The organism is Pseudomonas indica NBRC 103045, from assembly GCF_002091635.1.
GTDB lineage: Bacteria > Pseudomonadota > Gammaproteobacteria > Pseudomonadales > Pseudomonadaceae > Pseudomonas_M > Pseudomonas_M indica.
In genome coordinates, this window is sequence record NZ_BDAC01000014.1 from 56,133 (window position 1) to 111,142 (window position 55,010).

Below are 55,010 nucleotides of genomic sequence, written 5' to 3' on the forward strand. Positions count from 1 at the left end.
TTGAAGTAGCCGAAGCCCTTGGCCTTGCGGGAGCAGACTGCACATTTCACGCGGCCTCCCGGTGGGCATCGTTGGCAGCCACCACAAGGCGCTGAATCGACGACTTGTTGAACTGGAAGGACAGCATCGCCGAGGCCTGATAGCGCGTCATGCCGAAGTCGGCGCGCAACGCCTGCGGCAGATACTGCAGTTGCTTCGCGGTCGGCGGTTCGTTCAGCCAACGTCGGGTCTTGTGCGCGGAGTCTGCCGACTCGCGGTCATTCAGCCAGTCATCGGCCTTGGCCATGCAGACGGTGCGGTCGCCGACGGCCAGCAAGCGTGGCTGCAGATCCTTGCCACCGCCCACGGCGTGCCAGCGTCCATTCAGGAAGAACACGCCACCCCAGGCATTGAAGCCGGTGGCCATCAATGCGTCGTCGCAGCCGAACAGGTCGCACCAACGGAAGTTGGAGCGCTTGAGAAGATCGATCTCGGTCATCACGAAATCGGCCAGTGCATCACCTTCCTCGGTGGTCTCGTTCTCCCAGACGAATCCGCACAGCGGGCATTCGCGGCAGCCGAGCGGGACGGTGGCTTCACAGGACGGGCAGTCCTTGGTCGGCACTTCCCCGTGATGCTGGTGCCCGTCGAGGTTGACGTCCTGCTCCAAGGAACCGTGCATCAAGGTAGCGGTGCCGAAGTCCAACACCACGCAGTCGGTCTTGATGACGCCGGGATGCTCGATAGGATCGATGGTGCGCAGGCCGCGCCCGATCATCTGGGTCAGGGTCGACTTGTGCGAGCTGGGTCGCAGCAGAACCACGCAGGAGGTAGGCGTGAAGTCGTAGCCCTCCGTGAGCACAGCCACATTGACCACGACCTGCGCGGTACCGGATTCGTACTCGGCCAGGCGTGTCTTTCGCTCAGATTCTGAGAGCTCTCCGTGCACGATCACGGCGGATACACCGGCATCCTGAAAGGCCCAGCGCACACATTCGGCATGGGCGACGGTCGAGCAGAACACGATCGTCTTGCGGTCGCCGGCCTTCTCACGCCAATGACGGATCACGGCATCGGTGATGGGAGTCTTGTTGAGAATCGCCTCGACTTCCGTCATGTCGAAGTCAGTGGCCGTGCGCCGGACCCGCGTCAACTGCTCCTGGGCGCCGACATCGATGACAAAGGTGCGTGGCGGCACGAGGTGGCCGGAGGCGATCAGCTCGCCGAGGGTGATTTGATCCGCGACGTTGCTGAAGACCTCCCGCAGTCCCTTGCCGTCACTGCGGGCAGGCGTCGCCGTCACCCCGAAGATCTGGGCGCGCGGGTTCTTGTCCAACACGCGGTCGATTACGCGGCGGTACGACGCCGAGGCTGCGTGATGCGCTTCATCGATCACCAGCAGATCGAGGATCGGGATGGCAGCGAGATGGTTGTCACGCGACAGCGTTTGCACCATCGCGAACGTGGCGCGCCCGGACCAGGATTTGTCCTTGGCATCGAACACGGAGGTGCTGACGCCCGGATTCACCCGTGCAAACTTGGTCAGGTTTTGGCCGGTCAGTTCATCGCGATGAGCGAGGATGCAGGCCTTGGCATCTGGCTCGGCCAACAAGCTGCCGGCCACCGCCGACAGCATGATGGTCTTGCCCGACCCGGTGGGGCCAACAGATAGGGTGTTGCCGTGTTGGGCGAGCGCCGCCAAAGAGCGCTCGACCAGCAGGGCTTGGCGGGGGCGGAGCATCATGGCGGCGTCCCCTTTACTGTGCCCAGCTCGGGCGACCCGGCACGGAGGCACGGCCCGTGGCCTGGGCATACGCGTTCGACCCGTTTGCGGGTGCTGGCGCTTTCGCCGCTCCCTGCGCGCCACCCATGAGGGCGGCGTAGTCCTTGTGGTCGGGCGTGATCGCGGCCTTGATCACGCTCTTGTCTTGGCCGTTCTGGTCTTTGTCCCAGTCGACCTTGCCGAGAAACTCGATGCCATCGAGATCGGCAAACCCGCTGATGCGGCGCGCGTTCTGCGCGGCAGGACTGTTGTCGCCAGGATGAACGCCGCGCGCTGAGTTGAGGATCGCCTTGACGAAGGTGCGGCCCATGTTGGCCCACTCAGGGCCTTTCGGACTGTGCAGGCCGATCAGCGACCACATCTTGCGACGGGCGAACTCACCCTCCATCACGACGAACTCGCAGTTCAGGTACACCGAGCCGGTGTTGTCGTTGCGGGTGGCGTAGCCGCCGGTCCATCCCTGCGACGGATCATCGAAGCCACCCGGCTTGATGGTCATGCGGACACGCACCAGCGCGCCTTTGGGAATCAGGTCGAAAGAGGTCTGTTCGGAGGCGGAATTGAAATCGAAGTAGGTCATGATCAGGACTCCTGAGTCGAAGTGGATTCGGGGATGGCAGCGGGCGCGGGGCGCGCGAAATCGAGCCGTTCGGTAGCGGGCCTGGCCGGGCCGGCGATCTTTTCCATGAGGCGGCCGAGGTGTGGCTCCTCGATCGGATCGAGCCGCCCGGAGCGGTCCTTGGCGGGGTAGCCCCATGCGTTCAGCGTGTGGCAGACGAAGGCGCGGTAACTGGCGCCGTCATCGGCCTTCAGCTCGGCCAGGGTGACGACCTCATCGACGATGCCGGGCAGTTCCAGGCCGGTCTTGGAGCCGTCGATCTGCAGCGAGAACACCCGGCGATTGAAATCGTCGAGGCGCTCGTCGAGGATGCCGACGAACCAGACGTTCTTGCCGCGCGTGTGCTGCAGGTGGGTCAGCCAGGCGATCATTTCCTGGCCCATCAGCCCATACGCACCCCGGCTGTCGGGTTTGCCGGTCTTCTCGGAGTAGGCCTGGGGCTGGCCTTTGCACCATTGCAGGCACAGGCGACCGGCCACGGTGATGGAGTCGACGAACACGGTGTCGTACTTGTCCAGCACGACCGGATCGCCGAAGCGCGCACACACGGCATCGAAGTGGGCCTGACTGAACGGCTGGTCGTCACGCAGCGCCGGGTTCGGTCCGCCGATGTACACCGCGAAGTCACGACACTCCTGCCAGGTGCGCGGACGGATCGTGTCGCCCGCCCAGCCCTCGACAGCCAGATCTCCAGCTTCAAGGTCGAAGAAGAGAGTGGCCGTGGGTTTCAGCGTCCAGAGTTGCGAGGTCTTGCCGATGCCGCTCTTGCCGACGAGCACGCCTTTCACGCCACGGCGCTCGGCCAGACGCTGGTCTGCAGTAATGATGGGGAGGCTCATTTGCCGGCCTCCTCGGTGCTGATGCTGGCGAACGCGTCAGCAACGGTGGTCATACCGAGCGCGCCACGCTTGCGGGCCATCTCGTACAGGTCACGCAGACCACTCAGACGGCGATGGATCAGACGGGATTCCGACTCCATGCCTTGGATCGCGAATGCCAGGTCATCGATGGTGGCGTCCTCAAGGCGACGCACGACTTCGTCGGGGCGATTGCCGTCCAGCGCCGGGATGCGGATGTTTTCAGGCAGATCACGGAGATACAGTTCGGGCTGCTTGCGCAGCAGTTCGAGTAGCGTAGGTTTGGTTTTCATGGTGATTACTCCTGAAGCAGAGCGAGACGAAAGCCCGGCTTGCCGGTCTTGAGGGTGCGTGCCGGGGCGAAGGCGTTCTTGAGCGACTCGGGCCACGAGTTGAACTTGGTTTCCGAAATCCGGTAGCTGATCTCCACGTACTCGGACGGGTCGTCACCGTTGGCGGCGATGCGCTGGGTGATCTCGGCAAGCCGCTTCTGATCCCAGTCGACTTTCTTGGGCAGATCGGCAGTGATGCGGACGTGCCCGTCGTCGAAATGGACGACGCCGGTATCCTTGCCAGCTGCCAGGCGGAGTTGGTGGGCGCGGTCGGCGTACTTGAGGTCCAGTGCGCGATCGACGTGCTCGACGATCGCCTTGGCAGCGGCGAGAAGATCAGCAGCGTCGTTCTTGAGCTGGAACAGGGACTCGCTGGCAAGCGCAGCTAGTTCGCCGGCCGGGGTGGTCAGGACTTCGTCGGGGGAGATGCGGTTCACAGCGCACCTCCCGCATTGACGCGTTCAGAGGTGCTCTTGCGCAGGCTCTCGGCCTCGTAGGCTTCGATGTCCTCGATGCGGTAAGCGACACGACCCTGCAGCTTCAGGAATACCGGGCCGATACCTTCGGAGCGCCAGCGTTCAAGCGTGGCTTCGCTGACTCCCCAACGTTCGGCCAATTGGCCTTGATTCAGATGTTTGACACTCACGATGCACTCCTTCTGGTTGTTGCGAATTCGTGAGGTCAGTTTCGAAGTCGGCCTGTGCGGGCGTCTGCCGCCGCCATGTACGGGCTGATGTACGGGCGCAGCTTCTGCGGGGAAAAGCGGGGCCCAGAAAGCAAAAAACCGCCCGAAGGCGGTTGTGCGTGGTGCTGCCAACTGGTGGCCGGTCAATCTCGGCGGAAGCCATACTTCCCCTTTTCAGGGTTGTCGATGTAGTCCTCCCAGTCGGTGTTGCCACTGAACAGGTTCTGCATGCGCTGACTGCGCGCCGTCTTCTTATCTGCATAGGCTGCGTCGAGAATTTCAGCGGCTGGGAGAATCCACCTGTCGTTGATGGCCTGCTCGAACATGTAGCGGACTGCCGCAGCCTGGCGCTCGCCTTTGATCGTCCAGGGCTTAGTCTTTGTGCGGATAGTCAGCGTGTTGGTGTATTCGTCAAAGTGCACCGGCAACACGGGTCGGATCGCGCCATCGGGTGGTGCGACCAGGATGCGGTGCAGCAGATCCATGTCGATGCATGGCGTTGCGACATAGTTGACGATTGCTTCTCGAAGCGACGCAAAGCGGTAGCTGCGCGGTGGGCGAACAAACTGCGGCAACACACCGCCAGACGACAAAATCAGGCCTTGGTCAGGAAGACTTGTCTGGCTGAAGTGGCGAAAAACCTCTTCGATGGAGTGCGCCAAGCCGCGAACGAGCCAGACGTCTGTCAAGGCGTGCCCGATTCGTGCCTTTCCCAAATGCCAAAGGGCATCGTCCAGCAGCGGCGCATCAATTCCTTTTCGCAAAGCCTGCGCGATACCCAGGAGATCGGCGATGGTGCTCAGGATTGCAGCTGGCCGAACGCTGTAGATGGCGACCTCGGCAGCGGGGACAGACTTCCACCGAAAGGTCTCAGGGCAGCGGTAGCGATACCGATCAGCTTGGTCATCTTCAGTCAGGTCGACTTGAACGAGATCATCATCAAGCGATGCTGGGTAGCTCCCGGCGTAGCCAACGCAGTCGGTCCACTGCTCCAGCAGCTTCGGCGTCAAAGATGTCCGCCGAAGGACACTCCACCCGGGTACCCCACGAAGCCGCTGTCCGTCGCCGTCGGCAATCGGCTGCCCAGACTGTTCGAACAGGTCGATCAGATCAAGCAGCGACTGTGTCGGCAGGGGCTTCGACGACATGGCCGATCTCCTTCACCAGATGCCATTTGGCCAGCAGTCGGTCGCACAGCGCCCGGTCCTTTTCCCGCTTGGTCTTGATGTTGCACTTGTTGTCGTCGCGCAGGATCACGGTGATCGTCCGTGCGCGGTCCTTGCCGACCTTTTTCAGCTTGATGGACAGCTTGGCGTAGTTGAGGTGGTGATCGCGGAAGTCGAAGGCGGGGCCGATCAACGACCGGGCGGCCGCGTAGATGTCATCGACGTCCTTGGTCCAGATCTTCACCAGGAGCGACCGGCCATTGCCGGCGGCGTAGCCGAGCTCGACGACCTTGACGAACGCAACCGGCTCGCCGGATAGGTCGAAATTACGCAGCGCCGCCAGGCTCTGGTAGTCGTATTGCTTGAGCGGGATCTTCTCGCCGGTGATTGGCGATTGCAGCAGGGTGTCCGCCACGATGCGCGCCAACGCTTCGCGGCCCGACGTATCTTTCGACAGCACCTCCAGATGCCCATTGGCCGGCTCGTAAGTGATGTGCGAAGACACCGCCCGGATCACCTCCTGGGGCACCAATTCGCTCGCCTGCACGCAGTCGATGATTTCCGGCGGACGGTTGTGGTGGATGCTGATTTGGTACAGGTCCACGTCTTCGCCGGTCTGCGTGTCGGGCCGCAGACGCTTGAAGATCTGGACCGCGACAGCGTCATCGGAGCACCCCAGTTGTTGTGCGACGGTCTGATGGAATGCCGTCTTGGCCGTCGCGTCGTCGAGTACCGCTAGGTTGGCAGGTGCCATGAAACCGGAGTAGCAGGAGGCGCTTTGCCGGAACACGTCGGCCTGTCGGGCGTTGAGGGCTTCCTCGAAGATCACGGGTTCATGAATGTGCAGCCACAGCGCCCGCTCGTACTGGTTCGGAATCGCGGCGAAGGCTTCCCGAGCAGCGTCATCGAAGATGTCGTCCTTGAAGCCGTCGATGACGTCCTGGCCGGCGCCATCCGACAGCAGCACGATCCGTTCGGCCACTTCTTCGATCCGCTGCCGCTCGCCCACCCCAAGAGCCGCGAGCACAGCCTCCATCTGTTCACGCTGTTCTTTCTTGGTCTTCTTGGCGTCCAGATCTGGCATGACGAGGCTGAACTCATCCACCATGAATTCACGGAACACCTCCGGCGGCAGGTGGCCCAGGAGCTTGCTCAGGTTTTCTGCATCGTTCATCTACGTACCCCTCAAAAGGTTGGATCGGCTTGTTATCAGCCTCGACGGCCCCTTCTTCTTGTTGGGGTGTGCAGACCGATGGCGTTCGGTGTACCGAACGATTCAGATTGTCACGGAGCGATTATGGGTTTGTCAAGCAGGTACGAATTCGTTCGGCGTAGTGGTATTATTTTCGGATTGAAGCCAACATATGAGGAGATGCCGGTGCCATCGCCCCTGGGGGACAAGCTCCGCGCGCTGCGGAAACAAAAGAAGCTCAGTCTGGAACAGTTGGCCGAACTGACCGACTCCAGCAAGAGCTACATCTGGGAACTGGAAAACAAAGACGATCCGAAACCATCGGCCGAGAAGATCGGCAAGATTGCCGCTGTCCTCGAGGTCACCACGGAGTTCCTGCTGACCGAGTCGGCAACCACCCCGGACGAGGAAGTGCTCGACGAGGCCTTCTTCCGTAAGTACAAGAACATGTCCGAGCCGGACAAGAAGAAGATCCGCAAGATCCTCGATGCCTGGGAAGATGAATGACGGACGCGAAAAAGCCCATGGCCGAGGCCAACCGCATCTCGTCCATGCTCAACACGGTTCTCGGTGCGGATCGCTTTCCGGTCAAGGTTGACGAACTGGCGCTGGAGTATTCCCGCCAGTGCTTTGCAGACTCGCCGATCGACACGGTTCGGGGCGAGGATCTCGACGGTTTCGATGGCCTGTTGAAGGCCAACAAGGCGCGCTCGAAGTGGCTGCTCCTCTACAACAGCGCCACCCCGTCGGAAGGCCGCAAGCGCTTCACGATCGCGCATGAATTCGGTCACTACATCTTGCACCGCCACCAGCAAGACCTGTTCGAATGCGGCGACGACGACATCGAGACTGGGGACAACAACGAGCGCGACATCGAGGCCGAGGCGGATCTGTTCGCTTCGACCCTGCTGATGCCGCTGGACGACTTTCGGCGCCAGGTCGACGGGCAACCGATCAGCTTCGATCTGCTCGGTCACTGCGCCGATCGCTACGGGGTCTCGCTGACGGCTGCCGCCCTGCGCTGGACCGAGATCGCTCCCAAGCGCGCCATACTGGTGGCCAGCCGCGACGATCACATGCTCTGGGCCAAGTCGAACAAGGCAGCGCTCAGGTCCGGCGCCTACTTCGCGACGCGCAAGAACACCATCGAGCTGCCGCACGATGCGCTGGCGCACAGCTACAACGCCTTTGGCATGGCCGACAGCCAGACAGGGCGTGCCCAGTCCTGGTTTGTCCGTGAACCCGCCAGCATGCCGGTCACGGAGATGACGCGCGTCGCGGGTCAGTACGACTACACGCTGACACTGCTATTGCTGCCTGAGGCCGAGTGGCAGGGAGCGCGGCACGATGATGAGGAACCGGAGGAAGACACTTACGACCGCTTCATCCGCAATGGCCAGTACCCGGTTCGATAGCTGATGGCGGATCGATCATGAGCGCCCACAAGTGGCAATTCGCTTCCCGCTTTCGCCGTCATTCCTTTGGTTGGCGGTCCGACACGCCGGTGCAGCGGATCAAGGAAGCCATCACGGAGATCAAGCAGGTCGCCCGCAAGGAGCCCGTGCTCGCAGCTGAGGGGGCCATTACCCTGCTGGAAAAACTCTCGCCGGCGCTGGAACAGGTGGACAGTTCATCGGGCGCACTGGGTTCGGCCGTCAACAAGGCCATCGATACCCTGGTGCCCATCATCGTCAAGGCTGATGTCGAGCCGAAGCTGCGACAACGCTGGCTCGAACGCTTGTGGCAAGCGCTGCAGGATGACGAGATGTCCTACATCGAACTGCTCGGCGATTACTGGGGCGAGTTGTGCGTGACGCCGGAACTGGCGTCGCACTGGGCCGATGAGTTTTTGCCGGTCGTCGAGAGCGTGTGGAGCCCGAAGGCTTCCGGACATGGATTCTTCAAAGGCACCAGCGCCTGCCTGGCATCGATGTACGCGGCGGGCCGCCACCAGGAACTGTTGGCGTTACTCGACAAGGCGCGGTTCAAGTGGTGGCACGATCGACGCTGGGGCGTGAAGGCATTGGCAGCGATGGGCAAGAAGGCGGAGGCGATCCGCTACGCCGAGGAGTCGCGCGGCCTCAATGATCCTGGCTGGCAGATTGCTCAGTCCTGCGAAGAGATCCTGTTGTCCTCCGGTTTGCACGACGAGGCCTACCGCCGCTATGCCATCGAGGCAAATCAGGGCACAACGAATCTGGCGACGTTTCGCGCCATCGCCAAGAAGTATCCCCACAAGCAACTGGAAGAGATCCTACGCGACCTGGTGGCCAGCACGCTTGGCGCCGAGGGCAAATGGTTCGCTGCTGCGAAGGATGCGGGCTTGTTTGATGTGGCGATCGAACTGGCTACGCGCAGCCCGACCGATCCGCGCACGCTGACCCGCGCTGCCCGTGATTACGCCGAAAAGCAGCCAGCATTCGCGCTCTCAGCCGGCTTGGCCGCGTTGCGCTGGATCTCTCTTGGACACGGCTATGAGATCACCGGCGCGGATGTGCTCGATGCTTATTCGGCAGTCACGCAGACGGCAGTGAATGCAGGTGTTCCAGTCCCGCAGATCAACGAGCAGATCCGGGACATGATCGCCAGCACCCAGCCCGGCAATTCGTTGATGACGACCATCCTTGCCCGTCATCTGGCGAACTAAACTGGACCAGCTTTTCGCAGCAACCCGCATCGGTTCGCACAACTCCGAAACTCCCTCATGGTGTCGGCGGCAGTCCATCCGGACAATTTCACTGCATGTGAGTTTGACCGAGAGGACCGCCACCAATGCATCAAATCAACCATCTACCACCGGAGCGGATGACGCCGGAACAGCGTCGCCACGAGATCGCGTCGTTGCTGGCCAACGGCCTGGCACGCTTGCGTATCACCGACGCAGAAGAGTCCGCAGATATGGCCGGAGCGAGCGGGTTTGAGCTTGGCTTCTCTGGCAACCAGCGCGTTCATACAGACCCCGTCAACAAGACAACTACGGAGTCGAAATGAGCACGCAAATACCATCGTTTTCCACGCCGCCATCGGTGGCGGCGCAGATCGCCAGGTTGCCCGAGATGCCGATGGCAGAGATCCGGGCACTCTGGCAGAAACTGGTCGGTGGCGACACGCCCACCCACAACCGCCAGTTCCTCGAACGCCGGATTGCCTACCGGCTGCAGGAGCTGGAGTTCCGCAAGGTCGACGCCAACCTGCTGGATCGCAACCAGCGCCGCATCGAATCTCTGGTCGAAACCGGCAAGGTGAAAAAACGCGACCGCGATTACCGCCCGGCCGCAGGCACGGTGCTGGTCCGCGAATACAAAGGCATCGAGTACCGCGTGATCGCGACCGCCGACGGCCAGTATGACTTCCAGGGGCGCATGTACCCGAGCCTCTCGATGATCGCCCGCGAAATCACCGGCATGCGTTGGTCGGGTCCGCTGTTCTTCGGCCTCAAGCCGCCATCCAACACTAAGACCAAGCCATCCACCAAGAAAAGAGGTGGACGATGAGCGAAGTCTTGAAGCGCCGCATGCGCTGCGCGGTCTATACGCGCAAATCCACTGATGAAGGGCTGGACCAGGAATACAACTCGATCGACGCCCAGCGCGACGCCGGTCACGCCTACATCGCCAGCCAGCGCGCCGAAGGCTGGATACCGGTCGCCGACGATTACGACGATCCCGCCTTTTCCGGCGGCAACATGGAACGACCGGCGCTCCAGCGAATGATGGCGGACATTGAAGCCGGCAAAATCGACGTGGTCGTCATCTACAAGATCGACCGCCTGACACGTAGCCTCGCGGACTTCTCCAAGATGGTCGAAGTGTTCGAGCGCTACGGTGTGTCGTTCGTGTCGGTCACCCAGCAGTTCAACACGACGACCTCCATGGGCAGGCTGATGCTGAACATCCTGCTGTCTTTCGCCCAATTCGAGCGCGAGGTCACCGGCGAGCGCATCCGCGACAAGATCGCAGCCAGCAAGCGCAAGGGCATGTGGATGGGCGGCGTACCGCCGCTGGGCTATGACGTCAAGAACCGGCGGTTGGTGCCCAACGAGCGCGAAGCCAAACTGATCCGGCACATCTTCCAGCGATTCGTCGAACTCGGCTCCAGTACTGCCTTGGTCAAGGAGCTGAAGCTGGATGGCGTAACGTCGAAGGTGTGGACCACTCAAGACGGCAAGACCCGGGATGGCAGACCGATCGACAAGGGCCACATCTACAAGCTCCTCAGCAACCGAACCTACCTTGGTGAGTTGCGGCACAAGGACCAGTGGTACCAGGCCGAACACCCGCCCATCATCAGCCGCGAATTGTGGGACAGCGTCCACGCGATCCTGGAGACGAATGGCCGAGTGCGGGGCAACACGACGCGGGCAAAGGTTCCCTATCTGCTCAAGGGGATTGTGGTCGGCAACGACGGGCGCGCACTGTCGCCGTGGCACACCACCAAGAAGAATGGCCGGCGCTACCGTTACTACGTGCCCCAGCGCGACGCCAAGGAACACGCGGGCGCCTCGGGGTTGCCGCGATTGCCGGCCGCGGAACTCGAATCGGCGGTGCTTGACCAACTGCGCGCGATCCTGCGTGCCCCGAATCTGCTCGGCGACATGCTGCCGCAAGCGATCAAGCTCGATCCAACCTTGGACGAGGCGAAGATCACCGTGGCCATGACCCGGCTCGACGCGATTTGGGATCAACTGTTCCCGGCGGAGCAGACACGGATCGTGAAATTGCTGGTCGAGAAGGTGGTCGTGTCGCCCAATGACCTCGAGGTGCGGCTGCGCGCCAACGGCATCGAACGGCTGGTGCTGGAGCTGCGTCCCGAGCCCGTCGAGCAACAAGCGGAGGCGCTGGTATGAGCGACATCCGCATCCAGAAGACCGGCGAGCCGGACATCCTGCAGACCAGCGACGGCAGGCTGACCCTGTCCGTGCCGATCCAGATCAAGCGCCGCAGTGGCCGCAAGTTGGTCACTCTCCCGAACGGTGAGACTGCACCGGTCAGACCGTGGGACGTTGCACCGACCTCCATTCAATTGGCGCTGGCCAGGGGGCACCGCTGGCTGGCGATGCTGGAATCGGGGGAAGCGAAGTCTTTGAAGGAGATCGCCACACGGGAAGGCATCGACAACAGCTACGTCAGCCGGATGGTGAATCTGACCACGCTAGCCCCCGATATCGTGGCGGCCATCCTGGACGACGCATTGCCGAACCACGTCACGCTGTTCGATCTGGCGGTCGATCCGCCAGCGCTGTGGGATGAGCAGCGGGAGAGAGTCGGGCTTTGAGGTGGAAACGCCACCTCAGCTCAACATGCCCTTGAGATCCTTGAGCATCAGGAACAGATGGTACGGATCAGTCGGGCTGGGCTCGAATTCCCACGATTCGTACCACTGTCGCGCTGCGTCGTCTTTGGCATGCACCAACAGGCAGCGAATGCCGGCGATGTCGGCAGCCTGTGCCGTGCGCAGCAGGGCGTCCTTGAGCAAGGCCTGGCCCAGTCCTTTGCGCTGATGTTCCTTGTCCACCGCGAGCCGGGCCAGGATCATGACCGGCACTGGGTGGCGCGCCAGCCCCTTCATCACTCTCGACGGCGCGGCTTCCGGATCGACGCTACCAACGGCCAGGCTGTAGAAGCCGACCACCACGTCACCCTGGCAGCAGACATAGGTCTGCGCGCTGTTGGCCTTCTGGTTGACGAGCGCGTAGCGCTGCAGGAACTGGTTCAGCGCGACCTGGCCGCAGTCGAACGCATCGACCTGATCCGTTGCCGCGAGCTTGCGAACGGGTGAGTAGTCAGCGCTCAACCCAGCGCCCCGGGCTCACGCAGCAACTTCTTCAGGCGCGGCTTGCTTTGCACCGGGCGGTCCAGCGCTTCCTGGAACGCCTGCCACTGTGTGTCGTCCAGTACGAACTGACGACGATCTGCCAGCGTCTGCGCGGCCGCCGTCACGCCCGCGTCGAGCAGGAACTCGCTGACGTTCTTGTGGCAGGCGCGTGCGGCTTCCTGCAGCAGTTGCTTGACTGGCGTACTGGCGCGAACGTCAATGCGTTCGGTCTTGGAAAGATTCGGGGTGCTCATGGTGCCCCTCCGGACTGATCTTGGATGCCCTTATTGTAGGCGTCCGGACATTGTCCTGACAAGGAGTTTCTTGTCTTGGCCACCATCCAAGCACGTACTTCCGCGTTGCCATATGTCGGTAGTCCCCGATAACTACCGACGAAACGCAACCGCAGCGTTTCCTTCGCCACCCGATGCTGCACAAATTCGCCAGGAGCGAATTTGGACGACGAAGTCGGCCCCGCAGGGGCGAACCCCATGGATGGGGTGAGCAATCCAATCGCTTGATTCGTCCGCGCGTAACTCTTTGATCTGTTAGGGGGCCGTGTTGGGGTCTCTGCGGACTTCGGGCCAGTTTCAGGGAGCGAGGTCGGAGCGAGGAATGGCCAGGAGAGAGTGGCCTGACGACGCTGGCGCCCGACATCGTGGCGGCCATCCTGGACGACGCACTGCCGAACCACATCACGTTGTTCGATCTGGCGGTGGACCCGCCGGCGCTGTGGGATGAGCAGCGGGCTGGGATCGGGACGAAATACTCTGCCTGTTGGGAATAAACGCGGCTCGACGCAGCGCCTTGCGGTCGTCTCGGGCGACCCCAGCGTAATCAATCATTCGGTAGGGGCAGTGTGCAATCCGGGGTTTGTTCGCGTAAACCTGTCAGAAGCTCATCCAGTAGTGTGGCGAGCGCCGTGGCCTTTTCGAGCGGAAAATGCGTGGTGGCGGCGAGTTCGGCGGGAATGCAGGCGCAATGCGAGCGCAGCGCATCGCCGGCCTTGGTCAGATAAATCTCGACGATGCGTTCATCATCTTGGCGGCGCTGACGTTGCACCAGTCCTTGCAGCTCGAGCCGCTTGAGCAGCGGGGTCAGCGTGTTGGTATTGAGCAGGGCGCGCGCGCCGATGCGAGACACTGGGCAGGGCGCGTCTTCCCACAGGATCATCAGCACGATGTACTGCGGGTAGGTCAGCCCCAGCGGCTCCAGCAGAGGCTGATAGAGCCGCGTGATCAGGCGCGAGGCGGCGTACAGGCGAAAGCACAACTGAAGATCGAGGCGCAGGTGATCCTCGGGGTTGGCATCGCCCGGAGGCGCTGATAATGACCGTCTGCTCATCTCAGGCCGCCCCGAGAGCCTTGGCAAGGAGCTGATCGATCTTGTCGGGACGCGTGGTGGGGGCGAAGCGGCGCAGCGGCTGACCGTCCCGGCCGATCAGGAACTTGGTGAAATTCCACTTGATCTGGCGACCGACGAGGCCAGGGAGTTGCATGCTCAGCCACTTGAACAGCGGATGCGCATTGGGCCCTTTGACATCGACCTTTTCAAACATCGGGAAGCTCACGCCGTAATTGACAAGGCAACTGCCTTCAATGGTATCGGCGTCGCCGGGCTCCTGATTGCCGAACTGGTTGCAGGGAAAACCCAGCACCACGAAACCCTGGCCGGCATATTTTCGATACAGGGACTCCAGCCCCGCGTACTGGGGCGTAAAACCGCATTTGCTGGCGGTGTTGACGACCAGCACCACCTGTCCGGCGTAGCGGGAAAGCTCGACCGGCTCGCCGCGCAGGGAACGGGCCTGGAAATGATGAAATTCGCTCATGGGACTCTCCTGGGAAGGCTCAGCGCAGTTCCAGCGCGACGTCGACGTTGCCGCGTATGGCATTGGAATAAGGACAGACGGCATGCGCCTGCTCCACCAGCGCCTGTGCCTGTTCCCGCGGCAGGCCGGGCAGGGTCACCACCAGTTTGACCGCCAGCGCGAAACCGCCCTGGTCATTGGGCCCGATGCCCACCGTGGCGTCGACGCGGGTTCCCTCCAGGGTGATCTTCTGCTGCCGGGCGACATGGATCAGCGCGTTCTCGAAGCAGGCGGCATAGCCGCCGGCGAACAGCTGCTCGGGGTTGGTGCCCGCGCCGCCACTGCCTCCCAGACTTTTGGGCAGGCTCAATTGCAGATCCAGCGCGCCATCGTCGGTGGTCACGTGGCCGCTGCGGCCGCCGATGGCCGAGGCATGGGCTTCATAGAGGATGTTCATTGAGGGTGCTCCTGATGAGGGTGTCTTGCTAAATAATATCGCGCGCGATACAATCGCACAAGACACCTGCGCTTCATTCTGATCCGCGATTGAGTCGCTGTGTGGCGGTTTGGATTGGCAACGGGTCTGAACGCGAGTCTTTTGATAGAAAAGGAGAACGGTCATGCAATATCGTCAATTGGGTCAATCCGGACTGTTGGTATCCGAGTTGTGCTTCGGCACGATGCCGTTTGGCGCCAAGGGCTATTGGGAAGTGGTCGGCGGCCTGGATCAGGCGGCGGCGCAGCGCCTGGTGGATATCGCCATCGACGGCGGCATCAATTTTTTTGACACGGCCGATGTCTATTCCCACGGTCAGTCGGAGGAGATTCTCGGCAAAACCTTGCAGGGCAAGCGTGATCAGGTGGTGCTGGCCACCAAGGTGCGTGGTCGCATGAGTGCCAACATCAACGACGTGGGTCTGAGCCGACACCACATCATTCAAAGCTGCGAGAACAGTCTGAAGCGTCTGGGCACCGACTACATCGATCTCTACATTGTCCACAGCTTCGATTTCATGACGCCGCTGGAGGAAACCCTCTCGGCGCTCGATGACCTGGTGCGTCAGGGCAAGGTGCGCTATCTGGGCTGTTCCAACTACTTCGCCTGGCAGCTCATGAAGGCGCTGTCGATCTCCGAGCGCAAGCACCTGGAGAAGTTCGTCTCGCTGCAGGCCTACTACTCGCTCGTCGCTCGTGACGTGGAATACGAACTGGTGCCGCTGTGCGAGGACCAGGGCCTGGGTCTGACACCCTGGTCGCCGTTGGCAGGAGGCTTCCTGACCGGCAAGTACCCTCGGGGGAACCAGAAAGCGCAGGAAGGCCGCCGCAGCCGGGAAGAACAAAACTTCCTCCAGCTCGACGAGGATCGCGCTTACGCCATTCTTGACGAAGTGCAGCGGATCGCCAGTGAGCGCGGCGTAAGCCCTGCCCAAGTGTCTCTCAACTACCTGTTGCGCAAGCCGACGGTGAGTTCGGTGCTGATTGGTGCAACCAAGCCAGAACAGCTCGAGGACAACCTCAATACCGTGGCCTGGTCACTGACGCCGGAGGAAGTGGCCCGGCTCGACGCGGTCAGCGAGCCGCCGCGCATGTATCCGAAGTGGATGCTGGATTTCACGCGTCTCGATCGGGACGATCCTCAAATGATGCTTTGATCGTGATGTCGACGAGGGCTCGAAGCCGAGCCTCGTACGAATACAATGGACTACCCCTCCAGGTAGTCCATGATTTCTGCCGCCCTCCCGTCGGTAGTTATCAATATGTACCGACGAAACGCAACCGCAGCGTTTCCTTCGCCACCCGATGCTGCAATCCAACCGCTTGATTCGTCCGCGCGTAACTCTTTGATCTGTATGGCGCTGACTTATGGCCTTTGCGGACTTCGGGCCAGTTTCGGAGAGCGGGGTCGGAGCGAGGAATGGCCAGGAGAGAGTGGAATATGGCTCGGAACGGCCAATTCTGGCGGTTGGCGAAGTCCGCAGGCTTCCGCAGAAACCCCCAACAACACGCAGGAACCGGCGCGATCAGGCAAGAAAAAACCCCAACCGAGAACGGTTGGGGTTTCGTTATTGGTGGAGCCGGGGGGATTTGAACCCCCGTCCGCCAGCTCTCCGCTATCGGTTCTACATGCTTAGCCAGCTCTACTGAGTTAACTCCGCGCCGCCCGAGTGGCAGGGTGCTTGGAGCGAGCTGTATGAGTTTTAGCCGTTACGTCTACAGCGAACTTGGCGGCGATCCTGTTCTGTCTGACGATCACTTCGGGTTTACAGGCATCCCCTGGTGATCGCTGGCGCCGAAGCGACCAGATGAAGGTTAGGCGGCTAGCGCGTACCCTTCGTAGTTGTCGTCGTTGGCAACTATAGGTTTGCAACAGTTGATTTACGAGTTCTGTTACCAACTCGGCATGCCCCTCAAGTTTCGTTACCGGCGTCGAATCCTAATCGGCCCCAAAACCCTTGGTGCTACTTTATGAGGAGGCATTCTACGGCAAAGCTGAGACAGCGTCGATGTCCGTCTGCCTTACACTACGTATTGGAAGCTGATTCCTCGTATCAGGATATGTCATGAAGCAGATGTGGCTGGGGTTCGCCGTAGCTGGGGCGTCGTCGACATGAGGTCGTTGCCGCGCAATTCGTTGAGGCGCTGGATCTGGCGGGCGTTCGTGCAAAGCGCGCTGATTCCGCTGGTGCTGGTGGAGTCGGTGTTGATCACGGTCTATCTGCTGACCAACGGGGCGATTCGCGATGCCCAGGTGGGGCATTTGCAGCAGAGCGCACTGCAGGACCTGGAAAGCGCCGCCCAGCGCGAGGGGCAGATCATCGACAGCCGCCTGCAGGGCATCGAGGCGCAGGTAAAGATCTATCGCGATGCCACCACCCATGCGCTCCTGGATACACGCTTTCAGCCCGACGATCTGGAGCGGACACGGCATGCGGTGACGTCCACCGGGGTGTTCTACAGCCGCTCCGACGACGGCCGGGCGGCGTCGTTCTACGCCAACAGCACCCCGCTGGAGAAGCAGGATCACGAGAAGGCCCTGCGCCTGTCCCAGGCCGATCCGCTGATGCGTTCGATCGACGACGCCAATCCTCTGGTCGCGGCCGTGTATTTCAACACTTGGGATAATTACAACCGCATCTACCCGTTTTTCATGACGCCCGAGCAGTATCCCCATGACATGGTGATACCGGACTACAACTTCTATTACCTCGCCGACGCCCGGCACAATCCCGAGCGCAAGGTGGTCTGGACCGATGTCTACCTGGACCCGGCCGGCCAGGGCTGGATGATGTCGGCCATCGCGCCGGTATACCGCGGCGATTTCCTCGAGGGCGTGGTGGGGCTGGATATCACGGTGGGGCAGATGCTCGCCGAGATCGGTTCGCTGCAGGTGCCCTGGCAGGGCTATGCCATGCTGGTGAGCCGTGACCACAGCATCATGGCGCTGCCCGCGGCCGGCGAGCGGGATTTCGGCCTGCGTGAGCTGACCCAGTATTCCTACGACGAGGCGGTGCGTCGCGAGGTGCTCAAGCCGGAGGATTTCAGCCTGGCTCGGCGCCGCGAGATGCAGCCGTTGTTGCAGGCGATGGCGGCCGATGAGCGGCGGGTTCAGGAGGTGATGCTCGGCGGGCGCAAGCAGATGGTGGCCTGGAGTGAGATTCCGCAGACCGGTTGGCGCCTGCTGTTGGTGGTGGACGAGGCGAATATCTTCCGGGAGACCAATCGGCTGGCCGAGCGCTACCAGCAGATCGGCTATCTGTTGATCGCCGGGCTGGTGTTCTTCTACCTGGTGTTTTTCGCCTGGATGTGGGTGCGCTCGCGGCGTTTGAGCAGCGAACTGTCCCGGCCGATCGCCGGTATCGTCGGAATGATGCGCAGCCTCGGGCAGGGCGATTACCGTCCCGCTGCGCCGGAAACCCGCATCGACGAGCTGGCCAGCATGGCGGAGGCCGTCCAGCAGACCGGCGCCCAGCTGGAAGCCAGCGAAGCGGAGCGTTTCCTCGCCCAGCGCAATCTCGAACTGGTGCTGGAAGGCACCACCGAGAGCATCTGGGAGGTGGACGGGCAGGGCGAAAGCATCAAGATCAGCGGACGCTTCGTCGAGCGTTTCGGGCTGCGTAGCAGCGAAATGCCGCTGAGCGAGTTCAACCTGCGGGTGCACCCGGACGATCTGGAGCGCCTGCGTCATTTGCGGCGCAGCTTCGCCGAGAGCGGCGAGGACCATTTCGACGCCGAGTACCGGTATGCCGATGCCCAGGGCAATTACGCCTGGCTGCTCAGCCGGGGCAAGGTGCTGGAACGGGATGCTGAGGGGCGCGCCTTGCGGGTAGCCGGCACCCATGTGGACATCACCCGGCTCAAGCAGGTCCAGGAGGACTTGCGTCATGCCAGCCTGGAGGCGCAGGCCGCCAGCCAGGCGAAGAGCCGCTTCCTGTCCAGCATGAGCCACGAACTGCGCACACCGCTGAACGCCATTCATGGCTTCGGCCAGTTGATAGAACTGGAGTTACAGAGCAAGCCGGATGTCGAGCAGGAAACCATCTACGCGCGGGAAATCGTCAACGCCAGCCGGCACCTGTCCTCGCTGGTGGACGACATCCTCGATCTGTCCAGCATCGAGAGCCGCCGCCAGCAGTTGCAACTGAAGCCGGTGGAAGTGGGCTCGCTGCTGGCCGGTTGCGTGGAGCTGGTGCAGCCGGAGGCACAGTTGCGCAAGCAGCAGGTGCAGCTCATGGCCTCCGATCAGCCGCTCTACGTGCAGGCCGATGCTCGCCGGCTGCGTCAGGTGATGCTCAATCTCCTGTCCAACGCCATCAAGTACAACGCACCCCAGGGGCTGGTCAGCCTCGGTTACGAGGTGCGTCCCGACTGCGTGCGGTTGTGGGTCGAGGATTGCGGCCCGGGTCTCAGCGAGGAGCAGCAGGCGCAGTTGTTCCAGCCGTTCCAGCGCCTGGGACGGGAGAATTCGAATATTCCGGGAACCGGCATCGGGCTGGTGCTGTGCCGCGAGCTGGCCAGCCTGATGGAGGGCGAGATGGGCTTCAGCAGCTCGCCGGGAGCGGGCAGCCGCTTCTGGATCGATCTACCGGGCGCCGCTGCGCCAAGCCTGGCACCGGAGGCCGATGGCGCACCGGCGGAGCCGGAGCCCTTGCCGTGGGTGCTCTGCGTGGAGGACCACCCGGCCAGCCTGAAGGTGTTGCAGGAGGCCTTGCGCTCCCTGGCCGAGCTGGAAGGCGTGGGCTCGGTGCAGCGGGCCCTGGCGGTGCTGCGCGAGCGTACGCCGGACATGCTCCTGCTCGATCTCGACCTGCCCGACGGCAGCGGCCTGGAGGTGCTGGATGCCATGGCCCAGCAGCCGCGGCTGGTGTCCGTCCCGGTGCTGGTGGTGAGTGCGGTGGTGGATCAGGAACTGTTCGCCGAGGCGCGTCGGCGCGGTGCGCAGGCGTGTATCAGCAAACCGGTGGATCTACAGCAGTTGCGGCGGATTGCCGTCAGTCTGCTGCAGCGCGAGGACAGGCGGACGGCCGGCAGCCTGTCCCGTTGAGGCACCGAAGGCGCCGTGCGGCGCCTTCGGTAGCGGCTCAGTTGCTGGCGCCCAACAGGTTCAGGGCTTCACCGAGGACTTGCACGGACTGGGCATGGTTGCCTGCCTTGTGCAGCTCTTCGCCCTCGGCGCGGAGTTTCTTGACCTGGGCCAGGGTGGCCGGGTCGCTGGGTGGGCTGGTTTTCAGGATTTCGTCGATCTTGGCCATGTCGGCCGGGCAATGCATGGCCCAGAGTGGGGTGCAGATCAAGGCGGCAGCGAAGAAAGCGAACAGGCGGCGCATGGGGGCTCTCCTGTGGCGGGGTGGGAATTCAGTATAGGAAATCCCACCGCGTGCGCAGGAAAGTCGCTCATGCGCCAAAGGGCCTACGGATGAGTTGTATTACTGGGTAGTGCCGCCACCGTTGGTTTCATTCCCTTCGCCCTGGCGAGTTATCGCCTGCAGAGCTTTCTCGGCATGGCTCGCGCAGGTCTCCAGGTCGCCAGCGGCGCGCGCTTCCTCGGCAGCCTTGCGGTGCTCTTCGACGTTCTCCTTGATCGGGTCGCTGGCTGTCATGGTGGCCATCGTGTCGTCGAGTTTCTGCAGATTGACCGCGCAGAGGTCCTCGGCGAAAGCCGGAGCCGTCAACAGAGTGGCAGTGATCAATAAGATTGTGCGTTTCATGGTGCTCTCCTGGGTAAGGTTGAAACCTGTGGCTGGGATAGGCCGACAGGTCACGCTTACTGGCTGATCATCGGTGCATTCAGCTGTTGCAGGGCGCGATCGGCAATGGCGATGCATTCGGCATAGCGACCGTCGTCCTGGGCTTCTTCGGCCTGGTCCTTGAGATCTTCGACGACGTCTTCGAGGGCGCCGTCGGGATCGAGGCTTTCGATGGCCGCTTCGAGTTGCTCCAGCCGGCTTTCGCACACTTCGCTATCGCTGATGGCGAAGGCCGCCGGACTGGCCAGCAGCGTGGCTGCGATGAGCAAGGCAGCAGGTTGCATGGACACCTCCTCGTTCCGCTCCACCGGTCACACCGGCGGGGTGGAACCTCCTTGGGCCCGTAACGGATGGGCTTAAAAAAATGGACTGCGGCTGGCGGCAAGCGTTTCATTTTTCTGTCGCCAATGTCGGGACAGGAGAGCCGGGCAGGCGAAAAAAAGCCCCGCGAACGGGGCTGAAAAGAGGGTGTCAGGTGGCTTTCGGCCGTGTCACCCGGTCGACCAGGTAGACCAGGCCGTGATAGTCGATGCCGCCATGTTGGCTCAGGCCGATCTCGCAGGTGCGGCTGGTGGAGATGCCTTCTTCGCAGTGCTGCACCGCGTCTTTCAGGCTGCGCAGCGCGTGGCCGTTCAGCTCCGGTGTGGTGAAGCCCTTGTCGCCGGCGAAGCCGCAGCATTGGATGCCTTCCGGGACCACCACGGTCTTGGCGCAGCGCCGGGCGATGTCGATCAGCGCCGGGCCTTCGCCGAGGTGTTGGGTGCTGCAGGTGACGTGGACCGCGATGGGAGCCTCCTGGGGCTCGAACTCCAGGCGATCGAGCAGGAAGGTGCGGATGAAGCGCACCGGGTCGTAGACCTTCAGCCGCTCGTCCGCCAGCTCCTGGACCAGCCGCAGGGTGCAGGGGCTGGTGTCGCAGTAGATCGGGTCGAGCCCGCCACGGCTGGCTTCGAGCAGCGCGTCGAGGGTTTCCCGACGCTTGCGCTCGGCCTGATCGGCGTAGCCCTTGGAGGCGAAGGGTTGGCCGCAGCAGAGGTTGTTCAGGTCATCCGGGAAAACCACTTGGTAGCCGGCCTTTTCCAGTAGGGCGCGGGTCTTGTCGATCAGCGGGACTTGCTCCGCGTCGGTGGCCGACGGGCCCATGGCGCGGGACACGCAGGCGGCCAGGTAGACGACGCGGGGGCGCTGGTCGCCGCTCGGTTTGGGTAGGCGCAGGGTCTGCAGCGGCTGCGGCATCGCTGGCGTCCACTGCGGCAGGCGCTCGCCGGAGGCCTTGCGCAGCGCCGCCGAGGTCTTCGCCAGCAACGGGGCGCCGAGCAGCAGCCGGGCGCCGTTGGCCACATGGAGTATGAAACGTGTGCCTTGTACGGCCGTGGCGAAGTGCCCGGCCAGCCAGTCGGCGGTGCGCGTGTTGTCCGCGTCCAGGCTGCGCAGTTTGCGAACCAGGTCGCCGGTGTTGATGCCCACTGGGCAGCGCTGGGCGCAGAGGCCGGTGGCGGCGCAGGTGTCGATGCCGTGGTAGTGGTAGTCGCGCTCCAGTGCTTCGGTGTCTTCGCCCCGGCGCTTCTTCGCCTGGATATCGCGGTACATGACGATGCGCTGGCGCGGGGTCAGGGTCAGGCCGCGCGAGGGACAGACCGGCTCGCAGAAGCCGCATTCGATGCACTTGTCGACGATGGGATCGGCGGCCGGCAGCGGCTTGAGGTTCTTCAGGTGGATGTCCTTGTCCTCGCTGAGCACTACGTCCGGATTGAGGATGCCGAGCGGATCGAGCAGGTGCTTGATCCGCCACATCAGCCGGTACGCCTCGCTGCCCCATTCCAGCTCGACGAACGGCGCCATGTTGCGCCCGGTGCCATGCTCGGCCTTCAGCGAACCGCCGAACTCCACCGCCACCAGCTGAGCCACGTCCTGCATGAAGGCTTCGTAGCGGGCCACCTGCTCGGGCGAATCGAAGCCCTGGGTGAAGACGAAGTGGAGATTGCCCTCCAGGGCATGGCCGAACAGGATGGCTTCGTCGTAACGGTGCTTCTCGAACAGGCCGATGAGGCGGTTGACGCCCTCGGCCAGTTGCTCGATGGGGAAGGTCACGTCTTCGATGATGACGGTGGTGCCGGTCTGGCGCACGGCGCCGACAGCGGGGAAGGTGTCCTTGCGGATCGCCCACAGGCGGCCGAACTCCACCGGGTCTTCGGTGAAATCGACCTGTTTTTCCACGGGGAAGCTGGCCAGCGCCTCCATGATCCGCGCCTTCTGCTCCTGCAGCAGCGATGCACTGGCGGCGCGGGTTTCGATGAGCAGGGCGCAGGCGTTGCCCGACAGCGCCATCACCCAGTCCGGCATGCCGGGCTTGCCTTGCACCGAGCGCAGACTGCGGCGGTCGAGCAGTTCGACGGCGGAGACTGGCTGGCGCTTGAGCACGCTGACCGCGCGGCAGCAGTTGTCCACGTCGGGGAAGACGATGAAGGCGGTGGCCTTGTACGGGTGGTCCGGCACCGTGTCGTAGGTCACCGAGCTGATAAAGCCGAGGGTGCCTTCGGAGCCGACCATCAGGTGGCAGAGGATGTCCAGCGGCTGGTCGTAATCCACCAGGGCGTTGAGCGACAGGCCGGTGGTGTTCTTCAGCCGGTATTTGTGACGGATGCGCGCGGCCAGGTCGGTGTTGTCGCGGGTCTCCCGGCCCAACTCGGCCAGTTGCGCCAGCAGGTCGGCATGGGTGGCGTGGAAGGCCGCGACGCTGACGGCGTCCTCGGTGTCCAGCACGCTGCCGTCGGCCAGCACTAGGCGCATGCCGGCCAGGGTGTGGTAGCTGTTCTGTGCGGTGCCGCAGCACATGCCGCTGGCGTTGTTGGCGACGATGCCGCCGATCTTGCAGGTGGCGATGGAGGCCGGGTCGGGGCCGATCTTGCGCTTGAACGGCGCCAGCACGGCGTTGGCCTGGGCGCCGATGACGCCCGGTTGCAGGCGGATACGCTCGCCCTGCTGGAGAATTTCGCGACCGTTCCAGTTGTCGCCGAGGACGATCAGCACCGAATCGCTGATCGCCTGGCCGGAAAGGCTGGTGCCGGCGGCACGGAAGGTCACCGGTACACGGTGCCGGCTGGCCGATTGCAGCAGTTGCACGACTTCCTGCTCGGACTCGACACGCACCACCAGCTTGGGGATCAGCCGGTAGAAGCTGGCGTCGGTACCGAAGGCCAGGGTCGAGAGTGGATCGTCGAAGCGCCGCTCGCGGGGGATCAAACGCTCGGCGTCGGTGAGGAAGGCAGCCGGCAGCGGGGAGCGGGCAGGGGGCACGGCAGCGGTCATGCGTCCTCCAGGATCAGCACCACCAGATCTTTCGGGCCGTGGGCACCATAGGCCAGGACCTGCTCGATGTCGGCGGTCTTCGACGGCCCCGAGACCAGCAGGGCGTTGGTCGGCATGCCCTCGGCCCAGCGCTGCTTGCGCTGCACCTCGTAGAAGTTGTCGTGGATTTCGCTGGCTTTGAGCAGGGCGAAATGCACCGGCGGCACCAGGCTCATCAGGCGCGGCTCTTCGCGGGTCGGCCAGAGGATCAGGCTGCCGGTGGCGGCGATGGCGCCCAGGGTGCCGGTGAGGCTGGCAGGCGTGTCGTCGAACAGCTCGGCTTTCCATTCCTCGATGGGGCGGTCATAGGCCTTCAGACGGGGCAGGTCTTCGCGTCCGGCCCAGTGGGCGAGCAGTTTCTGACCGTGGGAGGTATTCGGCGCCATCAGCAGGCTGGGCAACTGGCGGTCGTGCAGCAGTTGCTCCAGCAGGGCCGGCCAGCCGGCAGCGGAGGTCAGGTGGATTTCCGTGTGCACGGCTTCCATCAACTGGCGCAGGCGGGCGATGCGTTGCTCCGGCGCGTAGGTCCACGGCTGGGTCAGCAGGCTTTCGTCGAATTCGTCGGCGATCGGCGTGGTGCCGGCCAGGCTGTTGCGCAGCTTGGCGAGGATGTTGGCTTTGGCGCTCATGGACGGTCCCCCTGTGTTTCACCCAGGTGCTCGCGGGCCAGCTCATGCAGCGAGCGAGCGGCCGGTTTCGGTGCGCTGTGATTCTGTGTCCAGGGCCCGATGTTGGAGGGCGTCAGGCCGCGCAGGCGAGTGGCGAAGAAGCTGAACGTGCGATACAGCGCCGGCGAGGTGTTGAGCAGGCGCCAGCCTTTCCACAACAGGCGTTCGCGGGGCGAGTACTTGCTGCCCTGGCCGCGCATGATGGGGTGTGGATCGTCCGGCGCCTTGATGTTTTCCTCGCGCAGGCGCCGCAGGATCGACGGAATCGGAATCTTCACCGGACAGACTTCCCCGCAGGCGCCGCACAGCGAGGAGGCGCTGGGGTGGTCCGGTACCTTGTCCAGGCCGACCATGTGTGGGGTGATGATCTTGCCGATGGGGCCGGGGTAGACCTCGCCGTAGGTATGGCCGCCGACACGGGTGTACACCGGACAGTGGTTCATGCAGGCGCCGCAGCGGATGCAGTTCAGCGTCTGGCGCAGCTCGCCGTCGGCGAAGGCCTGGCTGCGGCCGTTGTCCAGCAGCACTAGGTGGACTTCCTCGGGGCCGTCCAGCTCGTGCGCCTTGCGCGGCCCGGAGATCATGTTGACGTAGGTGGTGATCGGCTGGCCCAGCGCCGAGCGGGTCAGTAGGGAGAGCAGCGGGACCACGTCGCGCAGGTTTTCCACCACCTTTTCGATGCCGGTCACGGCGATGTGCACTGGCGGCACCGTGGTGGACATGCGGCCGTTGCCTTCGTTTTCCACCAGCAGCAGGGTGCCGGTTTCCGCCACCGCGAAGTTGACCCCGGAGACGCCGATGTCCGCTTCGAAGAATTTCTGCCGCAGGGTACGGCGGCCGATCTGGATAAGCTGGTCGACGTCCTTGGTGTACTCCACGCCGAGTTTGTCGTGGAACAAGGACGCGACCTGACCGGCGTTCTTGTGGATAGCCGGCATGATGATATGGGAAGGCTTCTCGTGGTCGAGCTGGACGATATATTCGCCCATGTCCGACTCCAGGCATTCGATGCCCTGGGCCGCGAGGACATGGTTCATTTCCATCTCTTCGCTGACCATCGATTTGCCCTTGATCACTTGCCGCGCCTCGTGAGCGCGGATGATCGAGAGGACGATGGCGTTCGCCTCGTCCACCGTTTCCGCCCAGTGCACGGTCACACCGTTGCGGGTCAGGTTGGTTTCCAGTCGTTCCAGCAGCTCGGGCAACTTCGACAGCGCCCGGGCGCGGACCCGGTTGCCCAGGGCGCGTAGCCGTTCGCGTTCGTCGGCGTCGCTGAAGGCGGTGGCCCGCTTGGTCATCAGCGAATCCATCGCGGTGCGGAAATTCCGCCGCAGTTGATCGTCGCCCAGCGCCTTGTGGGCCCTGGTCTTGAAATCGTCCTGGATCTGCAGGGTTGGGATGCGCGACAGGTCGTTCACGACACACCTCCGGTGCGTTGCCAGAGGAAACTGGCCAGGTGCTGGCCGCGCAGCGCTTCGTTCTGCTTCTCCAGGGCGCCGTTGATATTCATCAGGCAACCGCAGTCGGCACTGACCACCTGATGGGCACCGGAGCCTTTCAGGGCGCGGGTCTTGTCCAGCACCATGGCGCCGGAAATGTCCGGCATGCGCACGCTGAAGGTACCGCCGAAGCCGCAGCATTCGCTTTCGTGGTCATGCTCGACGCGTTCCACCTGGCTCAATTGGGCGAGCAGGGCGCGGCCGTGCAGGTGTGTGTCCATCTCCCGGCGCGCACTGCATGACGTGTGCAGCGCCACCTTCACTGCCGGGCCGCGGTCGTGGAGTTCGACGCGGCAGACATGCAGGAGGAACTCGGCCAGTTCGTAGGTGCGTTCGGCCAGTGCCTGGACCTGGGCGAGGGTTTCCGGCTCGTCCTTGAACAGCTCGGGGTAATGGTGACGGATCATGCCGGCGCAAGAACCGGAGGGCACCACCAGCGGCCAGTCCTCGGCGAACAGCTTCAACTGGGCCCGCGCCACTTCCCGCGCTTCCTCGGTGTAGCCGGAGGTGTAGGCCGGCTGGCCACAGCAGCTCTGCCCCTGGGGAAAGCTGACGCGGATGCCTTCGCGTTGCAGCAGGCGAATCGCATCCAGGCCGGCGCTGGGGAAGAACAGGTCGATCACGCAGGTCCCGAACAGGTAGACCTGCGCGGGTTTCTGCGTCGGATAGCGACGGGGTTCGGGCAGGGGCGGCGCAACGCGGGTGGCGTTCGGCGCGGCGTTGTAGAACAGCTCGCTCATCGGCTTGGCTCCGGGTGGGCCCGGTTATCCGGGTGGTTCAATACGTCGCCCCGGCCGAAGCCGGGGTGACGTTCACGGTTATCAGTGGCCAACCAGCGGGTCGGTCACGCCCAGCACATAGATCGCGATCAGAGCAACCAGGCCGGTGAAGAACACGTAGTACAGCGTCGGCCATACCGTCTTACGCAGGGTAGTCCCTTCGCGGCCGAGCAGGCCGACCGTCGCGGAGGCGGCTACCACGTTGTGGATGGCGACCATGTTGCCGGCCGCGGCACCGATGGCCTGCACAGCGACGATCAACGCACCGGAGATGCCCAGGCTATGCGCCACACCGTACTGGAACTGGCTGAGCATCATGTTGCTCACGGTGTTCGAACCGGCGATGAAGGCACCCAGCGCACCGACGCTCGGCGCCAGCAGCGGATACACCGAGCCGACGCTGTCGGCCACGTAGCGAGCCATGGCGATGGGCATGCTCGGCAGGTCGGCGGCGTTAACTCCGGAGTTGATCAGGATGCGCACCATCGGCACGGTGAACAGCAGCACGAATCCGGCGCCCAGCAGGACCTTGGTCGATTCGCCGACCGCCGCGCCCAGTTCGCGAACCTTCATGCCATGCAGGAAGAAAGTGGCGAGGACCACCGCGACAAGGATGCCGCCCGGCAGGTAGAGCGGCATGAAGTCGGCCTTGATGCCGGTTTCGCCGAGGATGTCCGGGAACACCACGATCACGGATTTCAATGCGGCGCCCACTTCCGGGAACACGCGGCTGATCACCAGCAGGGCGCCGACCAGCACGTAGGGCAGCCAAGCGCGCAGGGTGCCGATGGGCTTGGCGGTCAGTTCGTCCAGCTTCATCTCGATGCTGCCCAGCCACTCGCTCGGCCACTCCTGGGCAGGTGCGAAATCCCAGGTGTTCTTCGGCACCAAGAAGCCGAAATGCGCGGCGGTGGTGACGATGGCCAGGCCCACTAGGCCGCCCAGCAGGGATGGGAATTCCGGGCCGAGGAACACGCCGGTGGCGACGTAGGGCAGGGTGAACGCCAGACCGGCGAACAGGGCGAACGGGAGGATCTCGAAACCGGCTTTCCAGCTTTTTTCCTTGCCGAAGAAGCGGGTCAGCATCAGCACCATGATCAGCGGCATCACGGTGCCGACGATGGCATGGATGATTGCCACGTTGCTGGTGATCTGCTGCAGGAAGATGTCCCAGCTGGAGCCTTGTGCGGTGAGCTGCGAGCCGAGGGTGGCGGTGTCCAGGCCACTGTTGACGCCGATGATGATCGGCGTGCCGACTGCACCGAAGGAGACCGGCGTGCTCTGCACCAGCATGCCGAGCAGCACGGCGGCCAATGCCGGGAAGCCGATGGCGACCAGCAGCGGCGCGGCGATTGCGGCCGGAGTGCCGAAGCCGGATGCGCCTTCGATGAAGCAACCGAACAGCCAGGCGATGATGATCGCCTGGACGCGGCGGTCCGGGCTGATGGTGGCGAAGCCGGCACGGATCGCGGTGATACCGCCGGAGTGCTTGAGAGTATTCAGCAGCAGGATGGCGCCGAAGATGATCCATAGAACGCCGAGGGTGATCACCAGGCCCTGTACGGTGGAGGCGAGAACCCGGTTGAAACTCATGTCCCACACGTACAGCGCGATGCCGGCGGTGAGCAGGTAGACCAGCGGCATGGCGCGTCGGGCGGGCCAACGCAGGCCGATCAGCAGGACGGCGGCGAGCAGGATGGGCGAAAAGGCGAATAGGGCGAGCAGGCCGGAATGCATGGCAGGCCTCCGGTCAGGCGCGCAGAGAGCGCAGGGAAATTGGACGGGATGAAGCGGCGATAACGGCGGGCATGACCAGCATGTTGGAATACCTCGGCAGCCTTGTTGGAATTGTTGGTCTCGGTATGGGTGTAAATTGGTAATACCAATTTACAAAACGGCTCGGCCAGGGTAAAAGCAGGGCTCCTGTGCTGTCAATTGCCGGGGCTACGACTTTGGTCGCGGTGTCGTCGCTTGTGTGCGTCGATGCTGCCCGATAGGCTTGCCGGCAAAGGGCGCGGCAGAGCGTCTGACAGTGGTCAAACCAGTAAGGGTGGGAATATGGAAGTCGGACAGGTTCGCCAGCGCCGTCTATCGGATGACATCGTCGCGCAGCTGGAAACCATGATCCTCGAGGGCACGCTCAAGGCCGGCGAACGCCTGCCGGCGGAGCGGGTGCTGGCCGAGCAGTTCGGCGTGTCGCGCCCGTCGCTGCGCGAGGCCATCCAGAAGCTCGCCGCCAAGGGGCTGCTGGTCAGCCGGCAGGGTGGCGGCACCTATGTCGCCGAGTCGCTCGGCTCGACGTTCAGTGATCCGTTACTGCATCTGCTGGAGAACAATCCGGAAGCCCAGCGCGATCTTCTCGAGTTCCGCCACACGCTGGAAGGTTCGTGCGCCTACTATGCGGCGTTGCGTGCTACCGAGCTGGACCACCAGCGGCTGCGCGAGGCGTTCGAGGCGTTGCAGGATTGTTATGACCGCCACGGCAAGGTCAGCCGGGCCGAGGAGGGCGCCGCCGATGCGCGCTTCCACTTGGCGATCGCCGAAGCCAGCCATAACGCGGTGCTGCTGCATACCATCCGAGGCTTGTTCGATCTGCTGCGGCGCAACGTGGTGACCAACATCGGTGGCATGTATGCCCAGCGCAGCGAAACCCGCGACATGCTGATGAGTCAGCATCGCGAGCTATACCAGGCGGTCATCGAAGGGCGGGCGGAAGATGCCCGGGCAGTTTCCAACCGGCACATTCACTACGTGCAGGAAGTGCTGGCCGAAGTACGAGAGGAGGCCCAGCGGGTGGCCCGGGCCCAACGCAGGGCTGAATTGGGAGCGGGCAAGCCATGAGGCTTGCCCGCTCCGGCTAAATCGCGCCGCTTTTCTCGCCGCTTGCTGCTTGCCGCTATTCGTCCTTGCCCTTGGTCCGCATGGCGCGCTGGATTTCGCGGTCGGAATCCCGCTCTTTCTCGGTGGCGCGCTTGTCGAACTCTTTCTTGCCCTTGACCAGGGCGATTTCGCACTTGATCAGGTGCTTTTTCCAGTACAGCGACAATGCGACGCAGGCATAGCCTTTCTGCTGCACGGCACCGAACAGTTTGCCCAGTTCGCGCTTGTGCAGCAGCAACTTGCGCGTGCGGGTGGGGTCGGCGATGACGTGGGTGCTGGCGGTCTTCAGCGGCGTGATGTGGCTGCCGAGCAGCCAGGCTTCGCCGTCCTTGAGCAGCACGTAGCTGTCCACCAGTTGCGCCTTGCCGGCGCGCAGGCTCTTGACTTCCCAGCCGGCCAGGGCGAGACCGGCCTCGAACTTCTGTTCGATGAAATAGTCATGCAGCGCTTTTTTGTTCAGCGCGATGGTGCCCTGCGGATGTTTCTTTTGTTTAGCCATAGGGCGCGCATTATAGGCAGTCGCCACGGCGCTGGCGACTGCCGCCGCGTCGTGATTTTCCACCGATTGATGCCAGTCGAGGGCAGGGCTGGAACCCCCATGGCTTGAGAGGCTTCGGCGAATCCCGGACAATGCGCGATCTTTTTTGCACGTGAAACGGGCGCGCACATGGCGAACGACAAGGTTTCCATCCATGGCTCATGGGCCAGCCGCTGGGTCTTCATCCTGGCGGCCACTGGATCGGCAGTAGGCCTGGGCAATATCTGGAAGTTCCCTTACATGACCGGCGTCTACGGCGGCGGAGCTTTCGTCATGATGTACTTGGTGTGCATCGCGCTGGTCGGCATGCCGATCATGCTGGCGGAAACCTTGATCGGCCGACGCGGGCGGCAGAGCCCGGTGAACTCGCTGAAGAGCCTGGCGCTCGACTCCGGCGCCTCGCCACGCTGGTCCTGGGCTGCGCTGATGGGGATGGTCGGTGCCCTGCTGATTCTTTCCTTCTATAGCGTGGTGGCCGGTTGGTCGCTGGATTACATCGTCGGCATGGGGCGCGGGCAGTTCAACGGCATCAGCGCCGAGAACGCCGGCGCCAGTTTCGGCGGCCTGATCGGCGATCCCTGGCGCCTGACCCTCTGGCACACCCTGTTCATGGTGCTGACGGGTTTCGTCATTGCCCGCGGGGTGGTGGCGGGTCTGGAGCGCAGTCTGCGCGTGATGATGCCGTTGCTGTTCGTGCTGTTGCTGATCCTCCTGGGCTACAGCTTCACCACCGGCCATTTCATGGAAGGGTTCCACTTCCTGTTCAGCTTCCAGCCGGAAAAAGTGCTGGACGGTGTACTCGCCGCCATGGGCCATGCCTTCTTCACGCTCAGCGTGGGGGTGGGCTCGATCATGGTGTACGGCTCCTACATGCCGAAGAAGGCATCCATCGGTGCCACCGTGCTGACGGTCGGTATCCTCGATACGCTGGTGGCGCTTACCGCGGGGCTGGCGCTGTTCCCGATCGTCTTCGCCGGCGGCATGGAGCCGGGTGCCGGGCCGGGGCTGATGTTCATCACCCTGCCGGTGGCCTTCGGCAACATCGCATTCGGCCAGGTCATGGGGACGGTGTTCTTCATCCTGGTCATGGTCGCGGCCTGGACGTCGTCGATTTCCATGCTCGAGCCGGCGGTAGCCTACCTGGTGGAACGCACCGGACGGAGTCGGACGCTGATCACGTCTATCCTGGCGCTGTTGTGCTGGCTGGTGGGCATGGGGACGGTGTTCTCCTTCAACATCTGGAGCGAGGCCAAGTTCTTCGTTTTTGCCGTGGACGGCTTCCATCTGTTCCAATGGGGCGCCGAGGGCGGAAAGAATTTCTTTGACAGCATCGACTACCTGACCAGTCGTATCCTGCTGCCGCTGGGCGGCCTCTCCTTCGTGCTCTTCGCCGGCTGGGTGCTTGGGCGCGATGCGGTTCGCGAGGAATTGGCGTTCCGGAGTCCCGTGCTGTTCTCGCTGGTCTACTGGTTGATGCGGGTGGTGGCGCCCATCGGTGTGCTGGTGGTGTTTGTCGCCGAACTGACGAAGTAACCGAGCTATGACGACGCATATCCAACGTTCCGCGCTTCTGCCTTACCCGGCCAGGGCGCTCTATGATCTGGTCAACGACGTGGCGAGCTACCCGGCGTTCCTGCCTTGGTGCTCGGCCAGCGAGGTGCTGGAGTCCAGCGAGACGGAAATGCGTGCGAGCCTGACGGTGGCCAAGGGCGGCCTGAGTCAGTACTTCGTCACCCGCAATATCCTGGAGCCGGGGCAATCCATCGTGATGAACCTGGAAAATGGTCCGTTTTCCCATCTGCACGGTGTCTGGCACTTCAAGGCGCTGACCGAGAAAGCCTGCAAGATCAGCCTGGATCTCTCCTTCGATTACGCCGGGCCGCTGGTCAAGGCCACCCTTGGGCCGCTGTTCAACCAGGCCGCCAATACCCTTGTGGATGCCTTCTGCCAGAGAGCGAAACAACTCTATGGATAATCGGAGCATTGCCGTCGAAGTGGTCTACGCCCTGGCGGACAAACAGAAACTGTTGCGTCTCACCGTGTCTTACGGCACCACGGTCCGCGAAGCGGCGCTACGCTCGGGGCTGGATGCGCATTTCCCCGGCCTGGACCTAGCCAGCAGTCCACTGGGCATTTTCGGCAAGGCCGTGGCCAAGCCGGAGGATCGCGTCTTGGAGGAGGGGGAGCGGGTCGAGATCTATCGTCCGCTGATTGCCGACCCGAAGGAGGTGCGCAAGCAGCGCGCGGCCAAGGCGGCGAAGGCGAAGCAGGAAGAAGGCGGCGAGTGAGTCCCATGAAAAAGCCCGGCGAAAATGCCGGGCTTTTTCATGAGCTCGCGTGGATCACTGGGGATTGGTGTCCAGTGGCTCCGGAGTCGGAACCGGCACGGTCTCGACGTCGTCCACTTCGCGCTGGATCTGTTCCAGCAGAGAGCCCGGCTTGGCTGGTTCTTCGGTCTTGGGCCGCTCGGCTTTCGGTGTGACGGTGGTCTTGCCATCCTGCCCCAGGATCGCTTCGTCGCGGCTGACGCCGGGCATGAAGTCACCGGCGAGGCCAACCAGTTGATCGTTGCCGTCGAAAACCAGACTGACACGCTCCTGCTGACGCTGGCCACCGCCCGGCTGGATACTGTACAGGTAGTCCCAGCGGTTGGCGTGGAAAGTGTCGGTAATCAAGGGGTTGCCCATGATAAACCGCACTTGCCGACGGGTCATTCCAGGCCGCAACTGGTCTATCATGTCCTGCGTCACGACATTGCCCTGCTGAATGTCGATTTTGTAAACCCCGGGGAAAGAACAGCCGGCGAGAGCCAGCAGCCCCGTCAGGCTAAGGCTGGTCAGCAAGAGCTTGGTGTTTTGCATCGGTGGGAGACTTCCACTATCTTGGCTGGGCAACGTAAATTCCGATCATACCTGCATTGAAGGAAGCTGCGAAGCAGCATCCACGAGAAAGCCGACCATGGTTGAAAATAGCGAACTACGCAAAGCTGGCCTGAAAGTGACATTGCCGAGGGTCAAGATCCTGCAGATGCTTGACTCCGCCGATCAGCGTCACATGAGTGCCGAAGATGTCTACAAGGCGCTGATGGAGGCTGGCGAGGATGTCGGTCTGGCCACGGTGTATCGCGTGCTGACCCAGTTCGAGGCCGCCGGCCTCGTCGTTCGCCACAACTTCGACGGTGGCCATGCGGTATTCGAGCTGGCTGACAGCGGTCACCACGATCACATGGTCTGCGTGGATACCGGTGAAGTCATCGAGTTCATGGACTCCGAGATCGAGAAGCGCCAGAAGGAAATCGTCAGGGAGCACGGCTTCGAGCTGGTTGACCACAACTTGGTGCTCTACGTCCGCAAGAAAAAGTGATGTGTAACATGTAAAAAAGGCGACCTTCGGGTCGCCTTTTTTCTTGCGGCTCACTTCAGGGCGAAGCGCTCGCTCAGGCGGCCTTGGCGGCTGTCACCATCTGGCGAGCGTGTGCCAGGGATTCCTCGGTGAGGTCGACGCCGCCAAGCATTCGGGCAATTTCCTCGACCCGCTGGGTGCCGTCCAGTTTGGCGACGGCGGTCCGGGTTTCCTCGCTGCCGCGCAGTTTGTGCACGAAGAGATGATGGTGCCCTTGTGCAGCCACTTGTGGCAGGTGTGTGACCGTCAGCACTTGGCCGCGTTCGCCCAGGCGGCGGAGCAATTGCCCGACAACCTCGGCGGTCGGGCCGCCGATTCCGACGTCCACTTCGTCGAAGACCAGCGTGGGAACCCGGGACGTTTGCGCCGTGATCACCTGGATCGCCAGGCTGATGCGCGACAGTTCGCCACCCGAGGCCACTTTGGCCAATGGCTTCAAAGGCTGGCCGGGGTTGGCGCTGACCAGGAATTCCACCTGCTCCAGGCCGTAGGGCTGCGGCTCTTCGGCATTGCTGCTGCGCAGTTCGACACTGAAGCGGCCACCGGGCATGCCCAGGCGCTGCATTTCCTGTTGCACGGCACTGGCCAGTCGGCCGGCGGCTTCGTTCCGCAGAGCGCTGAGTTCGGCCGCCTTTTCTTGGTAATGACGGGCGTAAGCCGTCAGTTCTTCGGCGAGGCGTTCGACGGCCTCGTCATCGGCGTTGAGGTTTTCCAGCTCGTCGAGCAGTTGCTGTTGCAGCGCTCCGAGTTCGCCTGGCTGGATGCGGTGCTTGCGGGCGAGCGTATAGATGTTGTCGAGGCGTTCTTCCAGGTAACGCTGACGCTCCGGGTCCGCGTCGAAATGGTCGAGGAAACGGTTCAGTTCACCGACGGCCTCTTCGACCTGGATTTGCGCGCTGGCCAGCAGATTCACCGCCTCGCCGATGGCGCCCGGCTGGCTGTGGAAGGCATTCAGTCGATGCAGGCTGGCGGTCAGTGCCGACAACACATTGCCCGCATCGCTTTCGCTGCACAGGTCGAGCACCTGGCGGCAGGCGCTGAGCAATTGTTCGGAGTTGCTGAGGGCCTTGTGTTCTTGTTCCAGTTGCTCCAGCTCGTTGTCGCCCAGGGCGAGGTTTTCCAGTTCTTCCAGTTGGTAGCTGAGCAATTGCTGGCGGGCGCGCTGTTCGTCGCTGCTGTTGGAAATTCGCTCGAGTTCCTGGCGGGTCTGGCGCCAGCGCTGGGCGGCCAATTGCACCTGGCGGGCCAGTTCCTGGCTGCCGGCGTACTCGTCTAGCAGGCGGCGATGAGTTTCGGCTTTCAACAGAGATTGGTGTTCGTGCTGGCTGTGGATATCGATCAGCAGTTCGCCTAGCGTCTTCAGGTCGCCCTGGGGGCAGGGCGATCCATTGATATAGGCGCGGGAGCGACCTTCAGCCGTGATGACCCGGCGCAGGATGCACGGGCCCTCGCTGTCCAGGTCGCGCTCGGCGAGCCAGGCGCGGGCTTCCGGGATGTCGCCGAGATCGAAGCTGGCGAGGATGTCGGCCTTGTCCGCACCGGGGCGGACCACACCGCTGTCGGCGCGGTCGCCGAGGGTCAGGCCGAGGGCGTCCAGCATGATGGATTTGCCCGCACCGGTTTCCCCGGTGATGACGCTCATGCCCCGATCCAGCTCGAGATCGAGGTGTTCGACGATGGCGTAGTTATGGACGGACAGGTGCACCAGCATGGCTAGACTCCCGGCAAATGTGATGGCTGTGTATTTGTACAGTATTTTGTTTCGCCCTGACAATCCTCCTTCCCCTTGAAGCGCCGGATTGCGTCCCCATATAGGGCGGCAGAAGCGCGGGCCAGGCCCGTGAATGTTTTCGAGAGGAGGAACGCATGGCTGACGAACAGAACCTGGATAACCAGACCCCTGAAGAAAACCTGGCTGCGGAGGCGGAGGCCGGTAACGATCTCAGCGCGCGCGTCCAGTCCCTGGAAGAGCAGTTGGCTGCCGCCCAGGACCAGGCTCTGCGCGTCGCGGCCGAGGTGCAGAACGTCCGTCGCCGTGCCGAGCAGGATGTCGAAAAGGCACACAAATTCGCGCTGGAGCGGTTCGCCGGGGATCTGTTGCCGGTCGTGGATAGCCTGGAGCGCGGCTTGGAGCTGTCCAGCCCGGACGACGAGTCGATCCGGCCGATGCGCGAGGGCATGGAACTGACCCTGAAGATGTTCCACGACACGCTCAAGCGCTACCAGGTCGAGCCCGTGGACCCTCATGGCGCCCCCTTCAATCCGGAACATCACCAGGCGATGGCCATGGAAGAAAGCACCCATGTCGAACCGGGCAGCGTGCTGAAGGTATTCCAGAAGGGCTACCTGCTGAATGGCCGTCTGTTGCGTCCGGCCATGGTGGTAGTCAGCAAGGCGCCGGCGGCGACTCCGCCTTCGATCGACGAGAAGGCTTGAAATTCGTCGCTTGGCCCCCATCTGTTGTGCCAAGCAAGTCATTTCGGCGTAACCGGTGAAGCGGGACGCCAGCAAATCCAAGTTTCGGGAGAGTGAACATGGGCAAAATCATCGGTATCGACCTGGGAACCACCAACTCCTGCGTGGCGATCCTGGAGAACGGTAACGTCAAGGTCATCGAGAACGCCGAGGGCGGGCGCACTACGCCGTCCATCATCGCCTACACCAACGATGGCGAAACCCTCGTTGGCCAGTCGGCCAAGCGCCAGGCGGTGACCAACCCGCAGAACACCCTGTACGCGGTGAAGCGCTTGATCGGTCGTCGCTTCGAAGAAGACGTCGTGCAGAAAGACATCAAGATGGTGCCGTACAGCATCGTCAAGGCCGACAACGGCGACGCCTGGGTGGAAGTGAAGGGCCAGAAGATGGCACCTCCGCAGATTTCCGCCGAAGTGCTGAAGAAAATGAAGAAGACTGCCGAAGACTACCTCGGCGAGCCGGTCACCGAAGCGGTGATCACCGTTCCGGCCTACTTCAACGACAGCCAGCGCCAGGCCACCAAGGACGCCGGTCGTATCGCCGGCCTGGACGTCAAGCGCATCATCAACGAGCCGACCGCGGCGGCACTTGCCTATGGCATGGACAAGGCCAAGGGCGACCACACCGTGATCGTCTATGACCTGGGCGGCGGTACCTTCGACGTGTCGGTGATCGAGATCGCCGAGGTGGACGGTGAGCACCAGTTCGAAGTGCTGGCGACCAACGGCGACACCTTCCTCGGCGGTGAGGACTTCGACATTCGTCTGATCGACTACCTCGTCGACGAATTCAAGAAAGAAACCGGCATGAACCTGAAGGGCGACCCGCTGGCGATGCAGCGTCTGAAAGAGGCTGCCGAGAAGGCCAAGATCGAGCTGTCCTCCAGCCAGCAGACCGACGTCAACCTGCCGTACATCACGGCCGATCAGACCGGTCCGAAGCACCTCAACGTGAAGATTTCCCGCGCCAAGCTGGAAGCGCTGGTGGAAGACCTGGTCGAGCGGACCATCGAGCCTTGCCGCATTGCGCTGAAGGATGCCGGCATCGACGTGTCCGACATCCATGACGTGATCCTGGTCGGCGGCCAGACCCGTATGCCGCTGGTGCAGAAGCGCGTGGCCGAGTTCTTCGGCAAGGAAGCGCGCAAGGACGTCAACCCGGACGAAGCCGTGGCCATCGGTGCAGCCATCCAGGGTGCCGTGCTGGCTGGCGACGTGAAGGACGTGCTGCTGCTGGACGTGACTCCGCTGACCCTGGGTATCGAAACCCTGGGTGGCGTGATGACGCCGCTGATTGAGAAGAACACCACCATTCCGACCAAGAAATCGCAGGTGTTCTCGACTGCCGACGACAACCAGAGCGCCGTGACTATTCACGTGCTGCAGGGCGAGCGCAAGCAGGCCGCGCAGAACAAGTCGCTGGGCAAGTTCGACCTGGCCGATATTCCGCCGGCCCCGCGTGGTGTGCCGCAGATTGAAGTGACCTTCGACATCGACGCCAACGGCATCCTGCATGTCGGCGCGAAGGACAAGGCTACCGGCAAGCAGCAGTCCATCGTGATCAAGGCCAACTCGGGTCTGTCCGAGGAGGAAATTCAGCAGATGGTTCGCGATGCCGAGGCGAATGCCGAGGAAGACCGCAAGTTCGAAGAGCTGGCGGCTGCGCGTAACCAGGGCGATGCGCTGGTGCATGCGACCCGCAAGATGGTCACCGAGGCTGGCGACAAGGCAACCGCCGAAGAGAAGGCGGCGATCGAGAAGGCGCTGTCCGACTTGGAGCTGGCGGTGAAGGGCGACGACAAGGCCGAGATCGAAGCCAAGATGAATGCGCTGTCCCAGGCTTCTACGCCGCTGGCGCAGAAGATGTACGCCGAGCAGGCCCAGGCCGGCGAGGCTGCCCAGGGGGCGGACGAAGCCAAGACTGCGGATGATGTGGTCGACGCCGAGTTCGAAGAGGTCAAGGACAACAAGTAAGCTGTCGGCTTGCTTCCGCTCCAGCCTGCTGCGGAGTGTCTGCGGCAGGCATCATGTACTGCGCGGGAGCTTGCTCCCGCGCCGGCGTGTCTGGAGGTATGAATTGAAGGTGCAGGAAATCTATGGCCAAGCGTGATTATTACGAAGTGCTGGGCGTCGAGCGCGGAGCCAGCGAGGCGGAGCTGAAAAAGGCCTATCGCCGTCTGGCGATGAAGCACCATCCTGACCGCAACCCGGGCGACAAGGCATCCGAAGACAAATTCAAGGAGGCCAACGAGGCCTACGAAGTACTGTCCGATGCCAATAAGCGCGCCGCCTACGATCAGTATGGCCATGCCGGCGTGGACCCGAGCATGGGCGGTGGTGCGGCGGGTGCCGGGTTCGGCGGGGCGAATTTCTCCGATATCTTCGGCGATGTCTTCAGCGATTTCTTCGGCGGCGGCCGTGGTGGTGCGCGAGGCGGTGCCCAGCGGGGCAGCGACCTGCGTTACACCCTCGAGCTGGACCTGGAAGAAGCCGTGCGCGGCACCACGGTGACCATCCGTGTGCCTACCCTGGTCAACTGCAAGACCTGCGATGGCTCCGGCGCCAAGAAGGGTACTACTCCGGTCACTTGTACCACCTGTGGCGGTATCGGTCAGGTCCGCATGCAGCAGGGGTTCTTCTCGGTGCAGCAGACCTGTCCGCGCTGCCATGGCACGGGCAAGATGATTTCCGACCCTTGCGGCACCTGCCATGGCCAGGGGCGGGTGGAAGAGCACAAGACGCTGTCGGTCAAGGTGCCGGCGGGCGTCGATACCGGCGATCGCATCCGTCTCTCCGGAGAGGGCGAGGCGGGCGTCATGGGTGGTCCGCCGGGTGATCTCTATGTGGTGGTCAGTGTGCGCGAGCACCCGATCTTCCAGCGCGATGGCAAGCATCTCTACTGCGAAGTGCCGATCAGCTTCGCTGACGCGGCATTAGGCGGGGAGCTCGAGGTCCCGACGCTGGATGGACGGGTCAAGCTGAAGATTCCGGAAGGCACCCAGACCGGCAAACTGTTCCGCTTGCGCGGCAAGGGGGTGGCGCCGGTACGCGGTGGCGGTGCCGGCGACTTGATGTGCCGGGTCGTGGTGGAAACGCCGGTCAACCTGGACAAGCGCCAGCGTGATCTGCTCGAAGAGTTCCGCAAAAGCCTGCAGAACGACAGCTCCCACTCGCCGAAGGCCAGTGGCTGGTTCGAAGGCATGAAGCGCTTTTTCGGCGATCTGTAAATGAGATTCCGCCGCTAGCCATGTGTTGGTGGTTCGGGAGCTACGGTTTGGAGCGGGTGTTATGCGACGTATTGCAGTGATGGGCGCCGCCGGGCGCATGGGCAAGACGCTGGTGGAAGCGGTACAGCAGGCGCCCGATGCGGGCCTGACCGCGGCCATCGATCGGCCGAGCAGCACGTTGATCGGCGCGGATGCCGGAGAGCTGGCCGGCATTGGCCGGATCGGTGTTCTCCTGTCCGACGAACTGAGTAAGGTGGTGGATGAGTTCGATGTGCTCATCGATTTCACCCATCCCAGCGTGACCCTGAAGAACCTCGCGGTTTGCCGCCAGGCCGGCAAGGCGATGGTGATCGGCACCACGGGGTTCACTGCCGAGGAAAAACAGCAGTTGGTGGACGCGTCGCGGGAGATTCCCATCGTGTTCGCTGCTAACTTCAGCGTGGGTGTCAATCTGTGCCTCAAGCTGCTGGATACCGCGGCGCGCGTGCTGGGTGACGAGGTGGATATTGAGATCATCGAGGCGCATCACCGTCACAAAGTGGATGCTCCCTCCGGAACGGCTCTGCGCATGGGCGAAGTGGTCGCCAACGCGCTCGGGCGTGACCTTGAGAAAGTCGCGGTCTATGGGCGGGAAGGCCAGACTGGTGCCCGTGCTCGCGAAACCATCGGCTTCGCCACGGTGCGCGCCGGGGATGTCGTGGGCGACCATACCGTGCTGTTCGCCGCCGAAGGCGAGCGGGTCGAGATCACCCACAAGGCATCCAGCCGCATGACCTTCGCCAAGGGGGCGGTGCGTGCGGCTCTCTGGCTCGAAGGGCGGGAGCCGGCGTTGTATGACATGCAGGACGTGCTTGGCCTGAAAGACTGACGGGCAGGCCGGAAGATGCCCTTGTGTTGAAAAACGGACGAAAGGCCCGGTGCAACCCATGGATTCGCTGGGCTTTTTGCCTAGACCGGGGCTGCCTTTTGCTGTAACCTACAGCTTTAGTGTGTCCACTAAAAGCACGCAGACAATTCGAAAACAAGCGGGATGATGTGTTCACACGTCATTCCGCTTTTTTACAACCTGCGTTTGCGTGAAACGGCTTGATTTACGGGAGGTCTTCTTGACTAAGCCAGCCATACTCGCCCTTGCCGATGGCAGCATCTTTCGCGGCGAATCCATCGGCGCCGACGGTCAGACCGTCGGTGAGGTGGTGTTCAACACCGCCATGACCGGCTATCAGGAAATCCTCACCGATCCTTCCTATGCCCAGCAGATCGTGACCCTGACTTACCCGCACATCGGCAACACCGGCACCACGCCGGAAGATGCCGAGGCCAACCGCGTCTGGGCTGCCGGCCTAGTCATTCGTGACCTGCCGCTGCTGGCCAGCAACTGGCGTAACAAGCAGTCTCTTCCCGAGTACCTGAAAGAGAACGGTACCGTAGCCATTGCCGGTATCGATACCCGTCGCCTGACCCGTATCCTGCGCGAGAAGGGCTCGCAGAATGGCTGCATTCTCGCCGGCGAAGACGCCACCGAGGAAAAGGCCCTGGAACTGGCCCGCAGCTTCCCCGGCCTGAAGGGCATGGACCTCGCCAAGGAAGTGAGCTGCCGTGAGCGCTACGAGTGGCGCTCCAGCGTCTGGAACCTGGCCACCGACAGCCATCCCGAAATCCCCGCGGAGCAGCTTCCCTACCATGTCGTTGCTTATGACTATGGCGTCAAGCTGAACATCCTGCGCATGCTGGTCGCCCGTGGTTGCCGCCTGACCGTGGTTCCCGCGCAGACCCCGGCCAGCGAGGTGCTGGCCCTGAATCCGGACGGCGTCTTCCTGTCCAACGGCCCGGGCGATCCCGAGCCTTGCGATTACGCAATCAAGGCCATCCAGGACATCCTGGAAACCGACATTCCCGTATTCGGTATCTGCCTGGGCCACCAGCTGCTCGCCCTGGCTTCCGGCGCCAAGACGGTGAAGATGGGCCATGGTCACCATGGTGCCAACCACCCGGTGCAGGACCTCGATACCGGTGTGGTGATGATCACCAGTCAGAACCACGGTTTCGCCGTGGACGAGTCGACCCTGCCGGGCAACGTTCGCGCCATCCACAAGTCGCTGTTCGACGGCACTCTGCAAGGCATCGAGCGTACCGACAAGGTGGCCTTCAGCTTCCAGGGCCACCCCGAAGCCAGCCCCGGCCCGCATGACGTGGCCCCGCTGTTCGATCGCTTCATCGAAGCCATGGCCAAGCGCCGCTAAGCCTGCCGACTGACCCAAGGATTCGAGTAAGACACATGCCAAAACGTACAGATATCAAAAGCATCCTGATCCTCGGTGCCGGTCCCATCGTCATCGGTCAGGCCTGCGAGTTCGACTACTCCGGCGCCCAGGCTTGCAAGGCGCTGAAGGAAGAAGGTTTCCGCGTCATCCTGGTGAACTCCAACCCGGCCACCATCATGACCGACCCGGCCATGGCCGACGCCACCTACATCGAACCGATCAAGTGGGCCACCGTGGCCAAGATCATCGAGAAGGAGCGCCCCGATGCCCTGCTGCCGACCATGGGTGGCCAGACTGCGCTCAACTGCGCCCTGGACCTCGAGCGCCACGGCGTGCTGGAAAAGTTCGGCGTGGAAATGATTGGCGCCAACGCCGATACCATCGATAAGGCGGAAGACCGCTCGCGCTTCGACAAGGCCATGAAATCCATCGGACTCGAATGCCCGCGTTCGGGTATTGCCCACAGCATGGAGGAGGCCTACGGCGTCCTCGAGAAGGTTGGCTTCCCCTGCATCATCCGTCCCTCGTTCACCATGGGGGGCACCGGCGGTGGTATCGCCTACAACCGCGAAGAGTTCGAGGAAATCTGCGCTCGCGGTCTGGACCTGTCGCCGACCAACGAACTGCTGATCGACGAATCGCTGATCGGTTGGAAGGAATACGAGATGGAGGTTGTCCGCGACAAGAAGGACAATTGCATCATCGTTTGCTCCATCGAGAACTTCGACCCGATGGGCGTGCACACCGGTGACTCCATCACCGTTGCCCCGGCGCAGACCTTGACCGACAAGGAATACCAGATCATGCGCAACGCCTCCCTGGCGGTGCTGCGCGAGATCGGTGTGGAAACCGGCGGTTCCAACGTGCAGTTCGGTATCTGCCCGGACACCGGTCGCATGGTCGTGATCGAGATGAACCCGCGCGTGTCGCGTTCCTCGGCACTGGCCTCCAAGGCGACCGGCTTCCCGATCGCCAAGATCGCTGCCAAGCTGGCGGTCGGCTACACCCTCGACGAGTTGCAGAACGACATCACTGGCGGTCGCACTCCGGCCTCCTTCGAGCCGGCCATCGACTACGTGGTGACCAAGGTCCCGCGCTTCGCCTTCGAGAAATTCCCAAAGGCCGATGCCCGCCTGACCACCCAGATGAAGTCCGTGGGCGAGGTCATGGCCATCGGTCGCACCTTCCAGGAGTCCGTGCAGAAAGCCCTGCGTGGTCTGGAAGTCGGCGTCGCCGGTTTCGACCCGAAACTCGACCTGAACGATCCTGAAGCCGAGAGCACCCTGCGTCGCGAACTGACCGTGCCGGGCGCCGAGCGCATCTGGTATGTGGCCGATGCCTTCCGTGCCGGCAAGAGCATCGAGGACGTGTTCGCCCTGACCAAGATCGACCCCTGGTTCTTGGTGCAGATCGAGGACCTGGTCAAGGATGAGGAGAAGGTCCAGACCCTCGGTCTGTCCGGCATCGATGCTGAGCTGATGCGCAAGCTCAAGCGCAAGGGCTTCTCCGACGCGCGCCTGGCCAAGCTGCTCGGCGTCACCGAAAAGAACCTGCGCAACCATCGCCACAAGCTGAAGGTGTTGCCGGTGTACAAGCGCGTGGATACCTGCGCCGCCGAATTCGCTACCGACACCGCCTATATGTACTCGACCTACGAGGAAGAGTGCGAGGCCAATCCGTCCGGTCGCGACAAGATCATGATCCTCGGTGGCGGCCCGAACCGCATCGGCCAAGGCATCGAGTTCGACTACTGCTGCGTGCACGCCGCGCTGGCCATGCGCGAAGACGGTTACGAGACCATCATGGTCAACTGCAACCCGGAAACCGTCTCCACCGACTACGACACTTCCGACCGTCTGTACTTCGAGCCGGTGACCCTGGAGGACGTACTGGAGATCGTTCGCGTCGAGCAGCCCAAGGGTGTGATCGTGCAGTACGGCGGCCAGACCCCGCTGAAACTGTGCCGTGCCCTGGAAGAGGCGGGCGTGCCGATCATCGGCACCAGTCCGGATGCCATCGACCGCGCTGAAGATCGCGAGCGCTTCCAGCAGATGGTTCAGCGACTCAACCTGCGTCAGCCGGCCAACGCCACCGCGCGCAGCGAGGACGAGGCCCTGGCCCACTCCAAGCAGATCGGTTATCCGCTGGTGGTGCGTCCCTCCTACGTGTTGGGCGGCCGGGCGATGGAAATCGTCTACCAGGAAGAAGAACTCAAGCGCTACATGCGTGAGGCGGTGAAGGTGTCGAACGACAGCCCGGTGCTGCTCGACCACTTCCTCAACTGCGCCATCGAAGTGGACGTGGACGCGGTATGCGACGGCGAGACCGTGGTTATCGGCGCGATCATGCAGCACATCGAACAGGCCGGCGTGCACTCCGGCGACTCCGCCTGCTCGCTGCCGCCGTACTCGCTGCCCAAGCACATCCAGGACGAAATCCGCGAGCAGGTCAAGAAGATGGCCCTGGAGCTCGGCGTGGTTGGCCTGATGAACGTGCAGATGGCCGTGCAGGGCGAGGACATCTACGTGATCGAGGTGAACCCGCGCGCTTCGCGTACCGTGCCGTTCGTCTCCAAGTGCATCGGCGAATCGCTGGCCAAGGTTGCCGCTCGCGTCATGGCTGGCAAGACTCTCGCGGAAGTCGGTTTCACCAAGGAAATCATCCCGCCATTCTTCAGCGTCAAGGAGGCGGTGTTCCCCTTCGCCAAGTTCCCTGGCGTTGACCCTATCCTCGGCCCAGAGATGAAATCCACTGGTGAGGTGATGGGCGTGGGCGACAGCTTCGGTGAAGCCTTCGCCAAGGCGCAACTGGGCGCCAGCGAGATCCTGCCGAACTCGGGGACTGCATTCATCAGCGTGCGTGAGGACGACAAGCCATTCGTCGTCGGTGTGGCGCAGGAGCTGATCAGCCTGGGCTTCGAAGTGGTCGCTACCGCCGGCACCGCCAAGGTGATCGAAGCTGCAGGTCTGCCCGTACGCCGGGTGAACAAGGTCACCGAAGGCCGTCCGCACGTGGTCGATATGATCAAGAACGACGAAGTCACCCTGATCATCAACACCACCGAAGGCCGGCAGTCGATCGCCGACTCCTATTCCATTCGTCGCAACGCCCTGCAGCACAAGATCTACTGCACCACCACCATTGCCGCTGGTCAGGCGATCTGTGAGGCGCTCAAGTTCGGCCCCGAGCGGACAGTGCGCCGGTTGCAGGATCTCCATGCAGGAATCGAGGCATGAGTAAATTCCCCATGACTGTCCAGGGCGCTCGTGCCCTGGAAGAAGAACTGAAAGTCCTGAAGGCCGAGCGGCCGAAGATCAGCCAGGCCATCGCCGAGGCGCGAGAGCTGGGCGATCTCAAGGAAAACGCCGAATACCATGCTGCCCGTGAGCAGCAGGGGTTGGCCGAGGCACGTATCCGCGATATCGAGGCCAAGTTGTCGAATGCTCATATCATCGATGTGACCAGCATTCCGCACACCGGCAAGGTTATCTTCGGCACTACCGTCGATATCGCCAACTGCGAAACCGACGAGACGGTGACCTACCAGATCGTCGGTGACGACGAGGCGGACATCAAGGCCGGCAAGTTGTCGGTCAGTTCACCCATCGCCCGCGCCTTGGTCGGCAAGGAAGAGGGTGACGTGGTCACGGTGAAGACGCCGAGCGGTGTGGTCGAGTACGAGATTGTCGAAGTCCGCCATCTTTAAGCGCCCCTCGCGAGCAGGCAGCATCAGTTGGCAGCTGGCCCAGACGTTCTGGGTCGGCGGTCTCTGGCTGCTGCATTTCGTGGTGTTGCCTGCGTTGGGCAAGGTCGGTCTGGCGCCGCTGTTGATCGAGGATGTCGCCTCGGCACTCAGTCCGCTGATGGTGGGATTCGCGGCATTCTGCGCAATGCTCCAGGCGCTGGTGCTGATTCAGGCGGAGCGACTCTCGTCGCTCTGGCGGGACATGCGCGGGCAACTGCTGTTGACCGTCATACTGATGGCGATCGTCTATTTCGGCGTGCGCGAAGGGCAATCGACTGCGACTTTCTGGCTGACCTTCAATTATCTGGTGCTCGCATTCTGCGGCCTGATGCTGGTTCTGCAGCCGGTTCCCGGGCAGGACGGCGGTCGCTGAACCAGCCCGGCGGAGCCGAGCTGGCGGCAAAGCGAATCAGATGCCGGCGTAGCGGTGAATGTTGGACAAGTTGCGATTCGGCTTAGGATTCTTGCGATAGACCAGCGCCATCTTGCCGATGACCTGGACCAGTTCGCAGCTGCCGGCTTCGCACAGTTCGTCGATGAGCGCCCGGCGATCCTCGCGCTCGGTCAGCCGGAACTGCACCTTGATCAGTTCGTGATCGTTCAGCGCCCGGTCGAGTTCGGCCAGTACGCCCTCGGTCAAACCGTTTTCGGCCACGATCAATACCGGTTTCAGGTGGTGGCCGATAGATTTGAATTGTTTCTTCTGCTCTTGAGTGAGCGCCATAATCTGACCCCTGCGTCTGATCGTATGAAAAAGCGGCGTAGTTTACCCGAGCGATCCGGGAGCGCCCAGCCAAACACGAGGTAACCGTGGCCCGTTCCAAGACTAGCCAGCGCTGGCTGAAAGAACACTTCGACGACCCCTACGTCAAAATGGCGCAAAAGGACGGCTACCGTTCGCGTGCCAGCTACAAACTGCTGGAAATCCAGGAGAAGGACCGGATTCTGCGTCCCGGCATGACCGTGGTCGATCTGGGGGCTGCTCCGGGCGGTTGGTCCCAGGTAACCAGCCGGGTGATCGGGGATCGCGGGCGGTTGATCGCTTCGGACATCCTGGAGATGGACAGCATTCCGGATGTCACCTTCATCCAGGGCGATTTCACCGAGGATGCAGTCTTTGCGCGCATCCTGGAAGCCATCGGGGATGGCCCGGTGGACCTTGTGATTTCCGATATGGCCCCCAATATGAGTGGTGTAAGGGCTGCTGATCAGCCGAGAGCCATGTACCTGTGCGAACTCGCGCTGGACCTGGCTGGCCGGGTCTTGCGTCCTGGCGGTGATTTTCTGATCAAGATTTTCCAGGGAGAGGGTTTCGACCTTTATCACAAGCAGGTTCGCGAGATGTTCGAGAAGGTGCAGATGCGCAAACCGCTGTCGTCGCGTGACCGCTCCAGGGAGCAGTATCTTCTGGCTCGAGGTTATCGCGGCGCGTGAGTGCAACGGATAGTGGCTACCTTCGGTCTGAATAATAGAGCCGTTATATCGAAGGGTTCATAAAGGGTTACAGACGATGCCTGCCGGCGATGCAGGATGTGTAGTAAGTTAGGCTGGTTGATGAACCAGTCGTCATGCGGGGGCGGTTACGGGCCGGCCTGCTTCAGAGGGTAGCTAATTGAACGATATGGCAAAGAACCTGATCCTGTGGCTGATCATTGCGGCAGTCCTGGTGACGGTGATGAACAACTTCTCCAGCCCGAGCGAACCGCAGACGCTGAATTACTCGGAATTCATCGAGCAGGTCAAAGAAGGCAAGGTGGAGCGTGTGACGGTCGATGGCTATGTCATTACCGGCAAGCGCACCGATGGCGACAGTTTCAAGACCATCCGGCCCGCGATTCAGGATGGCGGTCTGATCGGCGATCTGATCGATAACAACGTGATCATCGAAGGCAAGCAGCCCGAGCAACAGAGCATCTGGACGCAGCTTCTGGTCGCGAGTTTCCCGATTCTCGTGATTATCGCCGTGTTCATGTTCTTCATGCGGCAGATGCAAGGCGGAGCAGGCGGCAAGGGCGGCCCGATGAGCTTCGGCAAGAGCAAGGCGCGCTTGTTGTCCGAAGATCAGGTCAAGACGACTTTTGCGGACGTCGCCGGGTGCGACGAGGCCAAGGAAGAAGTCAGCGAACTGGTAGAGTTCCTTCGCGATCCCGGTAAATTCCAGCGCCTGGGAGGTCGGATTCCCCGCGGCGTGCTGATGGTCGGTCCGCCCGGTACCGGTAAGACGCTGCTGGCCAAGGCTATCGCGGGTGAAGCCAAGGTGCCGTTCTTCACCATTTCCGGTTCGGACTTCGTCGAGATGTTCGTCGGTGTCGGTGCCTCTCGTGTGCGCGACATGTTCGAGCAGGCGAAAAAGCACGCACCCTGCATCATCTTCATCGACGAGATCGACGCCGTTGGTCGTCATCGTGGCGCCGGCCTGGGCGGTGGTCATGATGAGCGTGAACAGACCCTCAACCAGTTGCTGGTGGAAATGGACGGCTTCGAGATGAATGACGGCATCATCGTCATCGCCGCCACCAACCGTCCCGATGTACTCGACCCGGCGCTCCTGCGTCCCGGTCGTTTCGACCGCCAGGTCGTGGTGGGGCTGCCGGATATCCGCGGCCGCGAGCAGATTCTGAAAGTGCACATGCGCAAGGTGCCGGTGGGCGAGAACGTCAACCCGGCTGTCATCGCGCGCGGTACCCCGGGTTTCTCTGGTGCCGACCTGGCCAACCTGGTCAACGAAGCGTCTCTGTTCGCCGCTCGTGCCAACAAGCGCATTGTCGATATGCGTGAGTTCGAGCTGGCCAAGGACAAGATCATGATGGGCGCCGAGCGCAAATCCATGGTGATGTCCGAAAAAGAGAAGCTGAACACGGCTTACCACGAGGCCGGCCATGCCATCGTGGGGCGCCTGGTTCCCGAGCACGATCCCGTCTATAAGGTTTCGATCATTCCTCGGGGACGTGCACTGGGTGTGACCATGTTCCTTCCGGAGGAGGATCGTTACAGCCTGTCGAAGCGTGCCTTGATCAGCCAGATCTGCTCACTGTTCGGTGGCCGTATCGCCGAAGAAATGACGCTGGGCTTCGAAGGCGTTACTACCGGGGCTTCCAATGACATCATGCGAGCCACCCAGTTGGCGCGGAACATGGTGACCAAATGGGGCTTGTCGGAAAAGCTCGGTCCGCTGATGTATGCGGAAGAAGAGGGCGAAGTGTTCCTGGGGCGTAGTGCTGGTAGCCAGCACACCAATGTCTCCGCGGAAACGGCCAAGCTGATCGATCAGGAAGTGCGCAGCATCATCGATCAGTGCTACGGCACTGCCAAGCAGTTGCTGGTGGAGAATCGCGACAAGCTGGACCTGATGGCCGAGGCATTGATGAAATACGAAACCATCGACTCCGAGCAGATCGACGACATCATGGCTGGCCGTCCGCCGCGCGAGCCGCGTGACTGGCAGGGTGGTTCAGGCACGTCCGGTACGCCGACCCCCCGTGAAGAAACTGACCGCCCGGAAGCCCCCATTGGCGGACCTGCCGGCGAACATTAAGGTTTCGCAATGACATCTGCGCTGTACCCGACCCGGTTGCCCTGCGGCAACCGGGTTCTTGATTTATCCCGTCCACAAGTGATGGGTATTCTCAACGTTACCCCCGATTCTTTTTCCGATGGCGGTCGTTTCGATCGACGCGACGCCGCATTGCGTCATGCCGAGGCGATGGTCAAGGCTGGCGCGGCGCTGGTGGATGTCGGCGGGGAGTCCACGCGTCCCGGGGCGCGTCCGGTGTCGCCTGTCGAGGAGTTGGAACGTGTCGCTCCGGTCGTCGAAGCCATCGCAACCGAGCTGGATGTCATCATCTCCGTGGATACCTCGACTCCCGCGGTAATGCGCGAGTGCGCGCGATTGGGCGCCGGGTTGATCAATGATGTGCGCTCTCTGCGTCGCGAGGGTGCCCTGGACGCTGCGGCCGCTACCGGGTTGCCGGTCTGTCTGATGCATATGCGAGGCGAGCCGGGCAACATGCAGGAAAATCCTCAATACGAGGATATTGCCAAAGAGGTTGCGGCCTTTTTGCGCGAGAGAATCGAAGCCTGCGCTGCGGCAGGGATTTCCAGCGAGAGAGTGATCCTGGATCCGGGGTTCGGGTTCGCCAAGAATCTTTCCCACAATCTTTGCCTGTTCAAGCGCATGCAGGTTTTACATGAACTGGGGCGCCCCCTATTGGTAGGGGTTTCCCGCAAGAGCATGATCGGACAGGTTCTCGGCAAGGACGTAGGTGAACGTCTTTATGGCAGCCTGGCCCTCGCCGCCCTGGCGGTGGCGAAAGGGGCTCGTATCCTGCGCGTTCATGATGTGGCCGAAACGGTTGATGTGGTGAGCATGATCGCTGCGGTGGAAGCGGCGGAATAACAAAGAGGGACCCTCGTATGGGCAGAAAATATTTTGGCACCGATGGTATTCGAGGCCATGTCGGCCAGTTCCCGATCACACCGGATTTCATGCTGAAGCTGGGCTGGGCGGCGGGCATGGCTTTCCGCAAGCAAGGCCGCTGCCGCATTCTGATTGGCAAGGACACGCGAATTTCCGGGTATATGTTCGAGTCGGCGCTCGAGGCCGGTCTGTCCGCTGCCGGGGCGGATGTGATGCTGCTAGGGCCCATGCCGACACCGGCTATCGCCTACCTGACCCGGACCTTCCATGCCGAAGCGGGCATCGTCATCAGTGCCTCGCATAATCCGCACCATGATAATGGCATCAAGTTCTTCTCTGGTCAGGGCACCAAGCTGCCGGACGAAGTCGAGTCGATGATCGAGGCGTTGCTGGACCAGCCGATGACTGTCGTCGAGTCGGCTCAGCTCGGTAAGGTATCGCGCATCAATGACGCTGCCGGCCGTTATATCGAGTTCTGCAAGAGCAGCGTGCCAAGCAGCACCGATTTCGCTGGGCTGAAACTGGTCATCGACTGCGCTCATGGTGCCACCTATAAAGTCGCCCCCAGTGTGTTCCGCGAGCTTGGGGCTCATGTTTCTGTGCTTTCGGCACAGCCCAACGGGCTCAACATCAACGATCAATGCGGCTCCACCCATATGGAGACGTTGCAGGCTGAAGTGGTGGCTCAGCAGGCGGATCTCGGTATCGCTTTCGATGGCGACGGGGATCGCGTTCTGATGGTCGATCATACCGGTGGGGTGGTGGATGGTGACGAGCTTCTGTACCTGATCGCGCGCGACCTGATGGAACGAGGCAAGCTCCAGGGCGGTGTGGTGGGAACCCTGATGAGCAACCTGGGGCTCGAGCTGGCGCTGGAGGAGCTGAATATACCCTTCGTCCGCGCCAAGGTGGGTGATCGCTACGTGATGGCTGAGTTGCTCGCTCGAAACTGGCAGTTGGGAGGGGAGAATTCGGGGCACCTGGTCTGCTGCCAGCACACGACTACGGGAGACGCCATCATTGCGGCGCTGCAGGTGCTCCTGGCACTCAGGCGCCGGGGGCAGACGCTCGCCGAGGCGCGTCAGGGTTTGCGTAAGTGCCCGCAAGTGCTGGTCAATGTGCGCTTTGGTGGGGGAGAGGACCCGGTCGAACATCCGGCTGTTCAGGAGGCCTGCGCGCGAGTGACCGAGCGAATGGCGGGTCGGGGGCGGGTGCTGTTGCGCAAGTCCGGGACGGAGCCGTTGGTGCGGGTCATGGTTGAGGGTGATGACGAGACGCAGGTCCGGGGATATGCCGATGAGTTGGCGAAACTCGTTTCTTCGGTATGTGCTTGATTTGGCTTGCTAGTTGTATTGCTCTTGGGTAACATCTGCGCCCACTTTGATCGACGAGGTACAGCATGCGTCGCCCCCTGGTAGCTGGTAACTGGAAAATGCACGGTACCCGCGCCAGCGTCGCAGAGCTTCTCGATGGTCTACGCCGGTTGGCTGTGCCAAATGGTGTCGAGGTTGCAGTGCTTCCGCCGTTTCTGTTCATCGACCAAGCGCTTAACGCATTGGCAGGTAGCTCAATTGCTATCGGTGCTCAGAACTGTGCGGAAGAGGCCCGGCAGGGCGCGCTGACGGGTGAAATCGCAGCGAGTCAATTGGCGGATGCCGGTTGTGCATGGGTTTTGGTTGGCCACTCCGAGCGTCGCCTGATCATCGGTGAGCGGGACGAGCAGGTCATCCGTAAGTTTGCGGCGACTCAGTCCGTTGGGCTTCGGCCGATGCTCTGTGTGGGGGAAACCCTGGAGCAGCGGGAGGCTGGCAAGACCCTTGAGATTGTCGGTCAGCAATTGGCTTGTGTGATTGAGTCGTTGGGTGTTGCTGTGTTCGAGCGGGCGGTTGTGGCTTACGAGCCTGTCTGGGCTATCGGGACCGGGCTGACCGCAACTCCGCAGCAGGCTCAAGAGGTACATGCGGCAATACGTGCGCAACTGGCGGCAGAAGATGCCGAGGTGGCGCAGGCTGTAAGAATTCTCTACGGCGGCAGCGTAAAAGCGGCCAATGCGGCTGAATTGTTCGGCATGCCGGACATCGATGGGGGGCTCATTGGTGGGGCTTCCCTGAATGCGGATGAGTTCGGCGCTATCTGTTGCGCCGCGGGAAGCTGAAGAGATGCTGGAAACAGTCGTTATCGTTATTCATCTGCTGGGTGCTCTGGGTGTCGTTGCCCTGGTTCTGCTGCAGCAGGGGAAGGGGGCTGATGCAGGCGCCTCTTTTGGTTCGGGTGCTTCTGCTACCGTTTTCGGTAGCCAAGGTTCCGCTACCTTTTTGAGTCGTTTTACTGCTATACTCGCCACCGCTTTTTTCTTGACCAGCCTGGGTTTGGCATTCTTTGCTAAAGAAAAGGCTAACGCGCTGAGCGGTGCAGGTCTGCCGGATCCGGCGGTCATGGAGGTTCAAGAGAAGAAGCCGGCGGCGGATGACGTCCCGGTGCTCCAGGAGCAGAAGCCGGCGGATAATTCCGCAGACGTGCCGCAAGCTCCGGAGCAGAAGTAAAGGTTTTTGCCGAGGTGGTGGAATTGGTAGACACGCTACCTTGAGGTGGTAGTGGCCATAGGCTGTAGGGGTTCGAGTCCCCTCCTCGGTACCAAAAACAAGAGGCCCGCTGCATCGCGGGCCTTCTTGTTGGCGGAGGTTCGGTTGACCCGCAATGGGGGTGGCCGTATACTTTCGCCCCAGCTTTGACGCGGGGTGGAGCAGTCTGGTAGCTCGTCGGGCTCATAACCCGAAGGTCGTTGGTTCAAATCCAGCCCCCGCAACCAGTTGTAGCAGAGCCCCTTTTAAGGGGCTTTTTGCTAGCTGGGACAATTACCGCCCACCTTCCGGGGAGCGGTTTGTACGGATGGGCGTTTCGCCCATTTTTTATTTGCACAGCATGCGCGAGGGGTTCAGGTGTCGAGCAAGCTAGAACAGTTGCAGGCCTTGTTGGCCCCGGTGGTCGAGGCTCTCGGTTACCAATGCTGGGGTATCGAATTTCTGTCCCAAGGGCGACATTCGCTTTTGCGGGTCTACATCGATCATGCCAATGGCATTTTGGTGGATGACTGCGAGAAGGTCAGCCGCCAGGTAAGTAGTGTCCTGGATGTCGAGGATCCGATCAGTAGCGAATACACCCTTGAGGTTTCCTCGCCGGGCATGGACCGGCCGCTGTTTACCCTGGAGCAGTACGCTGCCCATGCCGGTGAACAGGTGAAGATCAAGTTGCGCTCGCCGTTCGAGGGGCGCCGCAACTTTCAGGGCCTCCTCCGCGGTGTGGAGGAGCAGGACGTGGTGGTGCTGGTGGATGACCACGAATACCTGTTGCCGATCGACATGATCGACAAGGCCAACATCATTCCCCGTTTTGACTGAGACGCGGATCCCGCGGATCCAATGGATTGCGAAAGGCGAGGCGTACGATGAGCAAAGAAGTACTGCTGGTTGTTGAGTCGGTGTCCAATGAAAAGGGCGTGCCGGCTGGTGTGATTTTCGAAGCCTTGGAGCTGGCGTTGGCCACGGCGACCAAGAAGCGTTTCGAGGATGAAGTTGACCTGCGTGTGTCGATCAATCGTCACACTGGCAGCTACGAGACGTTCCGGCGCTGGACCGTGGTCGACGAGGAGGCGTTGGAAAACCCAGCCGCCGAACTCACCGTCGAGCAGGCTCAGGAGCAACAGCCGGGCGCCAAGCTGGGCGATGTGATCGAAGAAAAGATCGAGTCCATCGAGTTCGGCCGTATCGCTGCGCAAACTGCCAAGCAGGTCATCGTGCAGAAGGTCCGCGAAGCCGAGCGTGCCCAGGTGGTCGAGGCTTATCGCGAGCGTCTCGGCGATATCATTTCCGGTACCGTGAAGAAGGTCACCCGGGACAATGTCATCGTCGATCTGGGCAACAATGCGGAAGCTCTGCTGGCGCGCGAAGACATCATTCCGCGCGAGACCTTCCGGGTTGGGGCACGGGTGCGTGCGCTGCTGAAGGAAATCCGTACCGAGAATCGCGGTCCGCAATTGATTCTGTCGCGCACCGCTCCGCAGATGCTGATCGAGCTGTTCCGCATCGAAGTGCCGGAAATCGCCGAAGAACTGATCGAAGTGATGGCTGCTTCCCGCGATCCGGGTTCGCGCGCCAAGATCGCCGTCCGCTCCAAGGACAAGCGTATCGACCCGCAAGGTGCCTGTATCGGTATGCGCGGCTCGCGTGTTCAGGCTGTTTCGGGTGAGCTGGGTGGCGAGCGCGTCGACATCGTGCTGTGGGATGAAAACCCGGCTCAGTTCGTGATCAACGCCATGGCTCCGGCTGAAGTGGCGGCGATCATCGTCGATGAAGATGCCCATGCCATGGACATCGCGGTCGCCGAGGATAACCTGGCCCAGGCCATCGGTCGCGGTGGTCAGAACGTTCGCCTCGCCAGCCAACTGACTGGCTGGACGCTGAACGTGATGACCGAGGCGGACATCCAGGCCAAGCAGCAGGCCGAGACGGGCGATATCCTGCAGCGCTTCATCGACGAGCTGGATGTCGACGAGGAGCTGGCCCAGGTGCTGGTGGAGGAGGGTTTCACCAGCCTGGAAGAGATCGCCTACGTTCCGATGGAAGAAATGCTCAACATCGATGGCTTCGACGAGGACATCGTCAATGAGCTGCGCGCCCGTGCCAAGGACCGCCTGCTGACCAAAGCCATCGCCACCGAAGAAAAGCTGGCGGATGTACAGCCGGCCGAGGACCTCCTGGCCCTCGAAGGGATGGACAAGGAGCTGGCGGTGGAATTGGCGATGCGTGGCGTGGCCACCCGAGAAGACCTGGCTGAGCAGTCGATCGACGACCTGCTCGAGATCGACGGCATGGATGAAGAACGTGCCGGCAAGCTGATCATGGCCGCCCGAGCCCATTGGTTCGAGTAAGCAGTTACGGCCTGAGGAGAGAGATGCATGACGCAAGTCACGGTGAAAGAACTGGCCCAAGTGGTCGACACACCGGTCGAGCGCCTGCTGCAGCAGATGCGTGAGGCAGGACTGTCGCACACCAGCGCCGAGCAAGTAGTGACCGATAACGAGAAACAAGCCCTGTTGGCTCATCTGAAAAGCAGCCATGGGGAGCGACTCGAAGAGCCGCGCAAGATCACTTTGCAGCGTAAGACCACCACGACTCTGAAAGTGGCGGGCAGCAAGACCATCAGTGTCGAAGTACGCAAGAAGAAGACCTATGTGAAGCGCAGCCCGGCCGAGATCGAGGCCGAGAAGCAACGCGAGTTGGAAGAGCAG

Annotated in this window: 57 protein-coding genes, 2 tRNA genes and 1 other RNA gene (2 of these 60 cut by a window edge); 33 read left to right on the plus strand and 27 right to left on the minus strand. The window is 62.3% G+C overall.

What is annotated here, in order from left to right:
• The 9 genes from PIN01S_RS17010 to PIN01S_RS17050 form a co-directional block, all read right to left on the minus strand.
• A protein-coding gene (locus PIN01S_RS17010; protein WP_084337144.1) for a DUF6511 domain-containing protein crosses the window boundary here: on the minus strand, positions 1-50 show its 5' portion. It extends 373 nt beyond the left edge of the window; the window shows 50 of its 423 coding nt (coding positions 1-50); it begins with the start codon at positions 48-50; its stop codon lies off the left edge, out of view.
• Entirely contained in the window at positions 47-1,723 is a 1,677-nt protein-coding gene (locus PIN01S_RS17015) for a DEAD/DEAH box helicase (RefSeq protein ID WP_009521738.1), read from the minus strand. Before PIN01S_RS17015 ends, PIN01S_RS17010 begins: the two co-directional genes overlap by 4 nt.
• A 13-nt stretch (positions 1,724-1,736) precedes the next feature.
• Entirely contained in the window at positions 1,737-2,342 is a 606-nt protein-coding gene (locus PIN01S_RS17020; protein ID WP_084337146.1) for a hypothetical protein, read from the minus strand.
• 2 nt (positions 2,343-2,344) lie between these two features.
• On the minus strand, positions 2,345-3,220 hold the full coding sequence (locus PIN01S_RS17025; RefSeq protein WP_084337148.1) for an ATP-binding protein: 876 nt from the start codon (positions 3,218-3,220) through the stop codon (positions 2,345-2,347).
• Entirely contained in the window at positions 3,217-3,531 is a 315-nt protein-coding gene (locus PIN01S_RS17030) for a hypothetical protein (protein ID WP_084337150.1), read from the minus strand. The genes PIN01S_RS17025 and PIN01S_RS17030 overlap by 4 nt, the downstream gene beginning before the upstream one ends.
• A gap of 5 nt (positions 3,532-3,536) precedes the next feature.
• The gene (locus PIN01S_RS17035) at positions 3,537-4,007 is read right to left on the minus strand and encodes a hypothetical protein (RefSeq protein ID WP_084337152.1); all 471 of its coding nucleotides are present in this window, start codon (positions 4,005-4,007) and stop codon (positions 3,537-3,539) included.
• Positions 4,004-4,216 carry a helix-turn-helix transcriptional regulator gene (locus PIN01S_RS17040; protein WP_077144371.1) on the minus strand — a complete coding sequence of 71 codons (213 nt, stop codon included), beginning with the start codon at positions 4,214-4,216 and terminating at the stop codon, positions 4,004-4,006. Before PIN01S_RS17040 ends, PIN01S_RS17035 begins: the two co-directional genes overlap by 4 nt.
• A 182-nt stretch (positions 4,217-4,398) precedes the next feature.
• Positions 4,399-5,403 (minus strand): hypothetical protein, encoded by a 1,005-nt coding sequence (locus PIN01S_RS17045; protein WP_084337154.1) that lies wholly within the window; start codon positions 5,401-5,403, stop codon positions 4,399-4,401.
• Positions 5,366-6,595, minus strand: a complete 1,230-nt coding sequence (locus tag PIN01S_RS17050) for a hypothetical protein (protein ID WP_084337156.1) — start codon at positions 6,593-6,595, stop codon at positions 5,366-5,368. Before PIN01S_RS17050 ends, PIN01S_RS17045 begins: the two co-directional genes overlap by 38 nt.
• A 204-nt stretch (positions 6,596-6,799) precedes the next feature.
• On the opposite strand from PIN01S_RS17050, the gene PIN01S_RS17055 reads away from it, so the two are divergent.
• From PIN01S_RS17055 to PIN01S_RS17085, 7 genes are all read left to right on the plus strand, one after another.
• Entirely contained in the window at positions 6,800-7,120 is a 321-nt protein-coding gene (locus PIN01S_RS17055) for a helix-turn-helix domain-containing protein (protein ID WP_084337347.1), read from the plus strand.
• Positions 7,117-8,028, plus strand: a complete 912-nt coding sequence (locus tag PIN01S_RS17060) for an ImmA/IrrE family metallo-endopeptidase (protein ID WP_084337158.1) — start codon at positions 7,117-7,119, stop codon at positions 8,026-8,028. The genes PIN01S_RS17055 and PIN01S_RS17060 overlap by 4 nt, the downstream gene beginning before the upstream one ends.
• 17 nt (positions 8,029-8,045) lie before the next feature.
• Positions 8,046-9,260 (plus strand): hypothetical protein, encoded by a 1,215-nt coding sequence (locus PIN01S_RS17065; protein ID WP_084337160.1) that lies wholly within the window; start codon positions 8,046-8,048, stop codon positions 9,258-9,260.
• 125 nt (positions 9,261-9,385) lie between these two features.
• Positions 9,386-9,604 carry a hypothetical protein gene (locus tag PIN01S_RS17070; RefSeq protein ID WP_009521749.1) on the plus strand — a complete coding sequence of 73 codons (219 nt, stop codon included), beginning with the start codon at positions 9,386-9,388 and terminating at the stop codon, positions 9,602-9,604.
• Positions 9,601-10,107 carry a DUF2924 domain-containing protein gene (locus PIN01S_RS17075; RefSeq protein ID WP_009521750.1) on the plus strand — a complete coding sequence of 169 codons (507 nt, stop codon included), beginning with the start codon at positions 9,601-9,603 and terminating at the stop codon, positions 10,105-10,107. The genes PIN01S_RS17070 and PIN01S_RS17075 overlap by 4 nt, the downstream gene beginning before the upstream one ends.
• The gene (locus PIN01S_RS17080) at positions 10,104-11,459 is read left to right on the plus strand and encodes a recombinase family protein (RefSeq protein WP_009521751.1); all 1,356 of its coding nucleotides are present in this window, start codon (positions 10,104-10,106) and stop codon (positions 11,457-11,459) included. Before PIN01S_RS17075 ends, PIN01S_RS17080 begins: the two co-directional genes overlap by 4 nt.
• Positions 11,456-11,887 carry a hypothetical protein gene (locus PIN01S_RS17085; protein ID WP_009521752.1) on the plus strand — a complete coding sequence of 144 codons (432 nt, stop codon included), beginning with the start codon at positions 11,456-11,458 and terminating at the stop codon, positions 11,885-11,887. The genes PIN01S_RS17080 and PIN01S_RS17085 overlap by 4 nt, the downstream gene beginning before the upstream one ends.
• A gap of 15 nt (positions 11,888-11,902) precedes the next feature.
• On the opposite strand, the gene PIN01S_RS17090 is transcribed toward PIN01S_RS17085, so the two are convergent.
• The 5 genes from PIN01S_RS17090 to PIN01S_RS17110 form a co-directional block, all read right to left on the minus strand.
• A complete protein-coding gene (locus tag PIN01S_RS17090; protein ID WP_009521753.1) occupies positions 11,903-12,406 on the minus strand; it encodes a GNAT family N-acetyltransferase in 504 nt (167 codons plus the stop codon).
• Positions 12,403-12,681: a type II toxin-antitoxin system TacA family antitoxin gene (locus PIN01S_RS17095; protein WP_009521754.1), complete on the minus strand. Its 279-nt coding sequence runs from the start codon at positions 12,679-12,681 to the stop codon at positions 12,403-12,405. The genes PIN01S_RS17090 and PIN01S_RS17095 overlap by 4 nt, the downstream gene beginning before the upstream one ends.
• A gap of 583 nt (positions 12,682-13,264) precedes the next feature.
• Positions 13,265-13,771 (minus strand): MarR family winged helix-turn-helix transcriptional regulator, encoded by a 507-nt coding sequence (locus tag PIN01S_RS17100; protein ID WP_009521755.1) that lies wholly within the window; start codon positions 13,769-13,771, stop codon positions 13,265-13,267.
• A 1-nt stretch (position 13,772) separates the two neighbouring features.
• Complete coding sequence (locus PIN01S_RS17105; protein WP_009521756.1) at positions 13,773-14,258, minus strand: glutathione peroxidase; 486 nt, start codon at positions 14,256-14,258, stop codon at positions 13,773-13,775.
• Between the two features lie 19 nt (positions 14,259-14,277).
• A complete protein-coding gene (locus PIN01S_RS17110; protein WP_009521757.1) occupies positions 14,278-14,694 on the minus strand; it encodes an organic hydroperoxide resistance protein in 417 nt (138 codons plus the stop codon).
• Positions 14,695-14,857: 163 nt separating this feature from the next.
• Between PIN01S_RS17110 and PIN01S_RS17115 the strand changes: the two genes are divergently transcribed.
• Entirely contained in the window at positions 14,858-15,889 is a 1,032-nt protein-coding gene (locus PIN01S_RS17115) for an aldo/keto reductase (protein WP_009521758.1), read from the plus strand.
• Positions 15,890-16,304: 415 nt separating this feature from the next.
• Here the strand turns inward: PIN01S_RS17115 and ssrA are convergent.
• Positions 16,305-16,683, minus strand: a transfer-messenger RNA (tmRNA) gene (gene ssrA / locus PIN01S_RS17120).
• A gap of 162 nt (positions 16,684-16,845) precedes the next feature.
• On the opposite strand from ssrA, the gene PIN01S_RS17125 reads away from it, so the two are divergent.
• The gene (locus PIN01S_RS17125; RefSeq protein WP_084337162.1) at positions 16,846-19,779 is read left to right on the plus strand and encodes an ATP-binding protein; all 2,934 of its coding nucleotides are present in this window, start codon (positions 16,846-16,848) and stop codon (positions 19,777-19,779) included.
• A 37-nt stretch (positions 19,780-19,816) separates the two neighbouring features.
• Here the strand turns inward: PIN01S_RS17125 and PIN01S_RS17130 are convergent, their stop codons facing one another.
• From PIN01S_RS17130 to PIN01S_RS17165, 8 genes are all read right to left on the minus strand, one after another.
• Positions 19,817-20,062 (minus strand): PA2433 domain-containing protein, encoded by a 246-nt coding sequence (locus PIN01S_RS17130; protein ID WP_084337164.1) that lies wholly within the window; start codon positions 20,060-20,062, stop codon positions 19,817-19,819.
• A gap of 99 nt (positions 20,063-20,161) precedes the next feature.
• The gene (locus tag PIN01S_RS17135) at positions 20,162-20,443 is read right to left on the minus strand and encodes a PA2433 domain-containing protein (RefSeq protein WP_084337166.1); all 282 of its coding nucleotides are present in this window, start codon (positions 20,441-20,443) and stop codon (positions 20,162-20,164) included.
• A 56-nt stretch (positions 20,444-20,499) separates the two neighbouring features.
• Positions 20,500-20,766 carry a PA2433 domain-containing protein gene (locus PIN01S_RS17140; protein WP_084337168.1) on the minus strand — a complete coding sequence of 89 codons (267 nt, stop codon included), beginning with the start codon at positions 20,764-20,766 and terminating at the stop codon, positions 20,500-20,502.
• Positions 20,767-20,953: 187 nt separating this feature from the next.
• Entirely contained in the window at positions 20,954-23,791 is a 2,838-nt protein-coding gene (locus PIN01S_RS17145) for an FAD-binding and (Fe-S)-binding domain-containing protein (protein WP_084337170.1), read from the minus strand.
• Positions 23,788-24,459 (minus strand): LutC/YkgG family protein, encoded by a 672-nt coding sequence (locus PIN01S_RS17150; RefSeq protein ID WP_084337172.1) that lies wholly within the window; start codon positions 24,457-24,459, stop codon positions 23,788-23,790. Before PIN01S_RS17150 ends, PIN01S_RS17145 begins: the two co-directional genes overlap by 4 nt.
• On the minus strand, positions 24,456-25,916 hold the full coding sequence (locus PIN01S_RS17155) for a LutB/LldF family L-lactate oxidation iron-sulfur protein (RefSeq protein ID WP_084337174.1): 1,461 nt from the start codon (positions 25,914-25,916) through the stop codon (positions 24,456-24,458). The genes PIN01S_RS17150 and PIN01S_RS17155 overlap by 4 nt, the downstream gene beginning before the upstream one ends.
• Complete coding sequence (locus tag PIN01S_RS17160) at positions 25,913-26,737, minus strand: (Fe-S)-binding protein (RefSeq protein ID WP_084337176.1); 825 nt, start codon at positions 26,735-26,737, stop codon at positions 25,913-25,915. The genes PIN01S_RS17155 and PIN01S_RS17160 overlap by 4 nt, the downstream gene beginning before the upstream one ends.
• An 81-nt stretch (positions 26,738-26,818) precedes the next feature.
• On the minus strand, positions 26,819-28,513 hold the full coding sequence (locus PIN01S_RS17165) for an L-lactate permease (protein ID WP_084337178.1): 1,695 nt from the start codon (positions 28,511-28,513) through the stop codon (positions 26,819-26,821).
• Positions 28,514-28,834: 321 nt separating this feature from the next.
• On the opposite strand from PIN01S_RS17165, the gene PIN01S_RS17170 reads away from it, so the two are divergent.
• Positions 28,835-29,617 (plus strand): GntR family transcriptional regulator, encoded by a 783-nt coding sequence (locus tag PIN01S_RS17170; RefSeq protein ID WP_084337180.1) that lies wholly within the window; start codon positions 28,835-28,837, stop codon positions 29,615-29,617.
• A gap of 55 nt (positions 29,618-29,672) precedes the next feature.
• Here PIN01S_RS17170 and smpB read toward each other — a convergent pair whose 3' ends face one another.
• A complete protein-coding gene (smpB, locus tag PIN01S_RS17175) occupies positions 29,673-30,155 on the minus strand; it encodes an SsrA-binding protein SmpB (protein ID WP_084337182.1) in 483 nt (160 codons plus the stop codon).
• Between the two features lie 168 nt (positions 30,156-30,323).
• Between smpB and PIN01S_RS17180 the strand changes: the two genes are divergently transcribed.
• The 3 genes from PIN01S_RS17180 to PIN01S_RS17190 are packed head-to-tail and all read left to right on the plus strand — an operon-like array spanning position 30,324 to position 32,482.
• Positions 30,324-31,727, plus strand: coding sequence for a sodium-dependent transporter (locus tag PIN01S_RS17180; protein WP_084337184.1), 1,404 nt, complete (start codon positions 30,324-30,326; stop codon positions 31,725-31,727).
• A 7-nt stretch (positions 31,728-31,734) separates the two neighbouring features.
• Entirely contained in the window at positions 31,735-32,169 is a 435-nt protein-coding gene (locus tag PIN01S_RS17185) for a type II toxin-antitoxin system RatA family toxin (protein ID WP_084337186.1), read from the plus strand.
• On the plus strand, positions 32,162-32,482 hold the full coding sequence (locus tag PIN01S_RS17190; RefSeq protein ID WP_084337188.1) for an RnfH family protein: 321 nt from the start codon (positions 32,162-32,164) through the stop codon (positions 32,480-32,482). Before PIN01S_RS17185 ends, PIN01S_RS17190 begins: the two co-directional genes overlap by 8 nt.
• 54 nt (positions 32,483-32,536) lie before the next feature.
• Here the strand turns inward: PIN01S_RS17190 and PIN01S_RS17195 are convergent, their stop codons facing one another.
• The gene (locus tag PIN01S_RS17195) at positions 32,537-33,055 is read right to left on the minus strand and encodes an outer membrane protein assembly factor BamE (protein WP_084337190.1); all 519 of its coding nucleotides are present in this window, start codon (positions 33,053-33,055) and stop codon (positions 32,537-32,539) included.
• A 97-nt stretch (positions 33,056-33,152) separates the two neighbouring features.
• Between PIN01S_RS17195 and fur the strand changes: the two genes are divergently transcribed.
• Complete coding sequence (gene fur, locus PIN01S_RS17200) at positions 33,153-33,557, plus strand: ferric iron uptake transcriptional regulator (protein WP_084337192.1); 405 nt, start codon at positions 33,153-33,155, stop codon at positions 33,555-33,557.
• A 73-nt stretch (positions 33,558-33,630) separates the two neighbouring features.
• Here fur and recN read toward each other — a convergent pair whose 3' ends face one another.
• On the minus strand, positions 33,631-35,307 hold the full coding sequence (recN, locus tag PIN01S_RS17205) for a DNA repair protein RecN (protein ID WP_084337194.1): 1,677 nt from the start codon (positions 35,305-35,307) through the stop codon (positions 33,631-33,633).
• A 155-nt stretch (positions 35,308-35,462) separates the two neighbouring features.
• On the opposite strand from recN, the gene grpE reads away from it, so the two are divergent.
• From grpE to PIN01S_RS17245, 8 genes are all read left to right on the plus strand, one after another.
• Complete coding sequence (gene grpE, locus PIN01S_RS17210; RefSeq protein ID WP_084337196.1) at positions 35,463-36,032, plus strand: nucleotide exchange factor GrpE; 570 nt, start codon at positions 35,463-35,465, stop codon at positions 36,030-36,032.
• A 98-nt stretch (positions 36,033-36,130) separates the two neighbouring features.
• Positions 36,131-38,044: a molecular chaperone DnaK gene (gene dnaK / locus PIN01S_RS17215; RefSeq protein WP_084337198.1), complete on the plus strand. Its 1,914-nt coding sequence runs from the start codon at positions 36,131-36,133 to the stop codon at positions 38,042-38,044.
• A 122-nt stretch (positions 38,045-38,166) separates the two neighbouring features.
• On the plus strand, positions 38,167-39,297 hold the full coding sequence (gene dnaJ, locus PIN01S_RS17220; protein ID WP_084337200.1) for a molecular chaperone DnaJ: 1,131 nt from the start codon (positions 38,167-38,169) through the stop codon (positions 39,295-39,297).
• A gap of 61 nt (positions 39,298-39,358) precedes the next feature.
• Positions 39,359-40,165, plus strand: a complete 807-nt coding sequence (gene dapB, locus PIN01S_RS17225) for a 4-hydroxy-tetrahydrodipicolinate reductase (protein WP_084337202.1) — start codon at positions 39,359-39,361, stop codon at positions 40,163-40,165.
• Between the two features lie 238 nt (positions 40,166-40,403).
• Positions 40,404-41,540 carry a glutamine-hydrolyzing carbamoyl-phosphate synthase small subunit gene (gene carA, locus PIN01S_RS17230; protein WP_084337204.1) on the plus strand — a complete coding sequence of 379 codons (1,137 nt, stop codon included), beginning with the start codon at positions 40,404-40,406 and terminating at the stop codon, positions 41,538-41,540.
• Positions 41,541-41,575: 35 nt separating this feature from the next.
• On the plus strand, positions 41,576-44,797 hold the full coding sequence (gene carB / locus PIN01S_RS17235; protein WP_084337206.1) for a carbamoyl-phosphate synthase large subunit: 3,222 nt from the start codon (positions 41,576-41,578) through the stop codon (positions 44,795-44,797).
• Positions 44,794-45,267 (plus strand): transcription elongation factor GreA, encoded by a 474-nt coding sequence (greA, locus tag PIN01S_RS17240; RefSeq protein ID WP_084337208.1) that lies wholly within the window; start codon positions 44,794-44,796, stop codon positions 45,265-45,267. Before carB ends, greA begins: the two co-directional genes overlap by 4 nt.
• Positions 45,245-45,679 (plus strand): DUF4149 domain-containing protein, encoded by a 435-nt coding sequence (locus PIN01S_RS17245; RefSeq protein WP_084337210.1) that lies wholly within the window; start codon positions 45,245-45,247, stop codon positions 45,677-45,679. Before greA ends, PIN01S_RS17245 begins: the two co-directional genes overlap by 23 nt.
• A 36-nt stretch (positions 45,680-45,715) precedes the next feature.
• On the opposite strand, the gene yhbY is transcribed toward PIN01S_RS17245, so the two are convergent.
• On the minus strand, positions 45,716-46,030 hold the full coding sequence (gene yhbY / locus PIN01S_RS17250) for a ribosome assembly RNA-binding protein YhbY (protein ID WP_084337212.1): 315 nt from the start codon (positions 46,028-46,030) through the stop codon (positions 45,716-45,718).
• Between the two features lie 86 nt (positions 46,031-46,116).
• On the opposite strand from yhbY, the gene rlmE reads away from it, so the two are divergent.
• From rlmE to infB, 11 genes are all read left to right on the plus strand, one after another.
• Entirely contained in the window at positions 46,117-46,740 is a 624-nt protein-coding gene (rlmE, locus tag PIN01S_RS17255; protein ID WP_084337214.1) for a 23S rRNA (uridine(2552)-2'-O)-methyltransferase RlmE, read from the plus strand.
• Positions 46,741-46,927: 187 nt separating this feature from the next.
• On the plus strand, positions 46,928-48,841 hold the full coding sequence (gene ftsH / locus PIN01S_RS17260) for an ATP-dependent zinc metalloprotease FtsH (protein WP_084337216.1): 1,914 nt from the start codon (positions 46,928-46,930) through the stop codon (positions 48,839-48,841).
• Between the two features lie 9 nt (positions 48,842-48,850).
• A complete protein-coding gene (gene folP, locus PIN01S_RS17265; protein WP_084337218.1) occupies positions 48,851-49,702 on the plus strand; it encodes a dihydropteroate synthase in 852 nt (283 codons plus the stop codon).
• 17 nt (positions 49,703-49,719) lie between these two features.
• Positions 49,720-51,057, plus strand: coding sequence for a phosphoglucosamine mutase (glmM, locus tag PIN01S_RS17270; RefSeq protein WP_084337220.1), 1,338 nt, complete (start codon positions 49,720-49,722; stop codon positions 51,055-51,057).
• 65 nt (positions 51,058-51,122) lie between these two features.
• Positions 51,123-51,878, plus strand: a complete 756-nt coding sequence (gene tpiA, locus PIN01S_RS17275; protein ID WP_084337222.1) for a triose-phosphate isomerase — start codon at positions 51,123-51,125, stop codon at positions 51,876-51,878.
• Positions 51,879-51,882: 4 nt separating this feature from the next.
• A complete protein-coding gene (gene secG, locus PIN01S_RS17280) occupies positions 51,883-52,266 on the plus strand; it encodes a preprotein translocase subunit SecG (RefSeq protein WP_084337224.1) in 384 nt (127 codons plus the stop codon).
• 8 nt (positions 52,267-52,274) lie between these two features.
• Positions 52,275-52,360, plus strand: a tRNA-Leu gene (locus PIN01S_RS17285).
• Positions 52,361-52,455: 95 nt separating this feature from the next.
• Positions 52,456-52,532, plus strand: a tRNA-Met gene (locus PIN01S_RS17290).
• 130 nt (positions 52,533-52,662) lie between these two features.
• Positions 52,663-53,121 (plus strand): ribosome maturation factor RimP, encoded by a 459-nt coding sequence (rimP, locus tag PIN01S_RS17295; protein WP_084337226.1) that lies wholly within the window; start codon positions 52,663-52,665, stop codon positions 53,119-53,121.
• Positions 53,122-53,168: 47 nt separating this feature from the next.
• A complete protein-coding gene (gene nusA, locus PIN01S_RS17300; protein ID WP_084337228.1) occupies positions 53,169-54,650 on the plus strand; it encodes a transcription termination factor NusA in 1,482 nt (493 codons plus the stop codon).
• A gap of 27 nt (positions 54,651-54,677) precedes the next feature.
• Positions 54,678-55,010: the 5' portion of a translation initiation factor IF-2 gene (infB, locus tag PIN01S_RS17305; RefSeq protein ID WP_084337230.1), read on the plus strand. The gene runs 2,181 nt beyond the window's last position; only the first 333 of its 2,514 coding nucleotides appear in the window; it begins with the start codon at positions 54,678-54,680; the stop codon falls past the right edge of the window.

What these genes read in the sequence shown, in the direction of transcription:
- PIN01S_RS17015 (WP_009521738.1), bottom strand. Translation starts at nt 1,723, where the DNA reads ATGATGCTCCGCCCCCGCCAAGCCCTGCTGGTCGAGCGCTCTTTGGCG.
- PIN01S_RS17020 (WP_084337146.1), bottom strand. Translation starts at nt 2,342, where the DNA reads ATGACCTACTTCGATTTCAATTCCGCCTCCGAACAGACCTCTTTCGAC.
- PIN01S_RS17025 (WP_084337148.1), bottom strand. Translation starts at nt 3,220, where the DNA reads ATGAGCCTCCCCATCATTACTGCAGACCAGCGTCTGGCCGAGCGCCGT.
- PIN01S_RS17030 (WP_084337150.1), bottom strand. Translation starts at nt 3,531, where the DNA reads ATGAAAACCAAACCTACGCTACTCGAACTGCTGCGCAAGCAGCCCGAA.
- PIN01S_RS17045 (WP_084337154.1), bottom strand. Translation starts at nt 5,403, where the DNA reads ATGTCGTCGAAGCCCCTGCCGACACAGTCGCTGCTTGATCTGATCGAC.
- PIN01S_RS17050 (WP_084337156.1), bottom strand. Translation starts at nt 6,595, where the DNA reads ATGAACGATGCAGAAAACCTGAGCAAGCTCCTGGGCCACCTGCCGCCG.
- PIN01S_RS17060 (WP_084337158.1), top strand. Translation starts at nt 7,117, where the DNA reads ATGACGGACGCGAAAAAGCCCATGGCCGAGGCCAACCGCATCTCGTCC.
- PIN01S_RS17065 (WP_084337160.1), top strand. Translation starts at nt 8,046, where the DNA reads ATGAGCGCCCACAAGTGGCAATTCGCTTCCCGCTTTCGCCGTCATTCC.
- PIN01S_RS17070 (WP_009521749.1), top strand. Translation starts at nt 9,386, where the DNA reads ATGCATCAAATCAACCATCTACCACCGGAGCGGATGACGCCGGAACAG.
- PIN01S_RS17075 (WP_009521750.1), top strand. Translation starts at nt 9,601, where the DNA reads ATGAGCACGCAAATACCATCGTTTTCCACGCCGCCATCGGTGGCGGCG.
- PIN01S_RS17080 (WP_009521751.1), top strand. Translation starts at nt 10,104, where the DNA reads ATGAGCGAAGTCTTGAAGCGCCGCATGCGCTGCGCGGTCTATACGCGC.
- PIN01S_RS17085 (WP_009521752.1), top strand. Translation starts at nt 11,456, where the DNA reads ATGAGCGACATCCGCATCCAGAAGACCGGCGAGCCGGACATCCTGCAG.
- PIN01S_RS17095 (WP_009521754.1), bottom strand. Translation starts at nt 12,681, where the DNA reads ATGAGCACCCCGAATCTTTCCAAGACCGAACGCATTGACGTTCGCGCC.
- PIN01S_RS17100 (WP_009521755.1), bottom strand. Translation starts at nt 13,771, where the DNA reads ATGAGCAGACGGTCATTATCAGCGCCTCCGGGCGATGCCAACCCCGAG.
- PIN01S_RS17105 (WP_009521756.1), bottom strand. Translation starts at nt 14,258, where the DNA reads ATGAGCGAATTTCATCATTTCCAGGCCCGTTCCCTGCGCGGCGAGCCG.
- PIN01S_RS17110 (WP_009521757.1), bottom strand. Translation starts at nt 14,694, where the DNA reads ATGAACATCCTCTATGAAGCCCATGCCTCGGCCATCGGCGGCCGCAGC.
- PIN01S_RS17115 (WP_009521758.1), top strand. Translation starts at nt 14,858, where the DNA reads ATGCAATATCGTCAATTGGGTCAATCCGGACTGTTGGTATCCGAGTTG.
- PIN01S_RS17125 (WP_084337162.1), top strand. Translation starts at nt 16,846, where the DNA reads ATGAGGTCGTTGCCGCGCAATTCGTTGAGGCGCTGGATCTGGCGGGCG.
- PIN01S_RS17130 (WP_084337164.1), bottom strand. Translation starts at nt 20,062, where the DNA reads ATGCGCCGCCTGTTCGCTTTCTTCGCTGCCGCCTTGATCTGCACCCCA.
- PIN01S_RS17135 (WP_084337166.1), bottom strand. Translation starts at nt 20,443, where the DNA reads ATGAAACGCACAATCTTATTGATCACTGCCACTCTGTTGACGGCTCCG.
- PIN01S_RS17140 (WP_084337168.1), bottom strand. Translation starts at nt 20,766, where the DNA reads ATGCAACCTGCTGCCTTGCTCATCGCAGCCACGCTGCTGGCCAGTCCG.
- PIN01S_RS17145 (WP_084337170.1), bottom strand. Translation starts at nt 23,791, where the DNA reads ATGACCGCTGCCGTGCCCCCTGCCCGCTCCCCGCTGCCGGCTGCCTTC.
- PIN01S_RS17150 (WP_084337172.1), bottom strand. Translation starts at nt 24,459, where the DNA reads ATGAGCGCCAAAGCCAACATCCTCGCCAAGCTGCGCAACAGCCTGGCC.
- PIN01S_RS17160 (WP_084337176.1), bottom strand. Translation starts at nt 26,737, where the DNA reads ATGAGCGAGCTGTTCTACAACGCCGCGCCGAACGCCACCCGCGTTGCG.
- PIN01S_RS17165 (WP_084337178.1), bottom strand. Translation starts at nt 28,513, where the DNA reads ATGCATTCCGGCCTGCTCGCCCTATTCGCCTTTTCGCCCATCCTGCTC.
- PIN01S_RS17170 (WP_084337180.1), top strand. Translation starts at nt 28,835, where the DNA reads ATGGAAGTCGGACAGGTTCGCCAGCGCCGTCTATCGGATGACATCGTC.
- smpB (WP_084337182.1), bottom strand. Translation starts at nt 30,155, where the DNA reads ATGGCTAAACAAAAGAAACATCCGCAGGGCACCATCGCGCTGAACAAA.
- PIN01S_RS17180 (WP_084337184.1), top strand. Translation starts at nt 30,324, where the DNA reads ATGGCGAACGACAAGGTTTCCATCCATGGCTCATGGGCCAGCCGCTGG.
- PIN01S_RS17185 (WP_084337186.1), top strand. Translation starts at nt 31,735, where the DNA reads ATGACGACGCATATCCAACGTTCCGCGCTTCTGCCTTACCCGGCCAGG.
- PIN01S_RS17190 (WP_084337188.1), top strand. Translation starts at nt 32,162, where the DNA reads ATGGATAATCGGAGCATTGCCGTCGAAGTGGTCTACGCCCTGGCGGAC.
- PIN01S_RS17195 (WP_084337190.1), bottom strand. Translation starts at nt 33,055, where the DNA reads ATGCAAAACACCAAGCTCTTGCTGACCAGCCTTAGCCTGACGGGGCTG.
- fur (WP_084337192.1), top strand. Translation starts at nt 33,153, where the DNA reads ATGGTTGAAAATAGCGAACTACGCAAAGCTGGCCTGAAAGTGACATTG.
- recN (WP_084337194.1), bottom strand. Translation starts at nt 35,307, where the DNA reads ATGCTGGTGCACCTGTCCGTCCATAACTACGCCATCGTCGAACACCTC.
- grpE (WP_084337196.1), top strand. Translation starts at nt 35,463, where the DNA reads ATGGCTGACGAACAGAACCTGGATAACCAGACCCCTGAAGAAAACCTG.
- dnaK (WP_084337198.1), top strand. Translation starts at nt 36,131, where the DNA reads ATGGGCAAAATCATCGGTATCGACCTGGGAACCACCAACTCCTGCGTG.
- dnaJ (WP_084337200.1), top strand. Translation starts at nt 38,167, where the DNA reads ATGGCCAAGCGTGATTATTACGAAGTGCTGGGCGTCGAGCGCGGAGCC.
- dapB (WP_084337202.1), top strand. Translation starts at nt 39,359, where the DNA reads ATGCGACGTATTGCAGTGATGGGCGCCGCCGGGCGCATGGGCAAGACG.
- carB (WP_084337206.1), top strand. Translation starts at nt 41,576, where the DNA reads ATGCCAAAACGTACAGATATCAAAAGCATCCTGATCCTCGGTGCCGGT.
- greA (WP_084337208.1), top strand. Translation starts at nt 44,794, where the DNA reads ATGAGTAAATTCCCCATGACTGTCCAGGGCGCTCGTGCCCTGGAAGAA.
- yhbY (WP_084337212.1), bottom strand. Translation starts at nt 46,030, where the DNA reads ATGGCGCTCACTCAAGAGCAGAAGAAACAATTCAAATCTATCGGCCAC.
- ftsH (WP_084337216.1), top strand. Translation starts at nt 46,928, where the DNA reads ATGGCAAAGAACCTGATCCTGTGGCTGATCATTGCGGCAGTCCTGGTG.
- folP (WP_084337218.1), top strand. Translation starts at nt 48,851, where the DNA reads ATGACATCTGCGCTGTACCCGACCCGGTTGCCCTGCGGCAACCGGGTT.
- glmM (WP_084337220.1), top strand. Translation starts at nt 49,720, where the DNA reads ATGGGCAGAAAATATTTTGGCACCGATGGTATTCGAGGCCATGTCGGC.
- tpiA (WP_084337222.1), top strand. Translation starts at nt 51,123, where the DNA reads ATGCGTCGCCCCCTGGTAGCTGGTAACTGGAAAATGCACGGTACCCGC.
- secG (WP_084337224.1), top strand. Translation starts at nt 51,883, where the DNA reads ATGCTGGAAACAGTCGTTATCGTTATTCATCTGCTGGGTGCTCTGGGT.
- nusA (WP_084337228.1), top strand. Translation starts at nt 53,169, where the DNA reads ATGAGCAAAGAAGTACTGCTGGTTGTTGAGTCGGTGTCCAATGAAAAG.